Annotated in this window: 51 protein-coding genes (2 of these 51 only partly in view); 29 read left to right on the top strand and 22 right to left on the bottom strand. The window is 72.7% G+C overall.

Annotation, left to right across the window (positions count from 1 at the left end; genetic code table 11):
• The 4 genes from ACF089_RS25105 to ACF089_RS25090 all read left to right on the top strand — a co-directional run.
• On the top strand, positions 1-149 hold the end of the coding sequence (locus ACF089_RS25105) for an LCP family protein (protein ID WP_392030522.1). The gene continues 1,198 nt to the left of window position 1, outside the view; 149 of the gene's 1,347 nt are visible here — the last part of the coding sequence; the start codon falls outside the window, past its left edge; it ends in the stop codon at positions 147-149.
• A 218-nt stretch (positions 150-367) separates the two neighbouring features.
• Entirely contained in the window at positions 368-2,140 is a 1,773-nt protein-coding gene (locus ACF089_RS25100; protein ID WP_392030518.1) for an LCP family protein, read from the top strand.
• Positions 2,141-2,187: 47 nt separating this feature from the next.
• Positions 2,188-3,846 (top strand): LCP family protein, encoded by a 1,659-nt coding sequence (locus tag ACF089_RS25095; RefSeq protein WP_392030515.1) that lies wholly within the window; start codon positions 2,188-2,190, stop codon positions 3,844-3,846.
• Between the two features lie 278 nt (positions 3,847-4,124).
• Positions 4,125-5,882: an LCP family protein gene (locus ACF089_RS25090; protein WP_392030512.1), complete on the top strand. Its 1,758-nt coding sequence runs from the start codon at positions 4,125-4,127 to the stop codon at positions 5,880-5,882.
• A 143-nt stretch (positions 5,883-6,025) separates the two neighbouring features.
• On the opposite strand, the gene ACF089_RS25085 is transcribed toward ACF089_RS25090, so the two are convergent.
• On the bottom strand, positions 6,026-7,042 hold the full coding sequence (locus ACF089_RS25085; RefSeq protein ID WP_392030509.1) for a glycosyltransferase family 2 protein: 1,017 nt from the start codon (positions 7,040-7,042) through the stop codon (positions 6,026-6,028).
• 591 nt (positions 7,043-7,633) lie between these two features.
• Between ACF089_RS25085 and ACF089_RS25080 the strand changes: the two genes are divergently transcribed.
• The gene (locus ACF089_RS25080) at positions 7,634-8,995 is read left to right on the top strand and encodes an LCP family protein (RefSeq protein ID WP_392030618.1); all 1,362 of its coding nucleotides are present in this window, start codon (positions 7,634-7,636) and stop codon (positions 8,993-8,995) included.
• A 19-nt stretch (positions 8,996-9,014) separates the two neighbouring features.
• On the opposite strand, the gene ACF089_RS25075 is transcribed toward ACF089_RS25080, so the two are convergent.
• Positions 9,015-9,563, bottom strand: coding sequence for an acyl-CoA thioesterase (locus tag ACF089_RS25075; protein ID WP_392030506.1), 549 nt, complete (start codon positions 9,561-9,563; stop codon positions 9,015-9,017).
• 141 nt (positions 9,564-9,704) lie between these two features.
• On the opposite strand from ACF089_RS25075, the gene ACF089_RS25070 reads away from it, so the two are divergent.
• The 7 genes from ACF089_RS25070 (at position 9,705) to ACF089_RS25040 (ending at position 14,373) form a co-directional block, all read left to right on the top strand.
• Positions 9,705-10,949: an LCP family protein gene (locus ACF089_RS25070; protein ID WP_392030502.1), complete on the top strand. Its 1,245-nt coding sequence runs from the start codon at positions 9,705-9,707 to the stop codon at positions 10,947-10,949.
• A 250-nt stretch (positions 10,950-11,199) separates the two neighbouring features.
• On the top strand, positions 11,200-11,760 hold the full coding sequence (locus ACF089_RS25065) for a TetR/AcrR family transcriptional regulator (RefSeq protein WP_392030499.1): 561 nt from the start codon (positions 11,200-11,202) through the stop codon (positions 11,758-11,760).
• A 188-nt stretch (positions 11,761-11,948) separates the two neighbouring features.
• Positions 11,949-12,158: a hypothetical protein gene (locus tag ACF089_RS25060; protein WP_392030496.1), complete on the top strand. Its 210-nt coding sequence runs from the start codon at positions 11,949-11,951 to the stop codon at positions 12,156-12,158.
• The gene (locus ACF089_RS25055; RefSeq protein ID WP_392030493.1) at positions 12,142-12,672 is read left to right on the top strand and encodes a DUF6879 family protein; all 531 of its coding nucleotides are present in this window, start codon (positions 12,142-12,144) and stop codon (positions 12,670-12,672) included. The genes ACF089_RS25060 and ACF089_RS25055 overlap by 17 nt, the downstream gene beginning before the upstream one ends.
• Positions 12,656-13,513 (top strand): helix-turn-helix domain-containing protein, encoded by an 858-nt coding sequence (locus tag ACF089_RS25050; RefSeq protein ID WP_392030490.1) that lies wholly within the window; start codon positions 12,656-12,658, stop codon positions 13,511-13,513. The genes ACF089_RS25055 and ACF089_RS25050 overlap by 17 nt, the downstream gene beginning before the upstream one ends.
• A gap of 68 nt (positions 13,514-13,581) precedes the next feature.
• Complete coding sequence (locus ACF089_RS25045; protein WP_392030488.1) at positions 13,582-13,815, top strand: DUF397 domain-containing protein; 234 nt, start codon at positions 13,582-13,584, stop codon at positions 13,813-13,815.
• 84 nt (positions 13,816-13,899) lie between these two features.
• Positions 13,900-14,373 carry a hypothetical protein gene (locus ACF089_RS25040; RefSeq protein ID WP_392030485.1) on the top strand — a complete coding sequence of 158 codons (474 nt, stop codon included), beginning with the start codon at positions 13,900-13,902 and terminating at the stop codon, positions 14,371-14,373.
• Positions 14,374-14,654: 281 nt separating this feature from the next.
• On the opposite strand, the gene ACF089_RS25035 is transcribed toward ACF089_RS25040, so the two are convergent.
• The gene (locus ACF089_RS25035) at positions 14,655-15,773 is read right to left on the bottom strand and encodes a methyltransferase domain-containing protein (RefSeq protein ID WP_392030616.1); all 1,119 of its coding nucleotides are present in this window, start codon (positions 15,771-15,773) and stop codon (positions 14,655-14,657) included.
• 321 nt (positions 15,774-16,094) lie between these two features.
• Between ACF089_RS25035 and ACF089_RS25030 the strand changes: the two genes are divergently transcribed.
• Positions 16,095-16,772, top strand: coding sequence for a site-specific integrase (locus ACF089_RS25030; RefSeq protein WP_392030482.1), 678 nt, complete (start codon positions 16,095-16,097; stop codon positions 16,770-16,772).
• Positions 16,773-16,972: 200 nt separating this feature from the next.
• Here the strand turns inward: ACF089_RS25030 and ACF089_RS25025 are convergent, their stop codons facing one another.
• Positions 16,973-18,136 (bottom strand): acyl-CoA dehydrogenase, encoded by a 1,164-nt coding sequence (locus ACF089_RS25025; protein ID WP_392030480.1) that lies wholly within the window; start codon positions 18,134-18,136, stop codon positions 16,973-16,975.
• Positions 18,137-18,296: 160 nt separating this feature from the next.
• On the opposite strand from ACF089_RS25025, the gene ACF089_RS25020 reads away from it, so the two are divergent.
• A complete protein-coding gene (locus ACF089_RS25020) occupies positions 18,297-19,634 on the top strand; it encodes a UDP-glucose dehydrogenase family protein (protein ID WP_392030477.1) in 1,338 nt (445 codons plus the stop codon).
• 57 nt (positions 19,635-19,691) lie between these two features.
• On the opposite strand, the gene ACF089_RS25015 is transcribed toward ACF089_RS25020, so the two are convergent.
• Genes ACF089_RS25015 through ACF089_RS25005 form a run of 3 tightly spaced genes read right to left on the bottom strand, consistent with a single transcriptional unit; the run spans position 19,692 to position 22,603 of the window.
• Positions 19,692-20,930, bottom strand: coding sequence for a dipeptidase (locus tag ACF089_RS25015; RefSeq protein WP_392030474.1), 1,239 nt, complete (start codon positions 20,928-20,930; stop codon positions 19,692-19,694).
• 6 nt (positions 20,931-20,936) lie between these two features.
• Complete coding sequence (gene purE / locus ACF089_RS25010; RefSeq protein WP_392030472.1) at positions 20,937-21,467, bottom strand: 5-(carboxyamino)imidazole ribonucleotide mutase; 531 nt, start codon at positions 21,465-21,467, stop codon at positions 20,937-20,939.
• The gene (locus ACF089_RS25005) at positions 21,464-22,603 is read right to left on the bottom strand and encodes a 5-(carboxyamino)imidazole ribonucleotide synthase (protein WP_392030470.1); all 1,140 of its coding nucleotides are present in this window, start codon (positions 22,601-22,603) and stop codon (positions 21,464-21,466) included. Before ACF089_RS25005 ends, purE begins: the two co-directional genes overlap by 4 nt.
• Before the next feature lie 188 nt (positions 22,604-22,791).
• On the opposite strand from ACF089_RS25005, the gene ACF089_RS25000 reads away from it, so the two are divergent.
• Positions 22,792-23,322: a GtrA family protein gene (locus ACF089_RS25000; protein WP_392030468.1), complete on the top strand. Its 531-nt coding sequence runs from the start codon at positions 22,792-22,794 to the stop codon at positions 23,320-23,322.
• A 76-nt stretch (positions 23,323-23,398) separates the two neighbouring features.
• On the opposite strand, the gene ACF089_RS24995 is transcribed toward ACF089_RS25000, so the two are convergent.
• On the bottom strand, positions 23,399-24,664 hold the full coding sequence (locus tag ACF089_RS24995) for an ATP-binding protein (protein WP_392030466.1): 1,266 nt from the start codon (positions 24,662-24,664) through the stop codon (positions 23,399-23,401).
• Between the two features lie 543 nt (positions 24,665-25,207).
• A complete protein-coding gene (locus tag ACF089_RS24990; RefSeq protein ID WP_190126986.1) occupies positions 25,208-25,885 on the bottom strand; it encodes a response regulator transcription factor in 678 nt (225 codons plus the stop codon).
• A 487-nt stretch (positions 25,886-26,372) separates the two neighbouring features.
• On the opposite strand from ACF089_RS24990, the gene ACF089_RS24985 reads away from it, so the two are divergent.
• The gene (locus ACF089_RS24985; RefSeq protein WP_392030464.1) at positions 26,373-27,872 is read left to right on the top strand and encodes a peptide MFS transporter; all 1,500 of its coding nucleotides are present in this window, start codon (positions 26,373-26,375) and stop codon (positions 27,870-27,872) included.
• Positions 27,873-27,975: 103 nt separating this feature from the next.
• On the opposite strand, the gene ACF089_RS24980 is transcribed toward ACF089_RS24985, so the two are convergent.
• From ACF089_RS24980 to ACF089_RS24965, 4 genes are all read right to left on the bottom strand, one after another.
• Positions 27,976-28,920: a neocarzinostatin apoprotein domain-containing protein gene (locus ACF089_RS24980; protein ID WP_392030462.1), complete on the bottom strand. Its 945-nt coding sequence runs from the start codon at positions 28,918-28,920 to the stop codon at positions 27,976-27,978.
• Positions 28,921-28,988: 68 nt separating this feature from the next.
• Positions 28,989-29,729 (bottom strand): LPXTG cell wall anchor domain-containing protein, encoded by a 741-nt coding sequence (locus ACF089_RS24975; RefSeq protein WP_392030460.1) that lies wholly within the window; start codon positions 29,727-29,729, stop codon positions 28,989-28,991.
• A gap of 338 nt (positions 29,730-30,067) precedes the next feature.
• Positions 30,068-30,559: an ATP-binding protein gene (locus tag ACF089_RS24970; RefSeq protein WP_392030458.1), complete on the bottom strand. Its 492-nt coding sequence runs from the start codon at positions 30,557-30,559 to the stop codon at positions 30,068-30,070.
• Between the two features lie 251 nt (positions 30,560-30,810).
• A complete protein-coding gene (locus ACF089_RS24965; protein WP_392030456.1) occupies positions 30,811-31,179 on the bottom strand; it encodes an STAS domain-containing protein in 369 nt (122 codons plus the stop codon).
• A gap of 310 nt (positions 31,180-31,489) precedes the next feature.
• On the opposite strand from ACF089_RS24965, the gene ACF089_RS24960 reads away from it, so the two are divergent.
• The 5 genes from ACF089_RS24960 to ACF089_RS24940 all read left to right on the top strand — a co-directional run bounded on the left by ACF089_RS24960 (position 31,490) and on the right by ACF089_RS24940 (position 39,092).
• Complete coding sequence (locus tag ACF089_RS24960) at positions 31,490-32,617, top strand: RNA polymerase sigma factor SigF (RefSeq protein WP_392030454.1); 1,128 nt, start codon at positions 31,490-31,492, stop codon at positions 32,615-32,617.
• A 559-nt stretch (positions 32,618-33,176) separates the two neighbouring features.
• Positions 33,177-35,432, top strand: coding sequence for a lipopolysaccharide biosynthesis protein (locus ACF089_RS24955; protein WP_392030451.1), 2,256 nt, complete (start codon positions 33,177-33,179; stop codon positions 35,430-35,432).
• 110 nt (positions 35,433-35,542) lie between these two features.
• Positions 35,543-37,588 carry a glycosyltransferase gene (locus ACF089_RS24950; RefSeq protein WP_392030449.1) on the top strand — a complete coding sequence of 682 codons (2,046 nt, stop codon included), beginning with the start codon at positions 35,543-35,545 and terminating at the stop codon, positions 37,586-37,588.
• Positions 37,585-38,031 (top strand): DUF1616 domain-containing protein, encoded by a 447-nt coding sequence (locus ACF089_RS24945; RefSeq protein WP_392030446.1) that lies wholly within the window; start codon positions 37,585-37,587, stop codon positions 38,029-38,031. The genes ACF089_RS24950 and ACF089_RS24945 overlap by 4 nt, the downstream gene beginning before the upstream one ends.
• 5 nt (positions 38,032-38,036) lie before the next feature.
• Complete coding sequence (locus ACF089_RS24940) at positions 38,037-39,092, top strand: glycoside hydrolase family 26 protein (protein ID WP_392030443.1); 1,056 nt, start codon at positions 38,037-38,039, stop codon at positions 39,090-39,092.
• 109 nt (positions 39,093-39,201) lie between these two features.
• Here the strand turns inward: ACF089_RS24940 and ACF089_RS24935 are convergent, their stop codons facing one another.
• From ACF089_RS24935 to ACF089_RS24925, 3 genes are all read right to left on the bottom strand, one after another.
• Positions 39,202-39,957: a polysaccharide deacetylase family protein gene (locus tag ACF089_RS24935; RefSeq protein WP_392030613.1), complete on the bottom strand. Its 756-nt coding sequence runs from the start codon at positions 39,955-39,957 to the stop codon at positions 39,202-39,204.
• A gap of 61 nt (positions 39,958-40,018) precedes the next feature.
• A complete protein-coding gene (locus ACF089_RS24930) occupies positions 40,019-41,431 on the bottom strand; it encodes a glycosyltransferase (RefSeq protein WP_392030440.1) in 1,413 nt (470 codons plus the stop codon).
• Between the two features lie 140 nt (positions 41,432-41,571).
• Complete coding sequence (locus ACF089_RS24925; RefSeq protein WP_392030609.1) at positions 41,572-42,648, bottom strand: GNAT family N-acetyltransferase; 1,077 nt, start codon at positions 42,646-42,648, stop codon at positions 41,572-41,574.
• 510 nt (positions 42,649-43,158) lie between these two features.
• On the opposite strand from ACF089_RS24925, the gene ACF089_RS24920 reads away from it, so the two are divergent.
• The 7 genes from ACF089_RS24920 (at position 43,159) to ACF089_RS24890 (ending at position 50,707) form a co-directional block, all read left to right on the top strand.
• A complete protein-coding gene (locus tag ACF089_RS24920) occupies positions 43,159-45,492 on the top strand; it encodes an ATP-binding protein (protein WP_392030437.1) in 2,334 nt (777 codons plus the stop codon).
• Positions 45,489-45,935, top strand: a complete 447-nt coding sequence (locus tag ACF089_RS24915; RefSeq protein ID WP_392030434.1) for a roadblock/LC7 domain-containing protein — start codon at positions 45,489-45,491, stop codon at positions 45,933-45,935. Before ACF089_RS24920 ends, ACF089_RS24915 begins: the two co-directional genes overlap by 4 nt.
• The gene (locus ACF089_RS24910) at positions 45,932-46,291 is read left to right on the top strand and encodes a DUF742 domain-containing protein (RefSeq protein ID WP_392030432.1); all 360 of its coding nucleotides are present in this window, start codon (positions 45,932-45,934) and stop codon (positions 46,289-46,291) included. The genes ACF089_RS24915 and ACF089_RS24910 overlap by 4 nt, the downstream gene beginning before the upstream one ends.
• On the top strand, positions 46,269-47,072 hold the full coding sequence (locus ACF089_RS24905) for an ATP/GTP-binding protein (RefSeq protein WP_392030429.1): 804 nt from the start codon (positions 46,269-46,271) through the stop codon (positions 47,070-47,072). Before ACF089_RS24910 ends, ACF089_RS24905 begins: the two co-directional genes overlap by 23 nt.
• Positions 47,069-48,409, top strand: a complete 1,341-nt coding sequence (locus ACF089_RS24900; RefSeq protein ID WP_392030426.1) for a cytochrome P450 — start codon at positions 47,069-47,071, stop codon at positions 48,407-48,409. The genes ACF089_RS24905 and ACF089_RS24900 overlap by 4 nt, the downstream gene beginning before the upstream one ends.
• Entirely contained in the window at positions 48,406-49,635 is a 1,230-nt protein-coding gene (locus ACF089_RS24895) for a cytochrome P450 (RefSeq protein WP_392030423.1), read from the top strand. Before ACF089_RS24900 ends, ACF089_RS24895 begins: the two co-directional genes overlap by 4 nt.
• Positions 49,636-49,840: 205 nt before the next feature.
• Positions 49,841-50,707 carry an NAD(P)H-binding protein gene (locus ACF089_RS24890; RefSeq protein ID WP_392030420.1) on the top strand — a complete coding sequence of 289 codons (867 nt, stop codon included), beginning with the start codon at positions 49,841-49,843 and terminating at the stop codon, positions 50,705-50,707.
• Positions 50,708-50,816: 109 nt separating this feature from the next.
• Here ACF089_RS24890 and ACF089_RS24885 read toward each other — a convergent pair whose 3' ends face one another.
• On the bottom strand, positions 50,817-51,149 hold the full coding sequence (locus ACF089_RS24885; protein WP_392030417.1) for a hypothetical protein: 333 nt from the start codon (positions 51,147-51,149) through the stop codon (positions 50,817-50,819).
• Positions 51,150-51,321: 172 nt separating this feature from the next.
• Positions 51,322-52,497: an imidazolonepropionase gene (hutI, locus tag ACF089_RS24880; RefSeq protein ID WP_392030414.1), complete on the bottom strand. Its 1,176-nt coding sequence runs from the start codon at positions 52,495-52,497 to the stop codon at positions 51,322-51,324.
• Between the two features lie 226 nt (positions 52,498-52,723).
• On the opposite strand from hutI, the gene ACF089_RS24875 reads away from it, so the two are divergent.
• Complete coding sequence (locus ACF089_RS24875) at positions 52,724-53,854, top strand: methyltransferase domain-containing protein (RefSeq protein WP_392030411.1); 1,131 nt, start codon at positions 52,724-52,726, stop codon at positions 53,852-53,854.
• A 19-nt stretch (positions 53,855-53,873) separates the two neighbouring features.
• Here ACF089_RS24875 and ACF089_RS24870 read toward each other — a convergent pair whose 3' ends face one another.
• The 4 genes from ACF089_RS24870 to hutU form a co-directional block, all read right to left on the bottom strand.
• Positions 53,874-54,344, bottom strand: a complete 471-nt coding sequence (locus ACF089_RS24870; RefSeq protein ID WP_392030408.1) for an NUDIX domain-containing protein — start codon at positions 54,342-54,344, stop codon at positions 53,874-53,876.
• Between the two features lie 102 nt (positions 54,345-54,446).
• A complete protein-coding gene (locus ACF089_RS24865; RefSeq protein WP_392030405.1) occupies positions 54,447-55,796 on the bottom strand; it encodes a formimidoylglutamate deiminase in 1,350 nt (449 codons plus the stop codon).
• Entirely contained in the window at positions 55,787-57,040 is a 1,254-nt protein-coding gene (locus ACF089_RS24860; protein ID WP_392030402.1) for an allantoate amidohydrolase, read from the bottom strand. Before ACF089_RS24860 ends, ACF089_RS24865 begins: the two co-directional genes overlap by 10 nt.
• Positions 57,037-57,671: the end of a urocanate hydratase gene (hutU, locus tag ACF089_RS24855; protein ID WP_392030399.1), read on the bottom strand. Its footprint extends 1,024 nt past the window's final position; only the last 635 of its 1,659 coding nucleotides appear in the window; the start codon falls outside the window, past its right edge; its stop codon occupies positions 57,037-57,039. The genes ACF089_RS24860 and hutU overlap by 4 nt, the downstream gene beginning before the upstream one ends.

Genomic DNA, 57,671 nt, shown 5'->3' with positions numbered 1-57,671 from the left:
TGCGCGAGGACCGGCCGATCACGGTGCTTCCGAAGGACGCCGACGAGACGGCGGCCGAGCGGGAGGGGACGGCGGACGGCTCCTCGGCGAGCCCCACCCCGTCGCCGACGTTCACCGGAACCAACGCGGCGGTGGGGGTGTGCAAGTAAAACGCTGACCAAGCCCGGGCGCACGGCAAGCGAATTGGGCATATTGCCCGCTTGTAAGTGATGTGGAATTTGTCACGGACGTCGCACCCCTGTGAACTGGGCGGATAGTGTGACTCGATCCGGTTCTCCGGCCCCGTGCGATCACACGCCGGACCGAGAGACCGAGCGCCCTCCGGGGGAGGCGCTTCGCGTGGCAGCGACGGAGGAATCAGACAACCGTGGATGAGCAGAGCCGTGGGCAGGCGGACGACTTCGACCCCGCCGACCAGTGGGTACTCAACCCGGAGACCGGCCAATACGAACTGCGACTGGATCGCTCCGCACCGCAGTCGCCCCCGGTCTCCCCCACGGCCGACGGCGGGGTCCCCGCCGTGCCCGACGCCCCCGGGGGCCGTGCGCCGAGACAGCGCCGCTCCCCCGAGGACGCCGAGGCGTCCGCGGCCGGGCCCGAGGTGCCGGGGCAGCGCTCACGGCGCTCCGGCGGCCGGGCGGCCAACCGGTCGGGAGGGCGCTCCGCCGACGCCGCCGCCGCGGCCCCCGGCCGGCGCAAGCGCAAGCCGGCCAAGACCCGTAAGAAGAAGGTGCTGATGTGGACGGGCGGGGTGCTCGGCTTCACCGTCGTCGCCGGGTCCGTCGGCGCGTACCTCGCCTATGACCGGCTGAACTCGAATCTCAACACGATAGCCGTGCCCGGGGCGGGCACCGGGGGCTTCAAGAAGGACAAGCCCGTCAACATCCTGGTCATCGGCACGGACAAGCGGACCGGGAAGGGCAACGCGTCCTACGGCGACAAGGGCAGCGAGGGCCACGCCGACACCACGATCCTCTTCCACGTCTCCCAGGACCGCACCAACGCCACCGCGCTCTCCATACCGCGCGACCTGCTCACCGAAATACCCGCCTGCGAGACCAAGACCGACGAGGGCACCAAGACCATCCCCGGCTCGCTGAACACCCGCTTCAACGAGAGCCTGGGCCAGCAGGGCCGTGACCCCGGCTGCACCATGCGGACGGTCAAGGAGCTGACGGGCATCGAGGTCGACCACTTCATGATGGCCGACTTCAACGCGGTCAAGACGATGGCGACGGCGGTCGGCGGGGTCGAGGTCTGCCTCGCCAAGGACATCGACGACAAGGATTCCAAGCTCAAGCTCACCAAGGGGACGCACAATCTCAAGGGCGAGGACGCCCTGGCCTTCGTCCGGACCCGCTCCTCGGTGGGCCACGGCGGCGACCTGAGCCGGATCGAGATCCAGCAGCAGTTCCTCAGCTCGATGATCCGCAAGATGAAGTCCAGCGACACCCTCACCAGCCCCACGAAGATGTGGGACCTGGCGAACGCGGCCACCAAGGCGCTCACCGTGGACACCGGGATAGGCAGCATCCAGAAGCTCCAGGACCTCGGCATGGAGCTGGCCGAGGTGGATCCGAAGAACATCACCTTCGTCACGGTCCCGGTGGACGACAACTCCGACGGGGCGACCGTGCTGCTCAACGAGGGGAAGGCCAGGCCCCTCTTCTCGATGATCCAGAGCGACACCTCGCTCACCGAGGTGAAGAAGAAGGAGAAGGCCGCCAAGGGCGAGCAGAAGAAGCTGCTCCAGGGCCCGCGCGCGGCGGCCGCCGACATCAGGGTCAAGGTCCTCAACGGCAGCGACACCAAGGGCGTCGCCCTGGCGACGCTGACCTGGCTCCAGAACGAGCAGGGCGTGCTCAAGTCCAGCAACGAGGGCAACGCCCCCGCGAAGGCCGGGAAGACGACCCTGGAGTACGCGCCCAACCAGGCCGACCAGGCCCGTAAGCTCGCGGATCTGATGGGTCTGCCGGCCTCGGCGATGAAGCCGGGCACGACGGACGCCGAGGGACTTGAGGCGATGACGCTCGTCCTCGGCGGCGACTTCAAGGGCGCGGGGGTGCCCATCACCGGCGCGGCCAAGACGCCGGAGGGCGTCAAGAAGGTCGAAGCCGACAAGCAGGTGTGCGCCGGGTGACCAGGGAACGCCCCGTCACTCGGTACGCATGACAGGGGGATTCAGGGGTGGGACGGAACACCGTACGCGGAGGAAAGGCTCCGGATCGCGCCCCGAACGCCCGTGACGGCGGCCGGGGGGCCGACGGCGGCGACGGGAAGGGCTCCGGGCCGGTGCCCGGCCCCCGCCGCCCCCCGGGCCGCGGCCGGCCCGCCGGCGTCCGCCCCGTGCGGCGCGGCAGGCGCCGGGTGCTGCGCTGGACCGCGATCGTGCTGTCGGTGCTGATACTCGCGACGGCGGGGGCCGGTTATCTGTACTACGAACGCCTCAACAGCAAGATCAAGAAGGAGGATCTGACGCTCGGCACCAAGAAGATGCCGGGCCACCGGGCCAACGCCGAGGGCCAGACCCCGCTGAACATCCTCCTGATCGGGTCCGACGCCCGGGACAACAAGGAGAACCAGAAGCTCGGCGGCGCCAAGGAGACCTTCGACGGCAAACCGCTCGCCGATGTGCAGATGCTGCTCCATGTGTCGGCGGACCGCACCAACATCTCCGTGATCAGCATGCCGCGCGACACCATGCTGAAGATTCCCGAGTGCAAGGATCCCCGGAGCGGCGAGGTCCATCCGGCACGGGACTGGGCGCAGACCAACGAGTCCCTCAGCCGCGGCGGCCCGGGCTGCACGGTGGCCACCTGGCACGAGCTGACCGGGATCACCATCGACCACTTCATGCTGATCGACTTCGCGGGCGTGGTCTCCATGGCGGACGCCATCGGCGGGGTGCCGGTCTGCGTCACGGGCAATGTCGAGTCCCGCAACAGCAAGGGAGAGGGCTCCGGGCTGCGGCTGGAGGCCGGCACCACCCATGTCCAGGGCGAGCAGGCGCTCCAGTGGCTCCGTACCCGTTATGGATTCGAGGACGGCAGCGATCTCGCGCGGGCCCGCGCACAGCACATGTATATGAATTCGATGGTGCGCCAGCTGCGGAAGAACGCCAAGCTCACCGATCCCAACAAACTGCGCAGGCTCGCCGAGGCGGCCATTGACGCGCTCACCGTCGACAAGGGCATCGAGTCGGTCGCGGGCCTTCTGGAACTCGGCGAAGCGCTCAAGAGCGTGCCCACCGATCGGATTACGATGGCAAAGATGCCCAGCGTCTATTCGAAGCGGCCGAACTACACGGGCAAGGTGGAGCCCAAACCCGTCGAGGCGGAACAGGTGTTCCGGATGATCCGGGAGGACATTCCGCTCGACGGCCGGGGCGCGCCGAAGAAGAGGAAGGCCGCCGCCGCGAAGCCCGCCGATCCGGCGGCCGCGCCCGCGAAGATTCCGGTGCAGGTGCGCAATGGGACCGGCGGCGACGGCGTTCTGCCCGAGAAGGGCCGGGCCACCGCCGTCACCGCCGTACTCCAGGGCAAGGGCTTCGCCCAGGCCGTCGCCGACCCGGCCGGCGGCCAGCAGCGGAAAACGGTCATTCACTTCTCCAACGCGGAGTTGGAGGGCGACGCCCGGGCGGTCGCCGAGGCGCTCGGCATTCCGGCGTCGGCGGTACGGAAATCAACTGATGTCACCGGCATCGCGCTGACCGTCGGTTCGGACTGGCGCACCGGCGACTCCTTTCCCCGCCCCTCGGACGACAACAAGACGCCCACGTCGGCGGAGGCTCTGAACGGCGGCGACACCGAAGCCTGCATGAAGGTCCAGCCCGGCTTCGGCTGGTAATCGGTTACGGAGTCGAGGGGGCCCGGATACGTTCATCCGGGCCCCTTCCGTATATCCGTCCGTATTGCGCGGGCCATTCCCCCCGGGTTCGAGCGGATTGCCCGCGGCCGGGGTGCGTGGAATTCGTCATCGCTGTCGCCCCGCGCCGAACGGGGTGGATAGTGTGACGAGATCCGGTGCTGCGGGCCGCGCCCTCGCGCCCGACCGGATCGACGGACCGAGCGTCTCCTGTGGGGGAGAGGCACCTCGCGTGGCACCGACGGAGGACTCAAGCGACCGTGGACGCACAGAGCCGTGACCGGCCGGACGGGGTCGACCCCGCCGACCAGTGGGTGCTCAACCCCCGGACCGGCACCTACGAACTGCGACTGGACGATTCCGTACCCCGCCAGGACTCCGGCCGGGCCCGGCGGGAGACCGCGTCCGCGCCGCGCACCAGGCCCTCCGTCCCCGGCCAGCGCGGCCGGCGGAGCGCTCGGGCGGGCTCCGCCCGGACGGACGGCAGACCCGGCGGCTCGGGCAGACGGGGCCGCAAGGCCAGGAAGTCCGGCCGCCGGAAGGCGCTGAGGTGGACCGGCGGCGCCCTGGGCCTGCTGCTGCTCGGCGGCTCCGTGGGCGCCTATCTGCTGTACGACCGGCTCAACGGCAATCTCAACACCGTCGACGTCGGTGACGCGGTCAGCGGCCGGGGGCTGAAGGACGGCCCGCTGAACATCCTGGTGATCGGCACCGACAAGCGCACCGGCGAGGGGAACGAGGGGTACGGCGACAAGGGCAGCGAGGGCCACGCCGACACCACGTTCCTCTTCCATGTCTCGGCGGACCGCACCAACACCACGGCGCTCAGCATCCCCAGGGATCTGGTGATCGACATCCCGGAGTGTCCGACCGGGCAGCCGGACGGCTCGACCCTGATCGTCCCGGCGCAGCCCGGCGCCCGCTTCAACGAGTCGTTCGGCCAGCGGGGCCGCGATCCCGGCTGCACCATGCGCACCGTGAAGGCGATCACCGGGCTGCCCATGGACCACTTCATGATGGTGGACTTCAACGCCGTCAAAACGCTCACCACCGCCATCGGCGGGGTGGACATCTGCCTGGACAAGCCGATGAAGGACAAGGACTCCCTGCTCGATCTGCCGGTCGGCCCGTCCACGGTCCAGGGGGAGCAGGCGCTCGCCTTCGTCCGCAATCGGCACGGTCTGCGGAACGACAGCGACCTCGACCGGATCGCGGTGCAGCAGCAGTTCGTCGCCTCGATGATCCGCAAGCTGAAGAACGAGGTCCTGGGCGACCCGAAGGCGATGTTCGACCTCGCGGACTCGATGACCAAGGCGCTCACCGTGGACACCGGGATAGGCGACGTACCGAGGCTGACCGCCCTCGCCGGGGAGCTGGGGAAGATCGACGTCAAGAACATCACCCTGATGACGGTCCCGGTGATCGACAATCCCGCCGAGGGGCCGGTGAAGGCCACCGTCGTGCTGAATCCCGTGGAGGCCCCGCAGGTGTTCGCCATGCTGGCGAACGACGTCTCCTTCACCGAGGTGGAGAAGGAGGAGAGGGCCGCCGGGAAGGAGGCCGCGGCGCGGCAGCGGGCGCTGCTGAAGGGGCCGCGCGCACAGGCGTCCGAGATCCGTGTCGACGTCTACAACGGCAGCTCCACCAACGGCGCCGCGCAGACGACGCTCGACTGGCTGCGCAACGTCAAGGGCGTACTGAAGTCGGCCAACCGGAGCAACGCGCCGGAGAAGATCGCGAAGACCCGGCTGGAGTACGCGCCGGACCAGGCCGATCAGGCGCGGGCGCTGGCCGACATGCTGGGGCTGCCCGCCGCAGGGCTCAGACCGGGCGGCGCGCCCGCGGGCTCCGGCGACGCGGGGGACGCCGGGACCGACGCGGGCTCCGGGGAGTTCCGGCCGATGACGCTGACCCTGGGCGCGGACTTCCGGAGCGCGGGGGTGCCGATCGGCGGGCCGAGGAAGCCGCCCAAGGGGGTGCGGACGGTGGAGGCCGACCGGCAGATCTGCGCGAAGTGACCACGGCGGGTCCCGGGAGGCCCCGGGACCGCCGATGAGCCGCCGAAGGCCCGGGGACCCGCCGGTGAGCCGTCAGCGCGCCGGGGCCGCCGGCCGGCCGTCGGTGCGGCCGGGACCTGCACCGTCCGGGCGGCCGTCGACCGTCAGTGCGCCGGGGCCGAGACCGCCGGGCGGCGGCTGGCGATGACCTTCTTCGCCAGGGCGCGCGGGCTGGTCAGGAAGCCGAAGCCCCACGACATGTGCATGGTGGCCAGCGCCACCGGGATCTGCAGCCGGGCCTTGAGCGGCAGCCCCTTGCCGGCCGGGACGGAGCCCGCGGCGATCGCGGCCAGATAGCCGCCGGGCACGATCAGGCCCCAGGGGGTGAGCACCGCGCCGACCAGGACGCCCGCGGCGATCGCGCAGACCGCGGCCGGCGGCGCGAGATAGCGCAGATTGATCGAGCCCTGGTGGTAGCGGGCGACGACATGACGCCAGCGGCCGTAGTCCTTGTACTGCTTGGCGAGCGCGCGCACCGAGGGGCGCGGGCGATACCGCACCTTCAGCTCCGGCGAGAACCAGATCAGGCCGCCCGCCTCACGGATGCGGAAGTTCAGCTCCCAGTCCTGGGCGCGGACGAACTCCACGTTGTAGCCGTCCTGCCGCTCCAGCGCCTCGCGCCGGAAGACGCCCAGATAGACGGTCTCGGCGGGCCCGGCGGCGCCGCCGGTGTGGAAGGCCGCGTTCCCGACGCCGATCTTCGAGGTCATGGCGGCGGCGACGGCGTGCTCCCAGTCGTTCTCGCCCTCGGCGTGCATGATGCCGCCGACGTTCTGCGCGCCGGTCTCCTCCAGGAGCCGGACGGCGGTGGCGATGTAGTTCGCGGAGAGCATCCCGTGACCGTCGACGCGTACCACGATCGGGTGACGCGAGGCCTTGATCGCGGCGTTGAGGGCGGCCGGGGTGCGGCCGGTGGGATTGGGCACGGTGTGGACCCTCGGGTCCTCCCGGACGAGTTCCGCGGCGATCTCGTCGGTGCGGTCCGTGGACGGCCCGAGCGCGATCACCACCTCCATCTCGCCGTCGTACTCCTGCTCAAGGATGTGGCGGACCGAGTTGCGCAAGTGCCGTTCCTCGTTGAGGACCGGCATGATCACGGAGACAGGGGGCGTGGCGTTCATCAGTCGCCACGTTACCGCGAATGGGGGACACGGACGCGCGGCGGCCGGTCGGTGGCGCGAGCAGCCGATCGTATGGGCCTACGGTGTGCTCGTTCCCCCGTTCGCCGCGACCGGAGACCTCCCCCGGTCGTCCGCTGTCTTCCGCAGTCCCCCGGCGGTCCGCGAGCAGTCGCCCGCGGTCATCCGCGGCCATGCGCCGTCGCCCGTGTCACCCGCCCCGCACCAGTCCGTCAGCGAACGCCGCCGGTCCTCACCCGCCCGCCGTCAGCCTCACGCCGTCACCCGTCAGCTCCACGCCGCCACCCGTCAGCCCCTCGCGGTCAGCTCCACGCCGCCACCCGTCACCCGTCAGCTCCACGCCGTCACCCGTCGCCCGTCACCCGTCAGCTCCACGCCGTCACCGTCACCCGTCGGCTCACGCCGTCATCCGTCCGTCGTCGGCCGCGCCGCCGTCCCGTGCCCGGCCGCCGCCCCTCCCCCGTCGCCCGCGGAGGTGTCCCCCTCGTGCCCACGCCGCCCCGCTCCCCCCGTCCCCGGCCGAACCCCGGGCCCAGGACCAGACGGCCGGTGGTCACCAGACCCCGCTGGGGTCTGCGGGCGGCGACCGCGCTCTCGGTGCTGGTCCTCGGCGCGGGGGCCGTCGGACACGCCGTGCTGACCGGTCTGGACACCGGGATCAGCCGGGTGGACCCGTTCCGGGACATGAAGAACAGGCCCGAGGCCGGGCACGGCATGAATCTGCTGCTCGTCGGCACCGACGGGCGGGAGCGGATCACCGCGGAGCAGAAGGCGAAGTACCGCCTCGGCGGCGCGCCCTGCCACTGCACCGACACGATCATGCTGGTGCACATCTCCCGGGACAACGGACGGGCGAGCGTCGTCTCCCTGCCGCGCGACAGCTACGCCGAGATCCCCGCGTACACCGACCGGACCACCGGCGAGAAGCGCCCGGCGCACCCGGTGAAGCTGAACGCCGCGTACGCGGAGGGCGGGCCGGGCCTGACCGTGCGGACGGTCGAGCACATGACCAAGGTGAAGATCGATCACTATCTGGAGGTCGACTTCACCAGCTTCATGAAGACGGTGGACGCGATCGGCGGGGTCGAGATCTGCACCGCCCGGCCGATGAAGGACCGCTACACCGGTCTGGATCTCCCGGCCGGCGCCCATGAGCTGGACGGCGGCCAGGCGCTCCAGTACGTGCGCTCCCGCCATGTGGACGTGGCCTCCGACCTCGGCAGGATGCAGCGCCAGCAGCGGTTCGTCGCCGCGCTGATCGAACGGGCCACCAGCAACGGCACGCTGCTCAATCCGGTCCGCTTCCGCGAGGTGGCGTCCACGCTGCTCGGCTCGGTCCGGGCCGACAAGGGCTTCGGCGCCGACGAGATGCTGGCCCTCGGCCGGGCGATGCGCGGCTTCTCGGCGGCGTCGTCGGAGTTCACCTCCGTGCCGATCGGCTCGATGGGCACGGTAAAGGGGGTCGGCTCGGCCGTGAAGTGGGACGCCGACAAGGCGGGGCGGCTCTTCCGGATGATCCGGGAGGACAAGCCGCTGGCCCCGGGCCGCGCCCGCAAGGCGCGGGCGGCGCTGGTGGACGTCTCCCCGCAGCAGATCAGGGTGCAGGTCTACAACGGGACCGGGGAGGACGGGCTGGGCCGCCGGGTGGACGCCGCGCTGCGGTCGACCGGCTTCAACACCACCCGTACCCCGCTCAACGGCGACAGTCCCGAGGTGGAGCGCACCTTCGTCTCGTACGATCCGCGCTGGGACCGCTCGGCCCGGTCGCTGGCGACGGCGCTCGGCGGCTGCGAGGTGCGGGCGGTTAAGGGACAGGGCCGGACGCTGCGGGTGACGGCGGGGGCGGACTACCGGGGGGTGACGCCGGTGCGGGCCCAGGACGCCTATCAGGGCGAGTTCGGCGCGGTCACCGGCGACCAGGTGACCTGCCCCTGAGGCGGCGGGTCCGGGCGGCTCAGTCCTGCATGCCCTCGGCGGCGCGCCGCTCGCGCAGCTCCTTGATGGCGCGGCGGCGGGCGAGCCGGTGCGTACGGCGGATCTGGGCCTCCTGGTAGCGGCGGCGGTCACGCTCGGTCTCGGGGACCACCGGGGGTACGACGCGGGGCTTGCCGTCCCCGTCGACCGCGGCGAAGACGAGATAGGCGGAGCCGACCTGCTGGGCGGGGGTCGACTCGTTCCAGCGCTCGGCGAGCACCCGGACGCCGACCTCCATGGAGGACCGGCCGGTCCAGTTGACCTGGGCCTTCACATGGACGAGGTCGCCGACGCGGACCGGCTCCAGAAAGACCATCTCGTCCATGGAGGCGGTGACGGCGGGCCCGCCGGAGTGCCGGCCCGCGACCGCGCCCGCCGCGTCGTCGACCAGCTTCATGATCACGCCGCCGTGGACCGTGCCGAGGAGGTTGGTGTCACTGCCGGTCATGATGTGGCTCAGCGTGGTGCGCGAGGCCGAGGTGGGTCTGCCCTCGGTCGCCGGGTCCGGATGGCGGGGCTGGTCTGTCATGCTCTCCACCCTATGTGGGGGTGTCGCCGGAGTGCCGTGACGGGGGCGCGGCCGGTGCATTGCATCAGCTTGGCTACAGGCCCGGCCCGATTCGCCACCCGCACTGTCGGGGTCCCGCTGTGACCCGGCACACTTATCGTCATGAACGATTGGCCCGATGGATACGGACGCGGCGGCCGGGACGCGGAGCCCGACGGCCCCCGCGTGATGCGCCATGTGCAGCGTCCTCCGGTCCCCCAGCAGCAGTCGCAGGGGCACGACGACCGTTATGGCGCCCCCTACGACAGCGGCTACAACACGGGCCAGGTCTACGGCTCCCCCGCCGGCCCCCCGTCCGGGCCTCCCGGACAGCGCGTCCCCGGCGGTCCGGCCGGGCCGCCGCCGCCCGCCGGTCCGCCGCGTCCGCCCGTCGACTGGCGCCGCCGGCTGAAGATCGGCTCGCTGGTGCTGGTCGGGACGCTGCTGGTGGTCTCCGTCGGCACCTATTTCTGGGCGGACGGCAAGGTGCGCCGCGAGGTGGATCTCTCCAAGGTCATCGAGCGGCCCGGCGAGGACGACTGCACCACGTATCTGATCGTCGGCTCGGACAGCCGCAAGGGCATGTCCTCCGAGGACAAGAAGCGGCTGCGGACGGGGTCGGCGGAGGGCAAGCGCACCGACTCGATGATGATCCTCGCCGACTGCTCGGGCGGCACCACGATGATCTCGCTGCCGCGTGACTCGGATGTGGAGATCCCGTCGTTCAAGGGCTCGCAGTCCGGCAAGGTCTTCCCGGCCCAGGGCCGCCGGGTGAAGCTCAACGCGGCGTACGCGGAGGACGGGCCGGAGCTGCTCGTGCGCACGATCGAGCACAACACGCATCTGCGCATCGACCACTACGCGGAGATCGGTTTCGCGGGCTTCGCCAATGTCGTGGACGCGATAGGCGGGGTGGAGATGGACATCCCGAAGGGGTTCAAGGACAAGAAGTCGGGCGCTGACTTCGAGGCGGGCAAGCAGACGCTCGACGGGGAGCAGGCGCTGGCGTTCGTCCGGACCCGTTACGCGTTCGCCGAGGCGGATCTCGCGCGGACCAAGAACCAGCAGAAGTTCCTGGCGGCCCTGGCGAGCCAGACGGCGACGCCGGGGACGATCCTCAACCCGTTCACGCTCTATCCGGTGATGGGCGCGGGTCTGGACACGCTAGTCGTTGACAAGGACATGTCCCTGTGGGACCTGGGGCAGATGTTCTTCGCGATGAAGGGCGTCACCGGGGGCGACGGGAAGTCGATGAACATGCCGGTCTCCGGGAGCCGGGGCAGCAATCTGGTCTGGGACAAGGCCAAGGTCGACCAGATCGTCGACCAGATCCAGAAGGACGAGAAGGTGACGGTGTCGGGGAACTGACCCGTTCGCGACGGACGGTGTCGGGCAACCGGTCCGTCCGCGACGGACGGTGTCGGGCAACCGATCCGTCCGCGACGCGCCCGTCGGTCGTCGCTCATACGGTTTCCCGTCTGTCGTGACGCGCCGTTCGCCGCAGGGCCCGCTCCGGACGCCGGGGCGGGCCCTCGGCGCGCTGTTACAGTGCCAGAACGATGGTTCTCCCCGGGTCCCGGGCCGCCCGGGGTCCTGGGCGGACGGACGAGGAGTGAGCATGGACGCCGAGACCGCCGAGCCGCGGGTGCTGGAGGCGGCCCGCTCCCTGTTCGCCGAGCGGGGGGTGCAGGCGGTGGGGATGGACGCCGTCCGGACCGCCGCCGGGGTCTCCCTCAAGCGGATCTACCAGCTCTACCCCTCGAAGGACGCCCTGGTCGAGGCGGTGCTGCGGCGGCGGGACGCCGAGGTGCGCGAGGCCGTCGCGGCCCATGGCGCGGCCCGGTCCGACGATCCCCGCGAGCGGGTGCTCGCCGTCTTCGACTATCTCGCCGAATGGTTCGCGGAGCCCGGCTTCCGGGGCTGCCTCTTCATCAACACCCATGGTGAGCTGGGCGGAATCTCGGCGGGCGTGACGGACATCGCCCGCGCGCACAAGGCCGCGCTGCGCGAGTACTTCGCCCGCCTCACCGACGAACTGGACGCCCCCGCCCTCCTCGCCGACCAGCTCACCCTCCTCGCCAACGGCGCCATGTCCACCGCCGGCATCAACGGCTCCCCCCTCCCGGCCGCCCACGCGAAGGAGGCGGCGAGGGTGCTGCTGGGGGCGGCGGGGCGCTGAGCGGGGCGGGGCGACTTTCCGGTCGCGCGCAGACCGCGCGGCGGGCGGTCGGGGGTGCGCAGGCGCCTCGAAGATCAAGTACCCCACTACGGGAATATCCCTGTGCCGTCGTGGACGGACCTTCGCCCTTCGCCCTAGCTTCGTCTCAGCGGCGGGGAGCGGCCCTGCCCGGTGTCGGAGGGGGCACCATGACACGTCAGGATCTGACCCGGCTCACCGGCAAGTCCGGCGAACCCCAATGCGACGACGACGATTGCCCGAACGTCTACCGGACCAGGACGGGATCGTTCGTCATCCAGGGGGAGGTGTCCGACGCGTTCGCTCCGCCCGCCGGTGAGGGCCTGGTGGAGATCCCCGAGCACATTCTGAGGGAGGCCGTCCGTGCTCTTGGATGGTGACAGCTGGCGTGGATTCTTCGACGCCTTCGAGCGGGAAGCATGGCGTTTCGAGGCACAGCCCACCTACACCATGCCCAGGGAACAGGAGAACGTCGCCCGCTTTCTGCGGGGTGAGAGCAGGCCCGCCGACCACAACGTCCGCTGGCACGAGCGGGTGCGCGGATACGTCGAATCAGGCAGACGCATCGGTCGAGTGCGCATCGTCCGGCAACCGCTGACCGACTACCAGCGGTACCAATTCGCGTGGGGCATCCCCGGCAACATCGCCGCCGGTGAGGACATTCGGGTCCTGGACGTGACGCGGAACGATCACGGCCTGCCGCTTTCGGGCCGGGACTGGTGGATGTTCGACGAAACCCGCGTCGCTCATCTCAACTTCCGTCCGGACGGCACGCAGATCAACCGCGAGGCGTACGAGGGTGATCCGGCGGCCTACCGGGAGTGGAGGCGCACAGCTCTGAAGCACGCCGTGCCGTTCGAGGAGTACGTCAAGGACCTTGACGTTCGACCCTGAGCAGCTGGGACGGTCGAAGGCCGACCTGGCGAGAACACTCCGCGACATGCGCCGACGAGCCGGCCGAACACAGGTCTGGCTCGCTCGGCGCTGCGCCATGTCACAAACGAAGCTCAGCAACATCGAGACGGGCCGGATCATACCGAGCCTGGTCGATGTCGAGCTGATTCTCAGAGCCCTTGACGCCCCCTCGGAACTGGTCGCGGAAATGGCCGCCCTCGCGCGGCTGGCCAACACGGAATGGCAAGGGAAGCGTGCGTCGTGGCGGCGGGGCCTGGAGAAGCGGCAGACAGAGTTGGCCGGCCTTGAAGCGGAGGCGGCGACCCTTCGCTATTTCCTCCCCGCGATGGTGACCGGCCTGCTGGCCACGCCCGAGTACATCAGGGCCAGCCTCGGCCACTCACCGGTGGACATTTCCAAGACGGTCGCGAAAAAGCTGGAACGGCAAGCTGTTCTCCATGACGGCACAAAACGGTTCACGTTCCTTCTGACAGAGCAGGCCGTCAGATGGGCCGTGGTCCCCCGTACGGCGATGGCTGTGCAGATCGACCGTCTGATCTCCCTGTCCTGCCTTCCTCATGTACGAATCGGCGTCATCCCGTTGGACACACCCTTGACTCGTGGCCCGATGAACACGTTCACGGTGTACGACAAGCGGCTGGTGACCGCTGAGACCTTCACGGGCCGCATAGTCTTCCAGGACGCCAGGGATGTCGCGGAACACCTTGAGGTGTTCGACCTGTACGAGCGACATGCCGTGTTCGGCGACAAGGCCAGAGACCTTCTCCGAGAATGGGCTGCCGCCTACCGTTCGGAATCCCTTACCCGACAACGCGAATAAAGCTGGAGCTCCCGCCCCGGCAGGTCGATGATTCTCCTGTATCGCTCGACGACCTGAAGGGCCTACCGATGCAGAACGAAATTGACCTGTACGCGCTCGACATTCAGGGCGTGGAATTCGCGAGGGCGTGCGGCGGCAACACCCATCCCGACGGGGAGTCGTGCGCCACGCTCGCGAGGATCGGCCCGGACGCCTGGGCGCTGGGGGACAGCAAGTCGCCGGGGCGCGAGCCGTTGAGGTTCACCACGGCAGAGCTGGGCGCGGCCGGCATCGACCCGGCGCGGTTCGGGCTGTCGGCCTGACGGACAGCGGCTCGCGGCCCGCGCCCGTCGGCAGAGCGGGGCGGGGCGGGGCGGTCGTCGGGTCCGGAGTTCCCGGAGGGGACAGTGCACCATCACGGCTATCTGTGGACCGGCCCCAAGCAGCGGTTCGACGAGGAGGCGCTGAGGCGGGCGCCGCATCCCGCAGGGCCTGTGGAGGGCGGGAGCGCGGAGGCGGGGCGGCGGTATCGGGAGGTGAGGGCGGGGTTCTCCGTGGTGGATCTGCCGCCGGTGGAGACGGCGTACTGGCTGATCAAGCCGAGGGGGCTGGTGCGCGGCAGCTGGGACGGGCCGAAGGGGGCCGCGGAGTGGCTCGGGGAGCGGCTGGCGGAGCATGCGCACCGGTTCGCGGCCGAGGCGGACCGGGACGGGGCGCGGGTCGCGGGTCTGGTCGTCGCGGCGGCCGGGCGGCTGGCGCGGGGCGGCGATGTGTCCCACGGCTTCTATCTGGAGCGGCCCGCGTTCCTGTCCCTGGCCGTGGTGTGCTGCTCGCCGAATCGGGCGGCGCCGGAGCTGGAGTGCCCCCTGCGCCGCCCCTGACGCGGGGAGGGCCCCGGCCCGCCCGGGGCCGGGATCCGCGCGCGTCGCGTTACGGCAGGTTGCGGGCCATGACGATCCGCTGGATCTGGTTGGTGCCCTCGTAGATCTGGGTGCTCTACAGGCCATGCGAACTTGACCTGCACAGATGCCCCTCTGAGGGGGTGTCTCCCCAGCATTTCCCCATGATCGCCATGAGGTTCCGTGCACTACTCGGAGAGTTCCTGTCCCTGAGTCAGCCCGCACTCGTTGACAGTCTCTGTTGGTCATGCGGCCCATTGACCTCAGACCGGCCAGGACGCCTCCGGTCTGTCCAGCCAGGCGGCTTGCCCTTCTGCTGTCACGGTGAGTCCGAACCGCTCGTGGCCCGGCTTCCCCTCGCTCTCCCACCACCGGTGGGCGGCTTCGGCTTCGTCCCAGAGACGGCGGGGTCCGGACTGCCAGACGCGCGCTGTGTCGCCGTCGCGGAACATCGCGCACGCCCATGAGCGATCGGTGAGCCCGTAGAGCCACACCGGCCGCGCTCCGTCCCGCTTCTCAGCGATCACGTGGTGGCAGTGCGGGATCCGGAGGCTGACGGCGAACCGCTGAGGGCTGAAGCGCTCCCCCAGGAACACGTCCTCCGTGAGGTCCGTGGATGATGCGTCCCGGCCTTCCGGGCCGCCCGTCACGTAGTCACTGTGGACGACGGGAGAGAGCCGTTGCGCCCGGAGCTTCATGAACTCCACCGGCCCCGTAAAGGACCCTGACGCGCTGCCTCCGTCCTGTGCGACGGCGAGCCGGGCCACGGTGTCCCCGTTCCCGTAGTGCGTCCCCCAGGGGGCGACGATCAGCCCGCCCGGGCGGGCCTGTTCCACCCAGGCGAAGGGAATGTGGCGTACCCCGGCCGTCACGATGATCCGGTCGTACGGTGCGCCTTCCGCGTACCCCTCGTATCCGTCACCATGGATGACTTTTACTCCCGCCCCGAAGCGTTCGAGGGACGCCCGAGCCTGTTCGGTGACCGCTCCGTCCACCTCCACGGTGACGACGTTCTCCGCACCGGTCCGGTGGGCGAGCAGGGCCGCGTTCCATCCGGTCCCGGTGCCGACTTCCAGCACCCGGTTCCCGGGGTGTACGTCCAGGTCGCGGAGCATCCGGAACACCACGCTCGGCATCGAGGCGGACGAGGTGGAGACCTGGCCGGGTTCCGTCCCGGTGTGCTTTCCGTCGTCCCACTGGGTGACGACGGGTACGTCCGCGTCCGCGTACCCGTACCAGGTGGCCGGATCGTCCGCCCGGGACACGGCGACGCTCGTTCCCGCGCCCATGTCGAAGGGCCACATCAGCTCAGGAAGGAACGCCGACCGGGGGACGGCCGCGAAGGAGGGGGCCCAGTCCGAGGGGAGGGCCCCGCCCGACATGAGGACACGCCCCAGCTCGGTGCGGCTGGGGCGGTCCTGGTGTGCGTTGGCAGTCACGGGGTGACTACCTCACTTCTTCGGGGGGTTGGGGACGCCAGGTCCGCCGTCCGGGGTGGGCGGGGCGGGCGGTCCAGGCCAAGGCTCGCCCGGCAGGCCGTCGCCTCCGTCGCCACCGTCGTTACTCAAGGCGTTGCGGATCATGCCCTTCTCCTTCCGGTTGTCGTTCAGTCAACCCGCCCGACCGCCGACCGTCACGCAGTCAGTCGGGCGGGGTCTTGCCCGCCCCTGCCGGATTCCATCGAGCTTGGGGAAGCCTGATAGGTGGGTGTCCGGCAGGGGCGGAGTCTCGTCAGGGCCATTCCAGGCGAGTGCGATCAACAGGCCCGCGCAGACTGCATAGGCGACGGCCATACCGACGGCCACGGCGTAGGGACGGAGCTTGTTCATCTCGCGCCCCTTCTCGACGCACGACGGCCGTTATCCTCCCGGACGCGGGCCCGGAGCGTGGCCAGCACGGGACTGCCCACCCGGGGTTCGGCCTGTTCGCTGGGCGTACGCTCTGGACAGTCGGGGTCGGGGCATTCGCACGGCGGAAACCTCAGAGTCCCCCTCCCGCCCAATGTCGCGTTCGAGCTGCGACGGCACATCAAGAACCACGGGGTGTGGGGGCCGGAACGCCTACTCTTCCCCAACGTGTCACGCACGGGGTACCTCTACGCCTCGTACTTCTACCGGCAGATATGGCTTGAGGCTGTGACGAGGGGAAAGGTGGCCTACTGCAAGCCGCACGCCATGCGGCACTACTACGGCTCGCGTCTGCTCTACGCGGGTGTCCCCGAGAACGACGTGGCTGACTGGATGGGCCACCTCAGTACGGACGTACTGAGAGAGCACTACCACTACATCTTCGAAGGGGCCGAGCAGAGGGGCCGGGCAGCCATCGCCACGATGCTGACACCCGGCGCGGACGACCCCACCGAGCGGACTGAGGCAGCCTGACAGAGCCCATGCGGACGGCCCCCGGCATCGAGCCGGGGGCCGTGTTGTTTGTGCAGGTCGGAGGCCACTTCTGACCCATCGCGGACCCAGCATTTCCCCAGCATGACGCCCAAGAAGGAGCCGAAACGGGCCCGAAAGGACTGGAAGTCGATGTCAGCTCGCAAGCCGCCAAAAACAGCCGTTGACCTGCGAAAACCCAACTACGGCAGGTTCCTCGCCATCACGATCCGCTGGATCTGATTCGTGCCCTCATAAATCTGGGTGATCTTGGCGTCGCGCATCATGCGCTCGACCGGGTAGTCGCGGGTGTAGCCGTAGCCGCCGAGGAGCTGGACCGCGTCGGTGGTGATCTCCATGGCGGCGTCGGAGGCGAAGCACTTGGCCGCCGCGCCGAAGAAGGTCAGATCGCCGTCGACGCGCTCGGACTTGGCCGCCGCCGCGTAGGTGAGCTGACGGGCCGCCTCCAGCTTCATCGCCATGTCGGCGAGCATGAACTGAACGCCCTGGAAGTCGGCGATGGGCTTGCCGAACTGCTTGCGCTCCTGGACATAGCCCTTGGCGTAGTCCAGCGCGCCCTGGGCGATGCCGAGGGCCTGGGCCGCGATGGTGATACGGGTGTGGTCGAGGGTCTTCATGGCGGTGGCGAAGCCGGTGCCCTCCGCGCCGATCATGCGACTGGCGGGGATGCGGACGTTGTCGAGGTAGACCTCGCAGGTCGGGGAGCCCTTGATGCCGAGCTTCTTCTCCGGGGCGCCGAAGGAGACCCCGGGGTCGGACTTCTCCACCACGAAGGCGGAGATCCCCTTGGAGCGCTTCTCCGGGTCGGTGACGGCCATGACCGTGTAGAAGTCGGAGACCCCGGCGTTGGTGATCCAGCGCTTGACGCCGTTGAGGACGTAGTCGTCGCCGTCGCGGACCGCCCGGGTCCTCATCCCGGCCGCGTCCGAGCCGGCGTCCGGCTCGGAGAGGGCGTACGAGAACATCGCGCGGCCCTCGGCGAGCGGGCGGAGGTAGGTGTTCTTCAGCTCCTCGGAGCCGGAGAGGATCACCGGGAGCGAGCCGAGCTTGTTGACGGCCGGGATCAGCGAGGAGGAGGCGCAGACCCGGGCGACCTCCTCGATGACGATGACCGTGGCGAGCGCGTCGGCGCCCGCGCCGCCGTACTCCTCCGGTACGTGGACGGCGTGCAGATCGCTGGTGACGAGGGCGTCGAGCGCCTCCTGGGGGAAGCGGGCGCGCTCGTCCACCTCGGCGGCGTGCGGCAGGATCTTCGCCTCGGCGAGCGAGCGGATGGCGTCCCGGAGGGCGTCGTGCTCTTCGGACGGGCGGTACAGGTCGAAGTCCGGCTTACCGGTCGAGGCCACGTTCTCTCACTCCCCAGAAGAGCTAACTACCGTTAAGTAACCAATTTTAGGGGGCGGGCCCCCGGCGGGCATACGTGAGCTTGACGACAGCCACAGGGTGCCCCTCCGAGCGCCCGACTATGCTCGGTGCGGCCCTCTCCCAACCTCACTGGAGCTCCGTATGGCCCTCAGGATCACTGTGATCGGCACCGGCTACCTCGGCGCGACGCACGCGGCGGCCATGGCGGAGCTGGGGTTCGAGGTGCTCGGCCTCGATGTCGTGCCCGAGAAGATCGAGATGCTCTCGGCCGGCCGGGTGCCGATGTACGAGCCGGGCCTGGAGGAGCTGCTCGCCCGGCATGTCGCGGGAATCGAGGGATCGAGCGGGCGGCTGCGCTTCACCGACTCGTGGGAGCAGGTCGCGGACTTCGGCGATGTCCACTTCGTCTGTGTGAACACTCCGCAGAAGCACGGTGAGTACGCCTGTGACATGTCGTACGTCGACGCCGCGTTCGGCAGCCTCGCGCCGCTGCTGACCAGGCCCGCGCTGGTGGTCGGCAAGTCGACCGTCCCGGTCGGCAGCGCCGCCCGGCTGGCGCGGCTGCTGGCGGAGCGGGCCCCCGCCGAGGTGGAGCTGGCATGGAATCCGGAGTTCCTCCGGGAGGGCTTCGCCGTCGACGACACCCTGCACCCGGACCGGATCGTCGTCGGGGTGGCGAGCGAGCGGGCGGAGAAGACCCTGCGGGAGGTGTACGCCACCCCGATCGCGGAGGGCTCGCCCTTCGTGGTGACGGACTTCCCGACGGCGGAGCTGGTGAAGACCTCGGCCAACTCCTTCCTGGCGACGAAGATCTCCTTCATCAACGCGATGGCGGAGGTCTGCGAGGCGGCCGACGGCGACGTGGTGAAGCTGGCGGAGGCGATCGGCCACGACGAGCGGATCGGCTCGAAGTTCCTGCGGGCCGGGATCGGCTTCGGCGGCGGCTGTCTGCCGAAGGACATCCGCGCCTTCATGGCGCGCGCCGGCGAGCTGGGCGCGGACCAGGCGCTGACCTTCCTGCGGGAGGTCGACTCGATCAATATGCGGCGGCGCGGCCATATGGTCGAGCTGGCGCGGGAGTCCGTGGGCGAGGGCTCGTTCCTGGGCAAGCGGGTGGCCGTGCTGGGCGCGACGTTCAAGCCCGACTCGGACGACGTACGGGACTCCCCCGCGCTCAATGTGGCGGGGCAGATCCATCTCCAGGGCGGCCAGGTGACCGTCTACGACCCCAAGGGCATGGCGAACGCGCGCCGGCTCTTCCCGACGCTGGCCTACGCGGACTCCGCGCTGGAGGCGGTGCGGGGCGCGGACGTGGTGCTGCATCTGACGGAGTGGCGCGAGTTCCGCGAGCTGGACCCGGCCGAGCTGGGGAAGGCCGTGACCAGCCGGATCGTGCTGGACGGGCGGAACGCGCTGGACCCGGAGAAGTGGCGCGAGGCCGGCTGGACCTACCGGGCGATGGGCCGCCCGCGCGCGTAGTCCCGCCCTCTTCCCGAGGGGTACGGGGCCGGTGCGCCGGCCCCGTACCCCCGGCGCTCAGCCGTCGAGTTCGGCGAGGGTGGCGATCGACGGGCCCCGGCGGGAGCGGACGTCCCGGGCCACGGCCTCGGCGTCGCGCAGCACCCGGACCGCGTTCCGCCAGGTCAGCTTGGCGAGATCGGACTCGGACCAGCCCCGGCGGAGGAGTTCGGCGATCAGGCGCGGATAGCCCGCGACGTCGTCGAGTCCGGCCGGGGTGAACGCCGTGCCGTCGTAGTCCCCGCCGATGCCGATGTGGTCGACGCCCGCGACCTCGCGCATGTGGTCGAGATGGTCCGCGACCGTGGACTCCGTCGCGACCGGGCGCGGGTTCTCCTCCTCGAAGGAGGCGTGCAGCTTCATCGCCTCCGGGGTGGTGTCCAGATGATCGAAGCCGTGCTCCCGCAGATTCTCGTCCGCCCGCAGCGTCCACTGTCCGGCGGCGGGGAGGACGAACTTCGGTACGAAGGTGGCCATCGCGACGCCGCCGTTGCCGGGCAGCAGCGCCAGGACGTCGTCGGGGATGTTGCGCGCATGGTCGCAGACGGCCCGTGCCGAGGAGTGCGAGAAGATCACCGGCGCGACGGAGGTCTCCAGCGCGTCCCGCATGGTGGTGGCCGCGACATGGGAGAGGTCGACCAGCATGCCGAGCCGGTTCATCTCCCGTACGACCTCACGGCCGAAGGCGGAGAGGCCGCCGACGCCGGGCTCGTCGGTCGCCGAGTCGGCCCACGGCACATTGTCGTTGTGGGTGAGGGTCAGATAGCGCACCCCCAGCTCGTAGAAGGCGCGCAGGGTGGCGAGGGAGTTGTTGATCGAGTGGCCGCCCTCGGCCCCCATCAGGGAGGCGATCAGACCGCGCTCACGGGCCCGCTCCACATCGTCGGCGGTCAGCGCGCGGACCAGGTCCCCGGGGTGGCGCTCCAGCAGCCGGGAGACGGCGTCGATCTGCTCCAGGGTGGCGCTGACGGCGTCGTCGCCGGTCATTCCGGTACGGACGTACACCGACCAGAACTGCGCGCCGACGCCGCCGGCCCGCAGCCGGGGGATGTCGGTGTGCAGCTGGCCGGTGCGGTCGCCGGAGATGTCGAGCCGGTCGAGGTCGTAGCCGGCCTTCTCGCGCAGCGCCCAGGGGAGGTCGTTGTGGCCGTCGACCACGGGGTGGGCGGCGAGGAGTTCGCGGGCCCGGCCGAGGTGGTCGGTGACGGCGCCGGGCTCGGTGTCGGTGTCAGTGCCGGTGCCGGATTCGGTCTCCATGGGGCCCTACTTCCCGAAGCCGAAGGCGCCCGCGCCCTCGACCTTCGCGCGCAGCCGCTTGCCCTTCTCGGTGGCCTGGTGGTTCAGCTCCTGCTGGAAGTCCTTCATCCGGCCGAGCAGTTCGGGGTCGTGGGCGGCGAGGACGCGCACCGCGAGCAGACCGGCGTTGCGCGCTCCGGCGACGGAGACCGTGGCGACGGGCACTCCGGCCGGCATCTGGACGATGGACATCAGAGAGTCCATGCCGTCCAGGTACTTCAGCGGCACCGGGACGCCGATGACCGGCAGCGGGGTGACGGAGGCGAGCATTCCGGGGAGATGGGCCGCGCCCCCGGCGCCCGCGATGATCGCCTTGAGTCCGCGGGAGTCCGCGCGCTCGCCGTACGCGATCATCTCGTGCGGCATCCGGTGCGCGGAGACGACGTCGACCTCGTACGGGACCTCGAACTCGGCGAGGGCGGCGGCGGCGGCCTCCATGACGGGCCAGTCGGAGTCGGAGCCCATCACAATGCCGACAAGCGGGGTCGTGCTGCTCATTCGGTGATCGTTCCTCTGAGGTAGTCGGCTGCGTGGCGGGCGCGTTCGAGGACGTCCGCGAGATCGTCGCCGTAGGTGTTGACGTGGCCCACCTTCCGGCCCGGCTTCACGTCTTTGCCATACATATGGATCTTGAGCTGCGGGTCCCGGGCCATGCAGTGGAGATAGGCCGCGTACATGTCGGGATAGTCGCCGCCCAGCACATTGCACATGACCGTCCACGGCGCGCGGGGGCGGGGATCGCCGAGCGGGAGGTCGAGCACCGCCCGGACGTGGTTGGCGAACTGCGAGGTGACGGCGCCGTCCTGGGTCCAGTGGCCCGAGTTGTGCGGGCGCATGGCCAGCTCGTTGACGAGGATGCGGCCGTCGGCCGTCTCGAACAGCTCGACCGCGAGATGTCCGACGACGCCCAGCTCGGCGGCGATGGTGAGCGCCAGCCGCTGGGCCTCGCCGGCGAGCGCCTCGTCCAGATCGGGGGCGGGTGCGATCACCGTGTCGCAGACGCCGTTCACCTGGCGGGACTCGACCACGGGGTAGGCGACGGCCTGGCCGTGCGGGGAGCGGACGATGTTGGCGGCCAGCTCGCGGGTGAAGTCGACCTTCTCCTCGGCGAGGACGGGCACCCCGGCGCGGAAGGGGTCCGCCGCGTCGGCGATGCCGCGCACGACCCACACGCCCTTGCCGTCGTAACCGCCGCGCACGGTCTTGAGGATGACCGGGAAGCCGCCGGCCTCCTCGGCGAAGGCGGCCACGTCGTCGGGGTCCGCCACGATCCGGTGGCGGGGGCAGGGGACTCCCAGCTCGCTCAGGCGGGCGCGCATCACCCCCTTGTCGTGCGCGTGGAGCAGCGCGTCGGGGCCGGGGCGCACGGGGACGCCGTCCGCCTCCAGGGCGCGCAGATGCTCCACCGGGACATGTTCGTGATCAAAGGTGATCACGTCGCAGCCCCGGGCGAAGGCGCGCAGCGTGTCCGGGTCGCGGTAGTCGCCGATGACGACTTCGCTGACCACCTGGGCCGCCGAGTCCTGCGGGGTGTCGCTGAGGAGCTTGAAACGAATGCCGAGGGGGATGCCCGCCTCGTGGGTCATACGGGCGAGCTGACCGCCGCCGACCATGCCGACTACCGGGAACGTCACCCCCCTAGCGTATCGGCCACGGCGGGGGCCTTTTCGGGCCGAGGTCGATCGCCACTCTCCGTGACCGCCCGCCGGGGTCCCGGTCACGGTCTCGCCACACCATCGTTCAGGCACCCGGGCGGGGGTGCGGGCCGCTGGTTAGCATGACGGGGTCGACGACACCGAACCGATGGGGCTGGACTCTCACTATGAGTGAACGTGGCGGAGCGCTGCGCACGCAGTTCGACCAGCTCATGCGCGAAGTCGCCAAGTTCGGGGCGGTGGGGGGAGCGGGAGTCGTCGTCAATCTCGCGGTCTTCAATCTGGTGCGCGCGACCACCGAGCTGCCCGTGGTGCGGGCGTCGCTGATCGCGAACGCGGTCGCGATCGTCTTCAACTACCTGGGGTACCGGTACTTCACCTACCGGGACCGCGACAAGAGCGGGCGTACCCGGGAGCTGTCGCTGTTTCTGCTGTTCAGCGTGGTCGGCATGGTGATCGAGAACGGGATTCTCTACGCGGCGACCTATGGGTTCGGCTGGGACGGGCCGCTCCAGAGCAATGTCTTCAAGTTCATCGGCATCGGGGTGGCGACGCTCTTCCGGTTCTGGTCGTACCGGACGTGGGTGTTCCGGGCGATCGACGAGCGCGGGGCGGCGGAGCCGGCTGAATCGTTCCTGGAGCCGGGGCGGGCGAAGCCGGGGCGGATCGAGCCGGACGCGGTGGCTCCGCGTCACTGAGCGGGCTGCGGGGTGCGCGGGGGTTGTCCGGGGCGCGCGGGGCCTGTTCGGGGTGCGCGGGCCGGGGTGTGCGCGGTCAGCGGACGGTGGGCCGGTCGTCCTTGCGCTTGCGGGCCACCCGGCTCAGGAAGAGCGCGAACACCGGGGGGTGCTGTTGCAGCATCTCCAGCCGGCCGCCGTCGGCCTCGGCCAGATCGCGGGCCACGGCCAGTCCGATGCCGGTGGAGTTCCGTCCGCTGATGCTCCGCTCGAAGATCCGCGCGCCGAGGTCGGCGGGGACGCCCGGTCCCTCGTCGGTCACCTCCACCACGGCCTGGTTGCCGGTGACCCGGGTGCGCAGCGCCACCGTGCCGCCGCCGTGCATCAGCGAGTTCTCGATCAGCGCGGCGAGCACCTGGGCGACGGCGCCGGGGGTGCCGACGGCGCGCATCCCCTGCTTGCCCGAGCTGACCAGGGCGCGGCCCGCGCTGCGGTAGGCGGAGCGCCACTCGGCCATCTGCTGCTGGACGACCTCGTCGAGATCGAAGGCGATGGCGGAACCGGTGCGGGGGTCGCGCGAGTTGGTGAGCAGCCGCTCCACGACGTCGGTGAGCCGCTCGACCTGGGTGAGCGCGACGCTCGCCTCCTCCTTCACGGTCGCCGGGTCGTCGGTGGCGGAGATCTCCTCCAGCCGCATGGAGAGGGCGGTGAGCGGGGTGCGGAGCTGGTGGGAGGCGTCGGCGGCGAGCCGTCTCTCGGCGGTGAGCATCCGGGCGATGCGCTCGGCGCTGGCGTCGAGGACGTCGGCGACCCGGTCCAGCTCGGGGACTCCGTAGCGGCGGTGGCGGGGGCGCGGATCGCCGGAGCCGAGGCGCTCGGCGGTCTCGGCGAGGTCGGTGAGGGGGGAGGTGAGGCGGTTCGCCTGGCGTACGGCGAGGAGGACGGCGGCGATCACGGCGATCACGGCGACCCCGCCGATGATCAGGAGGCTGTCGCCGACCTCCCGGGTGATGGAGGAGCGGGGCTCCTCCACGGTGACGGTCTCGCCCTGCTCCCCGGTGGCCTTGCCCCGGATCACGCCGCCGGCGGGGCGGTCGCCGACCTCGATGGCGGGGCGGCCGGGGATCTCGATGAGGGCGTAGCGCCTGGCGCCGCTCTGCTCGGCGAGGATGTCCGGGTTCACGCTCTCGCCGCCGATGAGGAGGCTGTCCACGATGCTGGCGAGGCGGAGGGCCTCGGAGTCGACGCTCTCCTGGGCGCTGCTGGTGATGGTGCGGGTCTCGACGATGACGAGGGAGACGCCGAAGACGGCGATGACGACGAGGACGACGGCGAGGGTGGAGTTGATGAGTCGTCGGCGCACGGGGGCCTCCGGGCGGGGCGGGTCGGGGTGCTGTGGCTGAGCCTATGCCTCGCGGGCTGCCGAGGGGGGCGGGCCCGGGGGGCCCGGTCCGGAGGGGGGTGCCCGTCCGGGCGGGGTGAGGTGTCGGGCCTGCGGCAGGCGGGGTGCGCGGGGCGCGGGCACCCCCAGGGGCTCCGCCCCCGAACCCCCGCGCCTCAAACGCCGGCGAGGCTGAACATGACCACCAGGCGAGGCCGAGAATCACCACCTGGGCAGAGGCGAAGACACCCCACCCGGCAGAGGTGCAGACACCCGCACCGACAGGGTGGAGTCAGCCACCTTGGGCGAGGGGGGAGTCGGCCGACCCCGCGAGGCTGAAGACGGCCGGCCCGGAGGGGCTGAAGTCGCTCGCCCAGCAAGGGTGAAGTCACCCCACCCGGCAAGGTGGAGTCAGCCGCCTTGGCGAGGCCGGGAAGGCCCGGCCGCGAGGGCTGAGGATGGCCGACCCGGCGAGGTTGAAGATGACCGCCTGGGCGGGCCGGAGGGGCGGGCGGCAGGGGGTGGTCAGCTTTTTTCGAAGCGGAAGCCGACGCCGCGGACGGTGGCGATGTAGCGGGGGTTGGCGGCGTCGTCGCCGAGTTTTTTGCGGAGCCAGGAGATGTGCATGTCGAGGGTTTTGGTGGAGGACCACCAGGTGGTGTCCCAGACCTCGCGCATGAGCTGGTCGCGGGTGACGACGCGGCCGGCGTCGCGGACGAGGACGCGGAGGAGGTCGAATTCCTTGGCGGTGAGCTGGAGCTCCTCCTCGCCCATCCAGGCGCGGTGGGACTCGACGTCGATGCGGACGCCGTGGGTGGCGGGGGCCGGGGCGGGCTCGGTGGCGCCGCGGCGGAGGAGGGCGCGGACGCGGGCGAGCAGCTCGGCGAGACGGAAGGGCTTGGTCACATAGTCGTCGGCGCCCGCGTCCAGGCCGACGACCGTGTCCACCTCGTCCGCGCGGGCGGTCAGCACCAGGATGGGGACCGTGTGGCCCTCGGCGCGCAGCCGCCGGGCGACCTCGAGACCGTCCATGCCGGGCAGCCCGAGATCCAGTACGACCAGATCGACGCCGCCCGCGAGTCCGGCTTCGAGCGCGGCGGGACCGTCCTCGCGCACCTCGACCTCGTATCCCTCCCGGCGCAGTGCGCGGGCCAGTGGCTCGGAGATGGAGGCGTCGTCCTCGGCGAGCAGTACACGGGTCATGCAGTGATGGTAGTCCGCGAGTGCCGCACACCGGGGCCCTCTCTCTGCGCCCTGCGGGTCCCAGGACCGGTAGGACTACCACCTTCGATTCAGGGCATTCGGTTCCATGAGGGCCTGTGATCCATGTCTCAAGTCCTTTCATATCCGACACTGTCGTGTCGTATGGTGTCGAGTACGCCTGTAGCACTACACGGAGACCTTTGGCCTGCCGCGCGAACAGCGAGCAGCGGCAGCGCGGCCAAGGGTCTCTTCTGTGCGCGGGGCCGGAGATTCCGGTCCCGCAGACAGTGAATGACCTGTGGGCCGGGCCCCGGGCGCAAAGTCGCCCGGGGCGTGGATCCCGGTGTGGACATGTCCTCCGCGTCCGGCACGTGCCGGAGCGAGCCCCTCAGGCGTGGGGTGGGGCTGTTTCCCCATCGGTGCCGGTCACCCCCACCGGGCGCGTACCGCTCATCGAAGCAGCGCGTCCCGACAGCAAGGAACGACCATGGCGTCAAGCCTGACGAAGGACTCGACCGGCCCCGCCGCCGGCGAGAGGACCTTCCTCGGCCACCCCCGCGGCCTGGCCAATCTGTTCATGACCGAGATGTGGGAGCGCTACAGCTTCTACGGCATGCGCGCTCTGCTCGTGCTCTACCTGTCGACCAATGTGGCCGACGGCGGACTCGGCATGAAGGACGCGACGGCGGTCGCGATCTACTCCGTCTACAACGCCATGGTGTACCTGCTCGCCCTGCCGGGCGGCTGGCTCGGCGACCGGGTCTGGGGCGCGCGCAAGGCGACGGCCATCGCCGGTGTGATCATCATGGCCGGTCACTTCCTGCTCGCCGTCCCCGCGGACGTGTCGTTCTTCATCGGTCTGGCGCTCATAGCCGCCGGCTCCGGTCTGCTGAAGTCCAACATCTCCACGATGGTCGGACAGCTCTACACGGACAAGAACGACCCGCGCCGCGACGGCGGCTTCACGATCTTCTACATGGGCATCAACCTCGGTGCCTTCTTCGCCCCGCTGACCATCGGCTGGGTCGGGCAGAAGGTCGACTGGCACCTCGGCTTCGGCATGGCCGGCGTCGGTATGGCGATCGGTCTGCTCTTCTACTTCACCGGCTTCCGCCACCTGAGCGAGGAGTCCGTCAAGGTCCCGTCGCCGCTGCCCGCCGAGGAGCGCACGGCGCTGGTGCGCCGGGGTCTGATCTGGCTGGGCGTCGCCGCCGCCGCGTACGCGATCGTCGGCCTGGCCGGCGCGTTCACCGTGGACTGGGTGCTGTGGCCGCTGACGATCCTCGGTCTGCTGCTGCCGACCTGGTACCTGTTCCGGATCAAGCGCGACAGGGACCTGTCGTCGCTGGAGCAGGCCCGGATGTCGAGTTACGTCTGGTTCTTCGTCGCCGCCGCCGCGTTCTGGGCGATCTACGACCAGACCGGTTCGGTCCTTTCGCTCTTCGCGAGGAACGACACCGAGCCCACGCTCTTCGGCTTCGAGTTCCCGACGACGTGGTTCCAGTCGCTGAACCCGCTGTTCGTGATGGCGCTCGCGCCCGTGTTCGCGATGCTGTGGGTGGCCCTCTTCAAGCGGAACCGCGAGCCGAGCACGATCTCGAAGTTCTCCATGGCGCTGGTGCTGGTCGGCGGCTCCTTCGGCGTGATGATGGTGGCGCAGGGCCTGGCCGCGGGCGACGCCAAGGTCTCCCCGATGTGGCTGGTGGCGGTCTACTTCATGCAGACCGTGGGTGAGCTGTGCCTCTCCCCGGTCGGCCTGTCGCTCACCACCAAGCTGGCCCCGCAGAAGTACGCCTCGCAGATGATGGGCGTCTGGTTCCTCGCGATGACCGCGGGCAACTCGGTGATCGCCCTGCTCCAGCTGCTCGGCGCGCCGACGGACACCCAGACCTGGTTCGCCAGCCAGGGTGTGATCGCCGCGCTCGCGGGTGTCTCGATCTTCATGTGGCGCCGGAAGGTCAAGGCGCTCATGGGCGGCGTCAACTGACGTCCGTCCCGGCCTGAGGCCGCGCGAGGCCCGTCGTACCGGTTCCGTACCGGTGCGGCGGGCCTTTCCCGTACCCCCGGGGCTCTCTCGGCGCGGCGCGCGGTCACGAGGGCGGGGGCGGCGGGGGCGGGGTGAGCGTACGGGGCGACTCGCGCGGCCGGACGCGGTCGACGACGGCCATTCCGGCGCGGAAGACCGCCGTCGGCACGACGAGGGCGAGCAGCACCCAGAAGACGGTCACCCCCCAGGGGCGTTCGACGGCCCAGGGCCGGGTCGCCAGCGTCCGTCCGCCGTGTTCCACCGAGATCCGGTAGTCGCCGTGCGCCCCGGCGGGCAGTTCCACGGGCAGCTCGACCCGTGCCCTCCCGCCGGGCTCGACGGTGCCGCGCCAGCGCCGCTCCGCCCAGTCGGGCGCGTGGACGCCCCGGGCGGCCCCGACCCGGAGCACGGGGTCCTTCACGGGGACGGCCCCGAGATTGCCGACCGTGAGGACGAGCCGGCGCGAGGGCGGCGCGCCGAAGCGGACGAGCAGCCCGGAGTCGCCGCGGAGCCGGGGCGCGGCGAGCAGGGCGAGCTTTCCGGCGGGCGGGCGGGGCAGCGGCGCGGTGGGGTGGCCGGCCACGGTGAAGGAGGTGTCGTCGGCGGCCCGGTCGCCGGTGACGACGGCGACATGGACGACACAGGGGCAGGGCCGGGGCGGCGCGGCCACCGGGAGCTTGGTGCTGAAGGAGCCCCGGGAGTCGGTGGTGACGGCCCGGCCCTCGCCGTTGGCGCAGCTGTCGGTGCCGCCGATCATGTTCTGTCCGCAGACGAGCAGCATCAGCAGCGCGCCGGGCCGCCAGCCGCCGCCGCTGACGGTGATCTCCTCGCCCGGGGCGGCCCGCGGCGAGGAGAGCGCGGTCCCCGGGCCGGTCTCGGCGGCCGCGGGCGGCGGGAGCGGCCCGAGCGCGAGCAGGAGGCAGCCGAACAGCAGGGCGGCCGCCCTGGCCCGACGCCCCGGCGCGGATCGCCCCGGCGCGGATGGTCCGGGTACGGATCGTCCGGGCACGGGTGCGGGCCGTGCCGGCAGGGGCGGGGGCCCGGCGCGGCGGGCGAGGGGGCGGGCCTCGGTCACGGTCAGCCCGTGGCGCGCCGGCCGCCGCGCCGGGTCAGCCAGAGCACTCCGGCCGCTCCGGCGAGCAGCACCGTCCCGCCGAAGAGGGCGAGCGCCGTCGCGGAGTCCATCGGTCCGGTCTTGGGCAGCTCCTCCTGACCGGAGCCGCCGGAGTCCGAGCCGCCCGAGCCCGAACCCCCGGAGTCCCCGGATCCTCCGGAATCCGAACCTCCGGAGCCCCCCGAGTCCGAGCCGCCGGAGCCGGTCACCTCCAGCTCCAGCGACGGCCCCGGGTTGTTCTGCGGGGTGCAGGTCGTCGTGGTGCCGAGCGCCTTGATGGTGAGCACCCCGGCCGTGAAGGCGACCTTCCCGCTCTTCTTCGGGGTGTACGTGCCCGACAGATCGCTGATCTTGATGGGGGTGTCGGCCGGGATCGCCTCCGCGTTCGCCGGTCCGGAGACCGCCACCGTGCCCGAATCCGCGCCGCCCAGCTTGATCAGCGCGCTCGGGCTCATGGCCCCCTTGCCCAGCTCCACCGGGCTGGAGGAGACGCCCTTGCGGAAGGACATCGTCAGCTTGTGGGAGTCACCGCTCTTCACCGCCTTGATGTCGATCGGCGAGACCGCGGTCTTCACCCCGATCGGGGTCTGGCACTTGTACTCGACGTCCACCACCACGGCTCGCGCGGCCGGGGCGGCGGTCAGCACCACCGGGCCCGCCATCGCCGCCGCGAGCGCGAGAGCCGTCCGTTTCTGGTACCTCACCTCTGCGTTCCCCTCAGCCGAAAGCCGAAAGCCGAAAGCCGGAAGCCGTGCCCGTGCGCGTTCCGTATCGCGCCACGCCGTACGTGCCCTGCCGTAGCTCTGCCGCGCCGCGCCGTTCCGTATCGCGCCACGCCGTACCGTGCGACACCGTGCGACACCGTGCGACACCGGCCGGCGCCCGCCCGCCGGACGTTCCGCGCGGGCACGCCGCACGGCACCTTACTGACGGGGAATCAGATCGGGCGCTCAAGGTACGCCGGGGGCCCTGGGGAGGGAAGACAAAGAGCACGCCTTGTCGGCGTGCTCTTCCGTGGAATCTCTCGGGTGCGCGGCGCGCGTCACACGGGCGCGGCCAGCTCCGCCCAGACGGTCTTGCCCGGCGCGCCCGCGACCCGGACGACGCCCCAGTCCAGGCAGAGCCGCTGGACGATGAACATCCCGTGGCCGCCGGGGCGTCCGGCGCGGTGCGGGGTGCGCGGCGCGGGCAGGCCGGCGCCGCGGTCGGTGACCTCCAGGCGCAGCACCTTGCCGTCGCAGCCGACCTTCAGCTCGTCCGGCCCCTCGGCGTGCAGACAGGCGTTGGTGACCAGCTCGGAGACGACCAGCAGGACGTCCTCGGCGGCGGCGCGGCGGTCGGCGCTGGCGGCGGGCAGCCAGCCCCAGTCGTACAGCGCCTGGCGGGTGAAGTCACGGGCGAGCGGGACGATTCCACTGGCGCTGCCCAGGGCAAGGCTGCGCACCGGCCCCCCGGGTGTCCCGGGGGGCAGGCCCCCGAGGACGCCATTCGGCTCGGGGCCGAGATCGCCCGGCTGCTGCCGGGTGGTGCTCATCAGCGCCTCACCTCACCGATTCACCAGTCGCCATTGATGTCAGCGCCGTCGCGGCTCCGCCGTCTCTCCGGCATCACCACGCGAACGCACCGCTTCCTACCCGTTCACCGCTCGTACATCAGAGTGCCGGACGACCGGCTCTCCCGCGGGCTCGTGGGAGTTCTCCTGCCCTGGCGCGCGGTGACAACACTCACTACGCCCCCAGCGGAATCCCCCCGCCACCCCCGTAGCCCCGTGAAAACGCGTCCGGCTCAGCCGGACAGGGCCTCTTCGACGGAGCGGTGGACGGTGAAGACCGCCTCCGCCCCGGTGATCTCCAGTACTCGCGCCACCACGGGCAGCAGTCCGGCCAAGTGGACTCCTCCCCCGGCGGCTTCCGCCTTCAGCCGGGCGGCCAGAAGCACATTCAGCCCGGTCGAATCGCAGAATTCCAGCTCCGAACAGTCGACCACCAGGCGGGAACGCCCCTGTTCGAGCGCCTCCTCCAGGGGAGCGCTCAGCAAACCGGCCGTGTGGTGATCGAGTTCACCCGCCGGTTTCACCACTTCGCTGTGGCCCTCGGTCCGAACCTCGACCTGAAGTCGGCCACGATTCGCGCTGCCGACCGTCACGCGGTCCATGCCCGTTCCTCTTCGCCGTGTCGTGCCTCTGTTGTGACCTGTCCGGCGCGGCACGCCAGGGGTGGAATCACCCGGTGGCTCTCGCCGCGACTTCCGTCGAACATTACGCCTTCTTCGCGGGCGGGGGCCAGCGGAAGTCCCTGAGGAATGCCTTATATCGGGCAAATGCCACTTGCAACGGGTCGCCGACAACGGGTAGGGCTGGTAGAGCACAGAAACACCGCCCACCACACGACCGGCTCTGGAGGCGCCGCTCACCGCAGCGACCACGGCATCGGCAGCCATGTGCCGACAACGATGGAGGAGACCCATGTCACCCCGGCCGGACCCCGCCCCCGCCAACGACGCGTCCCGACACCGCTACCCGCATCACACCGCCGGAAACGGCCCGGGCGCCGCCCGCGTACTGGAGGCCGCCCGGACCGCGGACGCCCCGGACGCCGCAGGCGCCGACCTCATGTCTCTCACCGGCCTCACCGACCTGACCGCCCCCTCCGATCTCACCGAACTCGGCGAACTCGCCGACGGCCCCGAAGGTCTCGGAGCCCTCGAAGCCCTCGAAGCCCTCGAAGACACCGGCGCCGACACCGGCGCTCCCGGCGGTCCGGAAGCGCGGCGGCGGTCCCTGGAGCCCCTCCCCCGGATCCCGCCCCTCTCCACGATCGGCGCGGTCGACGCCCGGGCCCTCTCCAAGACCCTCTTCGCCCGGCTGGAACAGCTGGAGGAGGGCACCCACGACCACGCGTACGTACGGAACACCCTCGTCGAACTGAACCTCGCGCTGGTCAAGTTCGCCGCCTCTCGCTTCCGCACCCGGAGCGAGCCGATGGAGGACATCATCCAGGTCGGCACCATCGGCCTGATCAAGGCGATCGACCGGTTCGAACTCAGCCGCGGCGTCGAGTTCCCCACCTTCGCCATGCCGACCGTCATCGGCGAGATCAAGCGCTTCTTCCGGGACACCAGCTGGTCGGTGCGGGTCCCGCGCCGGCTCCAGGAACTCCGTATCGAGCTGGCCAGGGCGACCGACGAGCTGGCGCAGCGGCTGGACCGCGCGCCCACCGTGCCCGAACTCGCCGCCCATCTGGACCTCGCCGAGGACGAGGTGGTCGAGGGCATGGTCGCGAGCAACGCCTACACCGCCGGCTCGCTCGACGCCCGCTCCGAGAGCGACGACTCCCACGACGCCGAGGGCACGCTCGCGGACCGCATCGGATACGAGGACCACGGCCTCGAAGGCGTCGAGTACATCGAGTCCCTGAAGCCGCTGATCGCCGGCCTTCCGCCACGGGACCGTAAAATTCTCTCCCTCCGTTTCGTCGGCGGTATGACGCAGTCGGACATCGGCGAGGAGCTGGGCATCTCCCAGATGCATGTCTCCCGGCTGCTCACCCGCACCCTGATCAAGCTGCGAAAAGGCCTCACCGTGGTGGAGTGAGCGCCGTCCCCGCGAACCCGTCGCGACCGGGCCCTTTCCGCCATGGAGGGGGCCCCTGGGCGTGATTGACGGGCCCGGGCCGCTGGTTCGCATTGAGCGGGGGCCCGTCGGGGGGACAAAATGGCTCGTGGGGAGGGCTGCCCGTCCGCGCGCACAGCAAGGGAAGAGCCGGTGCGCCGGTCCATGGGCAGAGAACGCGTGTATGCACCGTCATGCCGTCCGGCGCGCCGAGCGGAGTCAGCCGACGCGGTGGGCCCGTCCGCCGGGACCGGAGCACCGGCCGAAACCGGCGTACGGGTCGGAATCGCCGTACAGGCTGTGATCGCCGGGGCCGTGGCCCTGAGAGCCGTGCGGGCCGTGAGCGCCGTGAGCCGGGGGGCGGCCGGCCCCGTACGGCCGGTCCTTCGCGGCGCCGGGCGCGAGACCGTCCGGACGACCGGTGGCTGACCTCACCCGGCCGCACGGGCCGTCCGGCCCCGACGCGGATCCGCCGGGCCCCGGTTCCGATTCCGGTTCCGGCGGCGACCGCCCGGCCCCCGCCGCCTCCACCGACACAGCCGTGACCGATACGGCCTCCGCGTCCGACGCCTCCGACGCGACCGGCTCACCCGACCCGAAGGCGACTTCCGGAGCCGCGGATTCCGCCGACCCGCCCCCGCCCCCGCCGCCGCCCCCGGAGAACGAAGGGAACGAAGAGAGCACCACCGGCTCCGGCGGCGACTCCATGTTCCGCAACGCCTACGCCCTGATGCTCTCCACCGGCGTCTCCGCCGCCCTCGGGCTCGGCTTCTGGCTGGTCGCGGCCCGCTACTACTCCAAGGAGGCCGTCGGCGAGGGCTCGGCGGCCATCGCCGCCATGCGGCTGCTCGCCTCGATCACCGCGACCACGATGATCGGCGCGGTGGTGCGGTACGTGCCGCGCGCCGGGCGCGCCACCGGGCCGCTGGTCTGGCGGACCTATCTCGCCAGCTCCCTGGTGGTGACGCTGGCCTCGGTCGTCTTCCTGCTCACCCTCGATCTCTGGGGCTCCTCCTACGAGCCCCTCGACGGGCTCTGGCCCGGCCTCTTCTTCATCGCGGCCTGTGTCGGCTGGGCGCTGCTCACGCTCCAGGACGGGGTGCTGACCGGGCTGCGCAAGGCCTTCTGGGTGCCGGTGGGCAACGCCGTCTTCTCCCTCGGCAAACTGCTGCTGCTCGCCGCGTTCGCGACCGCCCTGCCCGTCCTCGGCATCTTCGTCTCCTGGGCCGCCGCGATGGCCCTGTCGGTGCTGCCGCTGGCCTGGCTGATCTTCCGCAGGCTGATCCCCGGCCAGTCCGCCGCCGACCGCGACCGGGAGCCGCCCGCGATGCGGGAGATCGGCCGCTTCCTCGCCGGGGACTCGGCCGGCGCGCTCTTCTCGCTGGCGATGATCAATCTGCTGCCGGTGATGATCGCGGTCCGCTTCGACGCCGCCGACAACGGCTTCTTCTACATCGCCTACACCGTCGGCGGCACGATGGAGTTCATGGCCATCAACATGGCCTCCTCGCTGACCGCCCACGCCTCGCACAGCCCCGAGACCCTGGCCGCCGGGGTGCGCGGGGCGCTGCGCCGGATGGCCGTGCTGCTGGTGCCGGTGGTGCTGGTGCTCGTCGTCTTCGCACCGCAGATCCTCGCGCCGTTCGGGGCCGCGTACGCCGAGAACGGCACCACCGTGCTGCGGCTGCTGGCCGCCGCCGCGCTGCCCCGGGTGGTGGTCGAGCTGTACATCGGCGTACTGCGCGTCCAGGGCCGTACGGGCATGCTCGCCGCGCTCCAGAGCGCGATGTGCGCGCTGGTGCTGGGGAGCGCCGCGCTGCTGCTGGGACCGACCGGGATCGCCGGGGCGGGCTGGGCGATGCTGGGGTCGATGACGCTGATGGCCGCCGTCGCCGCGCCGGGGCTGCGGGCCGCCCTCTCCAGCCGCGAGCCGCGCCCCTCCCGGGTCGTCGCGCTCTTCCGCCGGGGGCCCGGGAAGAGCGTCGAGTACGGCACCACCTGGGCCCGCAAGGCGGCCGAACGCCGGGAGCGGGCCGAGGAGTACGCCAGGGAGTACGGCGCGGACTGGGCGCGGCAGGCGGCCTATCTGCGCGGGGCGCACGACGACACCACGCCCGCGCTGGGCATCCCGATGTATCTCCCGGCGGCCGAACCGGTCCCGGGGGAGCCCCGGTCCGCCGCCCCCGCCGCCTCCGAGAGCCGTATCGCGCTCACGCTGTGGCTGCTGCTCGCCCTGGCCGCCGCGCTCTTCTGGGGGCCGCTGCTGAGCGTGCCGGACATCGCCCTGGACGCCCTCTCGGGCACCGAGCTGGTCCGGGCGCTGCCGCCGATCACGGTCACGGCGGGGGTGCTGCTGATCGTGGTGCAGAGCGCCTCCCTGTCGCTGCTGCGCCCGCGCCCCGCGCTGCTGGGGGCGGGCCTGCTGGTCACCTTCGCCTCGCTGCACGCCTCCCCGGCGGCGCTCGGCTGGGAACCGGAGCCGGTGGACGGCGCGTGGTACGAGGCGGCGGCGCGGTTCCTGGCGTCCGCCGGGGGCCTGGACAGCGCCGAGCCGCTGCTGCGCTGGCTGCCGACGGTCTGCCAACTGCTCTCCCTCGTGGCCGTGTTGGCCATCCTGCGGACGACGGGACTTCCGGTCGCGGCGCAGTGGGGTGCACTCTGGCTGCTCACGGTGTGCGGCTGGGCGCTCCAGCGTCCGCTGGCCCCCGTCGCGCTGCCGCTTCAACTGGCCCTGGCCTGTGCGGCGCTGGCATTCGTCTGGATACGCAGGGCGCGCACCGCGCCGTCGAGGAACTGAGCCATCTGGGGTGAAGCGTGCAAGAACCAGCCACCGAGTCCGGGAGATCCTCGGCGGCCCCGGCACAGTCCGGCCCCGGTGAACGGGGTCCGGGCGCGGGCGGGCCCGCCGTGGACCAGCCGACCATGACCCTCGCGGTCGCCGCCCAGGACCGTACGGCGGACACGGAAACGGGCCCGGACGCCGAAGCGGACGCGAGCACGGCCCCGCGCAGGGACCCGGACGCCGAAGCGAGCGCGGACGCCGAAGCCGGCCCGGACGCCGAAGCGGGCGCGGACGCGAGCACGGCCCCGGGCGCCGAGTCCCCGCGTCAGGACCGGTCGCCGGGCGCGCTCCTCGCCGCCCTGCGCGCCGGCCGCGCCGACCCGGCCCGGCGGCGCTCCTTCGCGCTCCTGGCAGCCCCCCTCGTACTCGCCCTGGCCCTGTGGGCCGTCTCCGTCGCCCTCACCGACGTCTCCGATCTGAGCGACTACGGCCTCCTCACCGCGCTGCCCCCGGCCCACTGGATCGGCCTGGCCGTACTGACCTGCGGCTTCTGGTTCTGCGTCCGCGATCCCGCGCGCGGCAACCGCTGGCCGCTCGCGTACACGCTGGTGCTGCTGGTGATGGAGCGCGCCACCCAGGCGATGATCTACCCCACCCCGCTCTACGCCTGGGCGTGGAAGCACGACGCGGTGATCGAGCATCTGCTCACCGCGGGCCGGCTCCAGCGCGGCGCGGAGCTGGGCGACATGGCCGTGTACGACCAGTGGCCCGGCTTCTTCGCCGCGCAGGCCGCGCTGGTGCGGCTCACCGGCGCGGAGAACGCGCTGGCGTTCATGGCCTGGTGGCCGCTGATCTCCTCGCTGCTGCTGCTCGCTCCGCTGCTGCTGATCTACCGGACCTTCACCCAGGACCGCCGGCTGATCTGGACCGCCGTCTGGCTGTTCTACGTCGCCAACTGGGTCGGCCAGGACTACTTCTCGCCCCAGTCGCTGGCCTTCGCGCTCTATCTGGGCGTCATCGCCGTCGCGCTGCGCCGCGCCGAGCGCCCCGCGCCGGGCCGCCGCTCCCGGCAGCTTGTGTGGTGCGCGCTGCTCGTTCCGCTGATCGCCGCCATCGTCATCGCGCACCAGCTCACCCCGGTGATGCTGGCGGTCGGGCTGGCCGCGCTGCTGCTGATGCGGCGCTACCGCGACTGGACCCTGCTGATCGCGCTGATCCTGGTCTTCCTCGCCTGGAATCTGACCGCGTCGCTGCCCTTCCTGAAGGAAGCGGTGCCCGACATGATCAGCTCGTTCGGCAAGGTGACCGACAATCTGGAGACCGGTTACGGGGCCACCCCGACCGGGACCGGGGCGCTGGTGGTCTCCTGGGCGGCGCGGCTGCTGTCGGCGGGGGTGGTGCTGCTCGCCGCGATCGGCGTGCTGCGCGGCGGGAAGCTGCTGCGCCACCGCGCCCGGCCGCTGCTGCTGCTGGCCGGGGTGCCGCTGCTGATGGCGGTCGCCAATGACTACGGCAGCGAAATGATCTTCCGGGTGCTGATGTTCATGCTGCCCGCGCTCTGCTTCTTCGCCGCCGCCGCGCTGATCCCGGCGGCCCGGCCGCTGGCCGCCGAGCCCGGGGGCACCGGGGCCCCGCGCCCGGCCACCGGGCTCTGGTACACGATCGCGCCGCCGGTGGCGCTGCTGACGCTGACCGCGCTGTTCGTGCCCAGCTACGCGGGCAAGGACCGGCTGAGCTACTTCCCGCCCGAGGAGGTCTCGCTGGTCCAGGGGCTGTTCGACCGGGCTCCCAAGGGCTCGCTGGTGGTCGCCGCGCACCGGAACTACCCGCTGGCGTACGCCGCGTACTGGGACGTGGACCACTACTGGTTCCTGGACGACGCCAAGGAACATGTGGACAAGATCCTGAAGGATCCGGCGGGCACCCTCGCCCGGGACATGAGCGGGGTGTCGGCTCCCGCGCACGGATATCTGCTGCTGACCCGGGGGCAGCTCGCCAACTCGGAGATGAACGGCATGCTCACGGGCGAGCAGCTGCGGCGGATCGAGCGCTCGGTGGCGTCCTCGCCGCTCTTCGAGGAGGTGGACCGCAACAGCGCGGGTTCAGTCTTCCGGCTGAAGCCGGCCGCCGCGGGCATCGGGAACAACGGCTCTGGGGAGAAGACCTCATGACACCTCGCCACCGGGCCCTCGCCCTGCGCGCCCTCCCCGCCGCCGGCGGCTGGCTGGCCATGGCGGCCACCGCCCTGCCCGACGCTTCCGCGATACGGGTGGCTCCCGTGGCGCTGTTCCTGCTGCTGGGTCCCGGGGCCGCGCTGCTGCGGCTCTGCGGACCGGCGCTGAGCAGGCATCGCGCGATCGGTCCGGCCGAGAGCTGGGACGAGGGCTTCGAGCGGGACTCCGACCGGATCGAACGGCTGGTGCTCGCCGTGGGGCTGAGCCTGAGCGCGGCCGTCGTCTGCTCCACCGCGCTGATCGCGGCCGAGGCGTTCAGCGGTCTTCGGGTGCTGGCCGTGCTCGCCGTGCTGACCACCGCCGCCGTGTGCGCCCCGAGGCCGGCCCCGGGCGGCGGACGCCGCTCGTCGCCCGCCGCGCCGCCCCCGCTGGAAGGGTGAGCCCCGTGTCCGATTCCCCCCGTGGCGCACGGCCGCTCCGGCGCGGGCCGTGGCTCGCGGCGGCCGTCGCCGGGGCGCTGCTGGTGACCGCCGTCGCCGTCGAGCGGTCCGGCTCCGACGACGGGCCGTCGGCGGAGGCCCGGTGCCTGCCCACGAAGCTGCTGGTGCCGCCGTGCGGGGCCTGGTTCGGCGCGTACGTACGGCACGACAAGCCCGATCTGGAGGAGAAGGTCCTCGCCTACGAGAAGCGCCTCGGCCGCCAGCTGGACATCGTCTACACGTACCACGACATGTCCACGGGCGGGGACGGCGAGGAGGGGACGCTGCTGACCGAGCAGGAGCGGCGCGTCGGGCAGGACCGGATGCTGCTGCTGTCCTGGGAGAGCAAGTGGTGGGGCGGCGGCCGGGAGCGGCAGCCCCGGTGGAAGCAGATCGCGGCGGGGAAGCTGGACCGGTCCGTGATCGACGTCCAGGCGAAACGGATCAAGGAGTACGGGAAGCCGGTCTTCCTCTCCTTCGACCTGGAGATGGACAGCCGGATCCCCGAGGACGGCTCCCCGGCCGACTTCGTCGCCGCCCACCGGCACATCCACGACCGGTTCCGCGCGCTGGGCGTCGCCAACGCGGTGTGGGTGTGGAACGTGACCGGCTATCCGGGCCATCAGGAGCTGTTCCCGAAGCTCTATCCGGGCGACGACTACGTCGACTGGATCGGCTACAACCAGTACAACTACTTCCGCTGCCACGACGCGGAGTGGCAGAGCTTCGAGCGGACCCAGCGCGGTCCGCACGACTGGATCCGGAAGAACATCTCGGACACCAAGCCGCTGATGCTGCCGGAGTTCGGCACCGCCGACGATCCGGAGAGGCCCCGGGCGCAGGCCGACTGGTACCGGGAGGTGCCCCGGGTGGTGAAGTCCCTGGAGGGGGTGGGGGCCGCGCTCCAGTGGAACTGGCGCGACCCGGGCCCCGGCTGCGATCTCTCGCTGGCGCGGGACTCGTCCTGGAAGAGCCTGGGCGACGCCGTGGCGGATCCCTACTTCAACCAGCCGCGCCCCTGACGGTCGGCGCGGGCGGACCGGCCGGGCCCCCGGGAGGGGAGCCCGGCCGGGTCGGACAGCCGGTCGGCCGGCCGGTGCCGGTCGGCCGGTCTGACCGGCCGGGGGCTTGTCAGCCCGCGAAGACCTGGCCCTTCACGCTCGCCCGGGCGCGCCGGTAGAGCCGCCAGCCCACGGTGGCCGCCGACTCGGGCATCGGGGCCGCCTTCGCCCCGCGTCCCGCCATCCACGCCCCGACGTCCGCGACCGTGTGCGTACGGCGCACGATCAGCCGGGCGATCCGGTACAGCTCGTCCCGCTCGGAGCTGAGCGCGTGCCGGACGGCCGCCGCCGAGGCGTACCCCTCGCGCAGCGCGGCCCGGCGCACCGCCCGGCTGTTGTAGCCGTGCGGATAGGCCAGATGCGCCACCTCGTGGCCGAGCAGCTGTTCCAGCTCCTCCTTGGGCTCGCGCAGCTCACGGCGGAGCGCGGCGGCCGGGAGGGTGTCCAGCTGGGCGTGGGTCACCGTGTGGGCGCCGATCTCCATGCCGTGCCGCTCAAGGCTCGGCGCCTGGGAGAGCGTCATCATCGGGGCGGGCGGCAGCAGACTGCGCCGCCCCGGGGTGATCGCGCCCGTCGTCAGATACGCCGTCGCGGGCATCGAACGGCGTACCAGCTCCTCGGCGGTCGGGCCCGGCAGATCGGCGAACCCGTCGTCGAAGGTGATCGCCACCGGCCGCTCCGGCAGCTCCCCCGCGCCGGTGAGGGCGGCCACGAGGGTGCTGATGGTCACGGGGGTGCGGCCGCTGGCCGCCACCGCGTCGAGCTGCGCCGCGAAGTTCTTCGGCGTGACGGTGAACTCGGCGATCCAGGCCGGCGGATCGTCCATGACGGCGTGATAGAGCAGTACGGGGATCCGGGCCGCGCCCTCGTCCGCGCCCGGGGCGCGGCTACTCCGCACGGCCGTGCCACGGCGGTCGGACGCCCCGGACCCGGCTCCGGGCCCTGGCGTATCCGAGCGGGCCGGCCAGCATGCCCCGGCGCTCCAGCCGGGAGAGCGAGCGCGGCCACGGGTAGTCCTGCGCTCCGTGCGCGCCGGGGACGGCGCCGCCCGCGGAGTCGCGGTGGGCCGTGATGGTCCGGGCGTGGGCGAGGCCGCGCGGGAGCTTGCGCAGCAGGGAGGGGAGCAGCGCGGGGCGGCGGACCAGCAGGGCGGTGAGGTACGCGGTGAGTCCGGCGCCGTATCCGTACGCCTGGTTCCGCAGGTCCTGCCAGGTCTCCCGGTGGTGGTGCCAGACCAGCGCCTCGGGGGTGTAGCGCAGCCGGTGGCCGGCGGCCAGGACGCTGACGAAGGCGTAGAGGTCGTCGCCGCCCCGGGCGGGGGTGCCGGTGCCGGTCGCCGGGTCGAAGCCGCCGGCGTCGCGCAGGGCGCGGGCCCGGAAGGCCATGTTGGCGCCGGAGCCGAAGCTGCCCGCGGTGAAGGGGAAGAGGGGTTCGTCGGCGGGCGGCCGGGCGGGGTCGTAGGTCTTCGGGGCGAAGCCCTTGGCGAAGCCGCCGTGGCTCTCCAGCAGGATCTGCGCGGGGGTGCCGAGCCGGGCGGGCAGGATCAGCCCGGTGGTGCAGCCGAGGCCGGGGTCGGCGGCGAAGGGCTCGGTGAGCGCGGTGAGCCAGTGCGGGTCGGCGACGACGTCGTCGTCGGTGAAGGCGACGATCTCGCCGTCGGCGGCGGCGACCCCGCGGTTGTGGGCGACGGCGAGCCCGGGGACGTCCTCGCGGACCAGGCGGACCCGGCCGCCGTAGGCGCCCTCGACCAGCTCGCGGGTGGCGCCGGTGCGGGGCGCGTTGTCGACGACGACGATCTCGAAGTCGGGGTGGTCCTGGGCGAGCAGCGAGTCGAGGGCCCGGGCGAGCTGGTCGGCGCGTTCGCGGGTGGCGACGACGACCGAGGTCCGGGGCGGCGGGGCGGTCCGGTCGGTGGCTTCGGTGACTTCGGCGGCGTCGGTGACTTCGGTGGCTGAGCCGTTGGCTGAGCCACCGGTTTCGGCCGACGGACCCGGACCGGGCGCGGATACGGGGTGCGGGGTCCGGGCGAGGACGGCGCGGGCCTCGGCGGCGACGGCGTCCGCCGGGTCCTCGCCGGGCGGGACCCGGCAGACGACGGTGGCGACGGGCCGTCCGCGCAGCCGGACCAGGGCGTAGACGTCGCCGCCCTTGATGTCCTCGCCGTCGGCGGATCCGTCCCGCAGGGCGGGCCCGAAGGCGAGCACCGCGCCCTCGGGCCCGTCCAGGTCGAGTTGGGCGACCTGGATGGGCCCCGGCCTCCGTGGGTTTACCGGATTATCGGATTTGTCGAGGTCGCACATGTCTTGTTCCTCGGGTGTGTGGCGCCGGACGGCCGACCGGCCGAGGGGGCCGGTGCGGGCGTACGGCGGATGATCGGGAGGTGCGGCGGGGCCGGGAGGGTCCGGCCCGGGGTGTGCGGCCGGGCGGAGCGAGGCCGGAGTCAGTCGCCGCGCAGTCTGCCGAGGCGGTTCAGCGTCTGCCGCGCGTACCCCGCGAGCCGGGGCCGGTCCCGGACGAACCGGTGGGTGCGGCGGGCCGGTTCATGACCGGCCCAGTGCAGCACGGCCCCCACCCCGGGCCGGGTCGCGGCCCCTTCGTGGACGCTGAGCTGCCCGGTCTTGAGCGAGCCCTTGTAGCGGGCCGCGCCCCGGCCCAGGTCGAGGAGTTCGGCGCCCGTCGCCGCGGCGGCCTCCGCCATCCGCAGCAGCAGGATCAGACCCGGGGAGTACCGCCCGAACGCCGGGTCGTAGGCCGGGAACCAGTAGGAGAGGACGGTGCGCGAACGCAGTCCGAAGTGGGCGGCGACCGGCCGGTCGGCGACGTACAGCACCGAGAGGGCGCCGGAGCAGCCGGGGGCGCGGGTCTCGTGCAGCAGCCGGACCAGGGTGCTGATCCACTCCTTGGCGAAGCGGTCGCTGCGGCCGGTGCGCCGGTACTGCGCCGACTTCCACGCCATGAGGGTGCGCAGGGCGGCGGGGTCGCGCTCGTCGAGGACGAACCGCACCTCGCCCTGCTGCCGGCCGAGTCTTCGCTCCTTGGCGCGGGTGGTCCGCAGAAAGCTCGCCGACTCGGCGCGCAGCGTCTTCTCGTACGCCTCGTATCCCGCGCCGAGGTCGATCACCGGGGAGTCGAAGGTCTCGGCGGCGGCCGGTTCGAAGAGGGTCTGGCCCGCTTCGAGGCTGTCGAAGCGCCAGGAGGAGAGCGAGCAGGCGCGGAGCAGCTCGGCGGCGGTGATCCCGAGGCCGGGGGCGAGGACCGCGCCCTGGCAGTCGGAGACGCCGAGGGCGATCGCCCGGCCCCGGCCGAGCGGTCCCTGCTCGTACGGGAAGTAGCCGACGGGCTCGGCGCCCCGGTGCAGCACCGCGACGCGGGCGGCGGGGCGGACCCGTCCGGCGGTGAGGGTGAACTCCGGGGCCATGAAGGGGCTGGCGGGCGCCTCGGTCCGGGCGCGCAGCCGGCGCCACGCTTCGAGGTCCCCCTCGTCCAGCTCGGCCGGGGTGATCACCCGGATCCGCAGGCCGTCGCGGAGCCTGGCCCCGTACTGCCGAACGCCGCTCACTGCCGACACCCCCGGTCCTCCGCCGAACTCAGCCCCGTTGCCCGGCATTCCCGGTTTCCCCGCGGTTCCCCGTCTTCTCCCCGGGACAGGACGGTACCGGTCCGTACCCCTCCAGGGTAGGGAACCCCGGCCATCTTGTGGCGAATTCGTGAAGCCATGGGGCCTGCGGTGCTTGTGGTGTTCACGAGGTGCATGAGACATAGCATGAAACCGCGCCGAACGCAGCACAATCTCAGGCGAGTTGACCAACCAATATTCGAACGCGGTCTGTTGATCGTAGGATTCGGAATGCTCTCGAATCTCCTGCGGGAGTCCGGTCGCGTCTCCCGAGTCCCGTGCCCCACGGGACGCGGGCGTTGTGCAAGTCCTCGTGAAAGGCTCGGTCTTCGTGGTCGTGGTCTACGCAGTGGTCTCCTCGGACGTCAGGTCGGGCAGGGCGGGCCGGCCGGGCGGGCCGGGGCCCTCGTGGTGAGCGGAAGGGGCGCCGGAGCCGATCCGGGCGACAGAGGCCCCTCCCCCTGGTGGCCCGCGGCCGCGCTGGTCGCCGTCGCCGGCGGGGCGGTCCTCGCCGACCGGTTCACCGCCGCCGGGCCGCGCCAGATCCTCGCCTGGGCCTGCGCCGCCGTGGCCGTCCTGGCGGTCGGCTGGTCGGCCGAGCTGACCCGGCGGCTGCGGGCCGAGCGCGCCCGCGCCGCCCGGGAGCGCCGGACCTCCCGCGCCCGGGCCGCCGAAGTCACCCGTCTGGCGTCGGTGCGGCTGCCCGCCATCACCGAACTGCTCCGCGCCGGACGGCGTCTGGACTCCGCGCCCGGCCCGCTCGCGCCGGCCGCCGACACCGGCGACGAGTTCGCCCGGGCGCTGGAGACCGTGGTGGAGGCCCTCGGCTCGGACGAGGCGGTGAGCAGGGAGCGGGTGCTGCGGGACTCCGTCCAGGCCGCCTTCGAGTCCGTCGCCCGCAATATGCACGCCATGGCCACGGTCCAGCAGCAGGTGCTCGACCGGGTGGAGCGGACCATCGAGGATCCCCGGCTGATGGCCGAGGTGATGAAGGCCGACCACGCCGCCGCGCAGATGACCCGCAAGGCGCAGACCCTGCTCGTGATGTGCGGGATCTGGCCCGCCCGACGGGAGACCCGGCCGGTGTCGCTGTACGACTGCGTCCGGGGGGCGCAGTCGCGGATCGTGGAGTTCAACCGGATCGAGGTGCACGGCGGACAGACGCTGTACGTCGTGCCCGCCGCCGTCGAGGGCCTGATGCACGCCATCGCCGAACTCCTGGAGAACGCGACGGTGTTCTCGCCCTCGCGCACCCAGGTCGTGGTCACCGTGCGCGAGGTCGGCGCGGGAGCGGTGGTGGAGATCGACGACGCGGGGCTCGGGATGCCCGCGGACGTGCTGCGCCAGTCGACCGCCCGGATCCGCGACGAGCTGGACCTGGCCGAGCTGGGCGCGGTGCCCCGGCTCGGACTCGCCTGCGTCGGCCGCTGGACCAAGGAGCTGGGCTTCGGCGTCGAGCTGACGGGGACCTCCGCGTACGGCGGGACCCGGGCGGTCGCCTTCGTGCCGTACCGGCTGCTCACCGAGCCGCTGTCGCACCTCTCCGGCGGGAGCCGCCGCCAGGCGGAGCCGGCGGGGCGCGGGAGCGACCCCGGCCCGGGGCCGCGCGGGTACGCGTACCCGGACGGCGGGGCGGGCGAGGATCCCGGGCCCGGCGGAACCAGAACGGGCGGCTCCGGCGGCGCGGGCCCGGATCCGCGACCCGGCGCGCGCAACGGCGTGGGCCCGGGCCCGCACCACGGCGCGTACGCCGCCGAGCCGTACGCCGAACCGCACCCGGGCGCGCGCGCCGATCCGTACCCCGGCGGGTACTCCGGCCCGTACAACGGCGCGTACGCCGGACCGCGCGCCGCGCCGCACACCGACGGATACCCCGGCGCGCGCAACGGCTCCTCCGGCAGCTCCGCCGGCGGTCCCTCCGGCGGCTCGCACATGGGCGGGCACCCCGAGCCGTACCCGGGCGCGTACTCGGCGCCGCGCGCCGACGACCGCCCCGACGACCGCGCCGAACCGCACTCCGCCGCGTACGAGGACGGCGTCGCACCGCACCCCGGCGGCGCGGGCGAGCACGGCGTCCCCGGACCGGCGGCCCCCTCCCGGCCCCTGCCGGACGGCGGACGGGACGCCCCCGAGCGGACCGGCCGACCGGAACGGCGGGAACAGCCGGACCAGCGCGAGCGGGCGGGCCGGGCCGAAGCCTTCGACGCCCCGCCCGGCGCGAGTCTGTACCGGGACGCCGGCGTGCCGGTCTCCGGCGGCCGGCCGGGCACGGCCCCCGCCCCCGGCGCGTACGCCGACGGCTACCGGGGCGCGCCCCCGCACTCCGGCCCCCACTCCGACGCCCCCCAGCACACCGCCGCGCACCGGGCGGCGGAGGCGGCCGCGCCGTCCGACGCTCCGCACGGCGCGGCCCAGCACCATCCGGCCGGGGCGCCGGGCCGGGCGGACCGGCCCGTCGCGCTGCCGCGCCGCCGCAGCCGCCGGGGGGCCGCCGTCGAGGCCGCCGCCCAGACGGCGCTCACCCCTCAGCCGCCCGCCGCCCCGGCCCTCCCGGCCGACCGGCCCGCCTGGACCCCGGAGGCGGCGCGGGCCTCGGTCGCCAGCGTGGTGTCCGGCTCACGGCGCGGCCGGGCGGCCCTGGCCGACGCGGACGCCGACGCCGACGCCGTGAGCGACACCGGCTCCGACACCGGAGCCGCACCCCGCCCCGACCACACCGACGCGCACCATGGAGGCCGGCCGTGACCGGGACCATCACCAGACTCCCCGACCTGGGCTGGATGCTCCGCCCGCTGACCGAGATCCCGGGCGTCCGGCACGCCGTGGTCGTCTCCGAGGACGGGCTGCGGCTCGGCCACGCCTCCGCCGAGAGGCTCAGCGGACCGGTCTCCTCGCTCAGCGTCGCCGAGGCCGAGGCGCTCTCCGCCGCCTGCGCCGCGATGACCATGACCGGACGCTCCACCGCCGCGCTGCTCTTCGGCCGGGGCGCGGGCGTACGGCAGCTGATGCTGGAGTCGGAGCACGGCTTCGTGCTCTTCACCCACGCGGGAGTCGGCGCGCACCTGGGCGTGGCCACGGACACCGAGGCCGACGTCGGGCTGGTGGCGCAGCAGATGCAGTTGCTGGTGGCGAAGATCGGCGCGCATCTGAGCAGTCAGCCGAGGGACCCGGTGACCGACTCCTCATGACGGACCGTCCGGAGGACCGGACCCCATCGGCGGTACGCCCTTATGTGATCACCAGGGGACGCTCGGACACCGGCGGGGAGCCGCTGGCCTGGGAGACCCTGGTGATGGCGACCGACGCCGCCTTTCCGCCGTCCCTCCAGCCGGAGCACCACAAGATCCTGACCCACTGTCAGGGCCTGCTGTCGGTCGCCGAGGTGGCCGCCCATCTCGGTCAGCCCCCCTCGGTCGTCCAGGTGCTGCTGTCCGACCTCATCGGGTGGGGGCTGATCGTGATCCGCCCGCCCATTCCCCCGGCCGAACACACCGATGTGACCATGCTCAGAAAGGTCCTCCATGGCCTCGAAAGCCGTCTCTGACGCCCCGGACCGGGCGTCGGGACAACCGGGCCCGCACGGGGACCGGGCCCGGGACACCCCCGGCTCCGGCGCCCAGCCCGGGAAGTATGTGAGCGCCGGCGTCGTGGGCGCGGCGAAGATCCTGGTGGTGGGGCCCCTCGGGGTCGGCAAGACCACGTTCATCGGCACCGTCTCGGAGATCGAGCCGCTCTCCACCGAGGCGATGATGACGCAGGCGGGCGCCCGGGTGGACACGGTCCTGACCCCGGGCAAGACCACCACCACCGTCGCCCTGGACTTCGGCCGGATCACCATCGACGGCGCGCTGGTGCTGTATCTCTTCGGGACCCCGGGCCAGCAGCGCTTTCTGCCCGCCTGGCGGGATCTGGCCAAGGGCTCGCTCGGCGCGCTGGCCCTGGTCGACACCCGCGATCTGGCCGCGTCCTTCGACGCGCTGGGCAATCTGGAGGATCTCGGGCTGCCGTTCGCGGTCGCCGTCAATGTCTTCCCCGGCAGCCCGCGCTACTCGGAGAGCGAGCTGCGGTCCGCGCTCGATCTGCTGCCGCAGACTCCGCTGGTCGCCTGTGACGCGCGGAATCTGCGCTCCTCGGTGCAGGTGCTGATCGCCCTGCTGGGGCATCTGATCGACACCGCGCCGCCGGACCCGCCGCCCCTCACGGACACGCGCCCCGCACCGGCCGTGCCCGAGCCGCGCCCCGCGCCCGCCGCCGCCGACGCGCGCCCCGCACCGCCCGCTCCGGCGCACGCCCCCGTCAACTCGACCGCCGGGGAGTCCTCGTGACCCGTACGCCCCACCCGGCCCCGCCCCGGAACGGCGGCGGCCGCCGCCCCGCCCCGACCGCGCTGTACGGGGCGGAACTGGACGGCGACGCCATGCCCGCGCTCTACGAGCGGCTGCGGCGGGCGCACGGACCGGTGGCCCCGGTGACCATCGCGCCCGGCGTCGGCGCGTGGCTGGTGATCGGCCATCGGGAGCTGCTCCGGCTCACCCGGGAGGAGCAGGACTTCTCGCACGACCCGCGCCGCTGGACCCTGCTGCGGGAGGGCCGGGTGCCGCCCGACTCCCCGATCATGCCCATCATCGGCTGGCGTCCGGCGCTGCTCTTCGCGGACGGGCAGCAGCACCGCCGGATGCGTACGGCCGTCTCCGACGCCCTCGCCGAGATCAACGGGCATCAGCTGCGGCGTACCGTACGGGCCGCCGCCGAGGAGCTGATCGCCTCCTTCGCCGACCGCCGCGAGGCCGATCTGGTGGCGCACTACGCGCGGCGGCTGCCGGTGCGGGTGATCATCGGGCTGCTCGGGCTGGACGAGGCCACCGGGCAGCGGCTGGCGCAGGCGATCACGGGCATGGTGGTCGCCAACGCCGACTCGGTCAACGCCAGCCGGCGGATGAACGCGATCCTCCAGGCGCTGATCCAGGAGAAGCGGCAGCGCCCCGCCGACGACGTCACCTCCGCGCTGCTGAACCACTCGGCGTCGCTGACCGACGAGGAGGTGCTGCACAACCTGGTGGTGATGTTCGTCGCGGGCCAGCAGACCACGGTGAACTGGATCTCCACCACGCTGCGGGTGCTGCTCTGCGACCCGGCGTTCCGCTCCTCGCTGGCGGTGGGCCATCTCAGCGTGGACGACGCCCTGGACCTGGTGCTGTGGCGGCACCCGCCGACGCAGAACTTCCCGGCCCGGTACGCCACCCGGGACCTGGACTTCGGCGGTCAGCGGATCCGTACCGGGGACATGCTGCTGCTGGGGCTCGCCGGAGCCAACCAGGACCCCGCCGTACTGCCGGAGGACGGCGCTCCGGTGGTGGGCAACCGTTCCCATCTCGCGTTCGGCGCGGGTCCGCACGCCTGCCCGGCGCAGGACCCCGCCCGGCTGATCACCCGTACCGCCGTGGACACCATCCGCCACCGGCTGCCCGATCTGGAGCTGACGGTGCCCGAGTCCGAGCTGTCCTGGGTGAAATCGCCCTGGAGCAAGGGACTGGCGGCGCTGCCGGTGCGCTTCACCCGGCCCCAGCTGCCGCCGCCCGCCGGGGCGGCCGAGCCGTCCGCGCGGGCGGGGTGCCCGGCCGGGACCTCCCGTCACGACCCGACGTCAGGAGAGCCGAATTGACCAGCGCCGTCCCGCCCCACCGCCTGGACCCGGACGGCGGCTGCCCGCACGCCGCCAACGCCCGGCTGCTCGGCCGAGGGCCCGTCGCCGACGTCGTCCTGCCGGGCGAGGTCCCCGGTATGGCCGTCCTCGGCCACGAGGCGCTGCGGGACTTCCTCTCCCGCCCAGACGTCGCCAAGGCCCCCGCGCACTTCACGGCGCTGCGGGAGGGCCGGATCCCCGAGGGCTGGCCGCTGCTCACCTTCGCCACCGTCCCCGGGATGATCACCGCGGACGGCGACGACCACCGCCGGCTGCGGTCGCTGGTCACCAAGGCGCTCACCGGGCGGCGGGTGGAGGCCATGCGCCCGGGGATCGAGACGGTGACCGAGGCGCTGCTGGACCGGCTCGCCGGGGCGGCCGGGGACGACGGCGTCGTCGATCTGCGCGAGCACTTCGCCCTGCCGCTGCCGATGGGCGTCATCTGCGAACTGCTCGGTGTGGACGAGGCCCACCAGGACCGGCTGCACCGGCTGTCGAACCAGGTGGTCAGCACCGCCATAGGGCCGAAGGAGGCGATCGCCGCCAATCGGGAGCTGGCGGGGCTGCTGGCCGCGATCGCCGGGGAGCGGGCCGAGCGCCCCGGGACGGATCTGACCAGCGCGCTGATCGCCGCCCGGGAGGAGGACGGCGACCGGCTCAGCCATCAGGAGCTGATCGGCACCCTGCTGCTGATGATCGTCGCCGGGCACGAGACCACGCTCAATCTGATCACCAACGCGGTACGGGCCCTGTGCGCCCACCGCGAGCAGCTGGCGGCCGTCCTGGCGGGGCGGGCGGGCTGGGCGGACGCGGTGGAGGAGACCCTGCGCTGGGACAGCCCGGTGAGCTACTTCCCGTTCCGCTATCCCACCGAGGACATCACCGTCGGCGGGACGGTGATCCCCCGGGGCACCCCGGTCCTCGCGGGTTACTCGGCGGCGGGCCGCGACCCGGCGGCGCACGGCCCGGACGCGGACCGCTTCGACATCGCGCGCGGCGACAAGACCCGGCATCTGTCGCTGGGCCACGGCGCGCACTACTGCCTGGGCGCGCCGCTGGCCCGGATGGAGGCGGCGATCGCGCTGGAGGGCCTCTTCACCCGCTTCCCGAAGCTGGATCTGGCGGTCCCGGAGGCCGAACTGCCCCGGCACGGGAGCTTCGTCGGCAACAGCGTGGGGAGGCTGCCGGTCCGGCTGTCGCCCTGACGGGAGCTGGGGAGCCCGGGCGTGCGGGCCCGGGCGCGCGCCAGTGATCGTGCGCCGGTGATCGCCGAGCGGCCGGGGGATCCGCCGGCCCGCCGTCGCCGCGCCGTACGGGGAGCGACCCGCCGGAGCGCGCGTCCGGGCGCCGGCGGGTCCAGACTCTCCCTCGTACGCGCAGGTCGTCGCCGAGCAGAGCGGAAGCAAGCCCATGAGCCCAGTCATCGCCGTCACCGGAGCGAGCGGACGCGTCGGCGGCCGGATCGCCCGCCGTCTCGCCGACGAGGGGGCCGCGCCCCGGCTGCTGGGCCGGGATCCGGCCCGGCTGCCGCGGCTCGCCGGGAGTTCGCTCGCGCCGGGCGCCGCGTACGGGGACGGGGAGGCGATGCGCCGGGCGTGCGACGGCGCGGGGACGCTCTTCCTCGTCTCGGCCCGGGAGGCCCCGGACCGGGTGTCGGACCACCGGACGGCCGTGGACGCGGCGGTCGCGGCGGGGGTGGAGCGGATCGTGTACGTGTCGTTCCTGGGCGCCGCGCCCGACGCCACCTTCACCTTCGCCCGCGACCACTGGCACACCGAGGAGTACGTCCGCGCCTCGGGTCTGCGCCACACCTTTCTGCGGGACAGCTTCTATCTCGCCGCGCTGGCCGGGATGGCCGGACCCGACGGGGTGATCCGGGGCCCGGCGGGGGCGGGCCGGGTCTCGGCCGTCGCCCATGACGACGTCGCCGACGCGGCCGTCGGGGTGCTGCTGGGCGAGGGGCACGACGGGCGGGCCTACGAACTCACAGGGCCGACGGCGCTGACTCTCGCGGAGGCCGCCGAGGAGCTGAGCCGGTTCGCGAAGCGCGAGGTGGTCTACGAGCCCGAGACCCGGGAGCAGGCGTACGCCTCCCGGGCCGGTTACGGCGCGGAGGCGTGGGAGCTGGCCGGCTGGGTCACCTCGTACGAGGCCATCGCGACCGGTGAGATGGCCGCCGTGTCGGACGCGGTCCCCCGGCTCGCGGGCCGGCCCGCGACGGACTTCGCGGAGTTCCTGGAGGGGAATCCGGAGGCGTACGCGCATCTGCTGACGTGACGCCGGAGGCGTGGGCACGGCCCCTGTACGCGCGTCCGCGGGCCCGGCCCGACGGCTCCCCGGGCGGCCGAGGCCGAGCGCCCGGAGAGCCGTCGGGGGCGAGGAGGCCCTAGCAGCCCGCCCTGACGTGCCGGCAGTCCATCCAGCCCTTCTCGCCGATGCTGTCGCGGACGTAGTACCAGCGCCGTCCCTCGGGGCTGTTGGCGTACTTGCTCCAGTGGATGGCCTCGCCGGCGTAGGTCCCGATGACGGCGGTGCAGGAGGTGCGGTAACACTTCCTGATCTTGCCGCCCCGGGATGTCGTCGCGTGCCAGGCGGGGGGCGGGGCCGCCGCGACGGCGTTCGCCGCCTCGGCCCGCTGGGCGGGGGCGGCCTGGGCGGCGGGCCCCGTGGCGCCGGTGGTCAGCCCGACGGTCAGCGCGACACCGGCGGCAAGGGTCATGAGCCTGCTGCGAACAGCAATAAAACCTCCTGAGACGGGACGTTCCTCCAGAGGGTGGCAGGGGCGCGGCCGGTTCTCCCAGAGGGCCTCGGGGGGCGATCGCGTTCGAAGAGTGAACCGCCCCGGACGGGTCCGGACGGGTTTCGCCCGCCCCGGTCCGGGTCCCGCCCGGTCAGCGGCTCTTGCGGCCCCGCCGCCAGACGTCCGTGACCAGCGGCACCCCGGGGCGGTAGGCGAGGTGGACATGGCTGGGCGCGTCGAGAAGGGCGAGGTCGGCGCGGGCCCCGGGGGCGAGGCGGCCGACGTCGGTGCGGCGCAGGGCGGCGGCCCCGCCCGCGGTGGCCGACCAGAGCGCCTCGTCCGGGGTCATGCCCATGTCGCGTACGGCCAGGGCGACGCAGAACGGCATCGAGGAGGTGAACGAGGACCCCGGGTTGCAGTCCGTGGAGAGCGCCACGGTCGCCCCCGCGTCCAGCAGCCGCCGGGCGTCGGGCCATTCGGCGCGGGTGGAGAACTCCGCGCCGGGCAGCAGCGTGGCGACCGTGCTCCCGCTCGCCAGCGCGTCGACGTCGTCGTCGTCGAGGTGGGTGCAGTGGTCGGCGCTGGCCGCCTCCAGCTCGACGGCGAGCCGGACCCCGGGCCCGTGGCCGAGCTGATTCGCGTGCACCCTCGGCACGAGCCCCTTCGCCCGGCCCGCGGTGAGCACGGCGCGGGCCTGGTCCTCGTCGAACGCGCCCTTCTCGCAGAAGACGTCGACCCAGCGGGCGTACGGCGCGCAGGCGTCGAGCATCTCGCCGGTGACCAGACCGACGTAGCCGGCCGGGTCGTCGGCGAAGTCCGGGGGGACGATGTGCGCCCCGAGGTAGGTCACCTCGTCGGTGTGCCGGGCGGCGATCTCCAGGGCGCGGGCCTCGTCGTGCGTGGTGAGCCCGTACCCGGACTTGGTCTCGAAGGTGGTGGTGCCCTGGCGCAGCGCCTCGTCGAGATAGCGGACGAGATTGGCCTCCAGGGCCGCGTCGGAGGCGGCGCGGGTGGCGGCGACGGTGGTGCGGATGCCCCCGGCCTCGTAACGGCGTCCGGACATCCGGGCGTTGAACTCCTGGGTGCGGTCGCCGCCGAAGAGGAGGTGGGAGTGGGAGTCGACGAAGCCGGGGATCGCGGCGCGGCCGCGCGCGTCGTGGACGGCGTCGGCGGCGGGCGCGGACCGGGCGGGGCCGACCCAGGCGACCGTCTCGCCCTCGATGAGGAGGGCGGCGTCGGGGACGACGCCGAGGGGGGACGCGTCGCCGAGCGCGGGGTCGTTGGTGACGAGAGCGCCGATGTTGGTGATGAGGGTGGTGGTGCTCATGGGTTCCTCTCCGTGGCAGCGGCCGGCCCGGACGCCCGGAGGTCCGGGGCCCGTCCGCCCCACGGTACGGGCCGCTCCGGGCCGTTCCGGAGGCCGTGTCCGAGGGTGCGGCGGGCGCCGGTGTCACCCGGATGGCCGTCTACCCCGCCCCGGTCACCGTGCGCCACCATGTGCTCACAGACCTCTGTTGAAGGGGAAAGCACATGCGCGAACGGAAGAAGTAGCGGTGGCGGCCCTCTTCGCCGAGCGGCATCGGCGACTGGCGGACGCGATGGACCGGTCCGGCGCCTGGCCCGGGCGCTCCCCGTGGATCCGGGAGGCCATGGACGCGTTCCCGCGTCATCTGTTCGCCCCCGACCGGCTGTGGCGGCCGCACGGCGGGGTGTTCACGCCGGTGGACCGGGAGGCCGACGCCTTCCGCTGGGCGGAGGCGGTCTATCCGGACCCGGAGACGGCGACGGTCACCCAGGTCGTCCGGGGCCGGGAGGCGGATTCGCTGCCCGGCCAGGGGATCGTGGCGGACATGCTCGACGCGCTGGGCCCCAAGCCCGGTCAGCGGGTGCTCGAACTGGGCACCGGCACGGGGTGGAACGCGGCCCTGCTCTCCCATCGCACCGGCCCGGACCTGGTGACCAGCGTGGAGGTGGACCCGGAGCCGGCCGCGGCGGCCCGGCGGCGGCTGGCGGCCGCCGGGGCGCGGGTCGCGGTGGAGGTGGGCGACGGCGCGGCGGGCCGGCCCGGATCGGGCCCGTACGACGCGGTGATCGCGACGTACGCGGTGGACCGGATCCCCTGGGCGTGGGTGGCCCAGACCCGGCCGGGCGGCCGGATCGTCACCCCGTGGGGGCGGCTCGGGCACGTGGCGCTCACCGTCGCCCCGGACGGGCGCTCGGCCGGGGGCTGGGTGCGGGGGCTCGCCCGCTTCCCGGCCGCCCGGGGCGCGCGCACCGGTCTGGAGGACTTCGCCCGGGTCCGGGGGGCCGGTCCGGCCGTCGGGGAGCGGCCGTGGGGGCGGGATCCGGCGGCCCTGCGCGACGACCGCCATCTGCGGTTCGCCCTGCGGGTGGCGCTGCCCGACGTCCGGATCGCCGTCCTCGCCGACGCGGACGGGCCCGCCGCCCGGCTCCACGACGGCCGTTCGTCCTGGGCGGCGCTCTCCGCGCGGTCCGGACGCCCCGTCACCGCCCTCCAGGGCGGCCCGCGACGGCTCGCCGACGAGCTGGAACAGGCCTGGGACGGCTGGCTCGAGGCGGGCAGCCCCGATCTGTACGAGTTCGGGCTGACCGTGGAGTCCGCCGAGTGCCAGTACGCCTGGGCGCTGGACCAGGAGACGGGCCCGCGCTGGCTCCTGACCTGACCGGCCCGGACGAGCTGTCCTAGGGCCTCTCCTCCGGCTCCGGGTCCTGACCCCGGATCAGCCGGCGGTGGGCGTCCCGCAGCCCGTCCGGGAGATCGTCCGGCGAGAACCATCCCGCCTCCAGGATCTCGAAGGAGTCGATCTCCATCGTCCCGCCGACCAGTTCCGCCTCGTACACCAGCTCCATCCGGAGCCTGAATCCGCTGTTGAGCACCAGCAGCCGCCCCGCGCGCACCTCCAGGCCGGTCTCCTCGCGGACCTCGCGGACCACCGTGCCGCCGAACTCCTCGCCCCGGACCGCGTATCCGCTCGGCATCCCCCACTGGCGGCCCTCGGGCCACATCCGGTGCTTCAGCAGCAGCACCCGCCCCTCGCCGTCGCGGACGACGCCGGTCACCCCCACCATGAACGTCGCCTGGGTCAGCCAGAGGATCCGCCACTGCCAGGATCCCCGTACCTTCCGCCACGCACGCGCGACCAGCCGCTTCATTCCGCACCCTCCCGAGGACGGCCGGGCCGCACGGAACACGGCCCGCCCACGGCCACCATGACCGACGGGCCGGGGCGGGTCCCACGCGGGGTCCGTGCCGGGCTACTCCCGGAGCGCGGCGATCGCCGCCGCCAGCTCCCCCGCGACGTCGGGGACCAGGGTGTGGACGCCGGAGCGGACGATCCGGCGGCCGCCGACCACCACGTCGCGGACGTCGGAGGCGGTGGCCGCGAAGACGGCGGTCTCGGCGGCGAGCCGGGGCGGCGGGCCCGCGGTGCGGACGGAGGTGAGGCTGACGGAGGCGAAGTCGGCGAGGGCGCCCGCTTCGAGCCGGCCGGCGTCGGGCCAGCCGAGGGAGGCGTGACCGGAGGCGGTGGCCGCGCGCAGCAGGGCGGCGGCGGTCCAGTGGCCCCGGGTGCGGGAGCGGAGGCGTTCGTCGAGTTCGAGGGCGCGGGCCTCTTCGAGGAGGTCGATCACGGCGTGGCTGTCGCTGCCGAGGCAGAGCGGGGAGCCCGCGCGCCCGAGGGCGACGCCGGGGCCGATGCCGTCGGCGAGATCGCGTTCGGTGGTGGGGCAGAAGCAGACGGCGGCGCCGCGCGAGCCGAGCGTCCGGATGTCGTCCTCGGTGAGATGGGTGGCGTGGACGGCCGTGACGGTCGGCTTCCAGAAGCCGGACCGCTCCAGGAGCGCGGCGGGCGTGTCGCCGTACACCGCCCGGCACAGCTCGTTCTCGGCGGGCTGCTCCGAGAGATGGACATGGACGGGCAGTCCGTCGGTGCGCTCGGCGAACCGCGCGTACCCGTCGCGTTCGGAGAAGGCGCGGACCGAGTGGATCGCGGCGCCGATCCGGGCGTGCTCGCTCGGCCGCAGCCGGGAGAAGCGCTCGTACCAGCGGTCGGCGGTGCCGTCGCCGAAGCGGAGCTGGGGTCCTTCGAGGGGCTGGTGGCCGTCGCGGGTGAGGCCGCCGTGGAGATAGACGGTGTCGAGGAGGGTGATCCGGACGCCCGCGTCGGCCGCCGCCGCGATCAGCGCCTCGCCCATGGCGTTGGGGTCGTCGTACGGCACGCCCCCGGGTCCGTGGTGCAGATAGTGGAACTCGCCCACCGAGGTCACCCCGGCGAGCGCCATCTCCGCGTACACCGCGCGGGCGAGCGCGTGGTACGAGTCCGGGGTGAGCCGGGACGCGATCCGGTACATGACGTCCCGCCAGGTCCAGAAGGTCCCGGCGCCGACCTGGACGGCTGCGCGCAGGGCCCGGTGGAAGGCGTGGGAGTGGGCGTTGGCGAGGCCGGGGATCGTCAGTCCGCGCAGCACCTCGGCGCCGGGCGGGGGCGTCCCGGTCCCGGTCCGCACGGCGGCGATCCGGCCGTCGCGGACCTCCAGCGCGACGCCGGGCTCGACATGGGTGTCCAGCCAGGCGTGTTCGGCCCAGTACGTCGTCGTCAGCGGCACGCGAGACCCTCCAGTACGTCGGCGAGCGCGAGCACCCCGGCCACGCAGTCGTCCTCGCCCGCGGACTCGGCCGGGGAGTGCGAGACGCCGGTGGGGTTGCGCACGAACAGCATGGCGGTCGGCACCGAGGCGGAGAGGATTCCCGCGTCGTGTCCCGCTCCGGTGCCGAGGACGGGGATCCGGCCGCCGAGGAGGCGGTTCAGCTCGTCGCGCAGCGCGTGCTCGAACTCCACGACGGGGGTGAAGGACTCCTGTACGACGGTCAGGTCGACGCCGTCGCGGCGGGCGCGCTCCCGGGCGGCGCGCTCGATCGCGGCGACGACGGTGTCGAGGGTGGTCTGGTCGGCGGCGCGGGAGTCGAGCCAGCCGCGGACCAGGGAGGGGATGGCGTTGACGCCGTTCGGTTCGACGGCGACCTTGCCGAAGGTGGCGAGCGCGCGAAGGAGTTCCGCCTCGCGGCGGGCGGCGAGGACGGTCTCGGCGTAGGTGGGCATCGGGTCGCGGCGGTCGGTGAGCCGGGTGGTGCCCGCGTGGTTGGCCTCGCCCGCGAAGTCGAACCGCCACCGGCCGTGGGGCCAGATGGCGGAGGCGATGCCGACGGGGTCGCCGGAGAGGTCCAGCGCCCGGCCCTGCTCGACGTGGAGTTCCACGAACGCGCCGATCCGGGCGAGGCGTTCGGGGTCGGGTCCGATGGCGTCCGGGTCGTGTCCGGCGGCCTCCATCGCCCGGGCGAGGGGGGTGCCGTCGGCGTCCCGGAGGGCGTGGGCCTGCTCCCGGGTGAGCCGGCCCGCGGTGAGCCGGGAGCCGACGCAGGCGACGCCGAAGCGGGCGCCCTCCTCGTCGCCGAAGTTGGAGACGGCCAGCGGGCGGGTGGGCCGTGCGCCTCTGCGCCGCAGCTCGTCGAGGGCGGCGAAGGCGGAGACCACGCCGAGGGGGCCGTCGAACGCGCCGCCGTCGGGGACGGAGTCGAGATGGGAGCCGGTGACCACGGCGTCCCCCTGGGCGGGGTCGCCGAGCCAGGCCCACTGATTGCCGTTGCGGTCCGTCTCGTACGCCAGGCCGCGCGCGAGCGCCTGCTCCCGGAACCAGGCCCGGCAGTCGGCGTCGGGCCCGCTCCAGGCGTAGCGCCGGTAGCCGCCGGTGGTGGCGTCCCGCCCGACGGGGGCGAGTTCCCGCCACATCTCGTGGAACGACGCCCCGGGCACGGGCCGCGGGCGCGGGTCCCTGGGGAGGGGCCCGTTCATGACTCCTCCCGCATGGGGATGCGGACGCCGCGCCGGTCGGCGACGGCGCTCGCGGACTCGTAGCCCGCGTCGACATGGCGGATGACGCCCATGCCGGGGTCGTTCGTCAGGACCCGGCGGATCTTCTCGCCGGCCAGCGGGGTGCCGTCCGCGACCGTGACCTGGCCCGCGTGGAGGGAGCGGCCCATGCCGACGCCGCCGCCGTGGTGGATCGAGACCCAGGACGCCCCGGAGGCCACATTCACCATCGCGTTGAGCAGCGGCCAGTCCGCGATGGCGTCCGAGCCGTCGAGCATCGCCTCGGTCTCGCGGTACGGGGACGCCACCGAGCCGCAGTCGAGGTGGTCGCGGCCGATGACGAGGGGGGCCGCCAGCTCCCCGGAGGCGACCATGTCGTTGAAGCGCTCGCCCGCGCGGTCGCGTTCGCCGTGGCCGAGCCAGCAGATACGGGCGGGCAGGCCCTGGAAGCGGACCCGTTCGCCCGCGAGGGTGATCCAGCGGCGCAGCGACTCGTTCTCCGGGAACAGCTCCAGCAGGGCGCGGTCGGTCTTGGCGATGTCGGACGCCTCGCCGGAGAGCGCGGCCCAGCGGAAGGGGCCCTTCCCTTCGCAGAACAGCGGCCGGATGTAGG

The sequence above is a fragment of the Streptomyces sp. NPDC014894 genome (assembly GCF_043080985.1).
Lineage (GTDB): Bacteria > Actinomycetota > Actinomycetes > Streptomycetales > Streptomycetaceae > Streptomyces.
Note: the sequence above shows the minus strand (reverse complement) of the source record. Positions and strands in the feature narration are given on the sequence as shown.

Bases quoted from the DNA above. Each gene is read 5' to 3' on its own strand.
- ACF089_RS25020 (WP_392030477.1), top strand. From the start codon at position 18,297: ATGGCCCTCAGGATCACTGTGATCGGCACCGGCTACCTCGGCGCGACG.
- ACF089_RS24905 (WP_392030429.1), top strand. From the start codon at position 46,269: ATGGCCTCGAAAGCCGTCTCTGACGCCCCGGACCGGGCGTCGGGACAA.
- hutI (WP_392030414.1), bottom strand. From the start codon at position 52,497: ATGAGCACCACCACCCTCATCACCAACATCGGCGCTCTCGTCACCAAC.
- ACF089_RS24930 (WP_392030440.1), bottom strand. From the start codon at position 41,431: ATGTGCGACCTCGACAAATCCGATAATCCGGTAAACCCACGGAGGCCG.
- ACF089_RS24990 (WP_190126986.1), bottom strand. From the start codon at position 25,885: ATGACCCGTGTACTGCTCGCCGAGGACGACGCCTCCATCTCCGAGCCA.
- ACF089_RS24885 (WP_392030417.1), bottom strand. From the start codon at position 51,149: ATGACCCTTGCCGCCGGTGTCGCGCTGACCGTCGGGCTGACCACCGGC.
- ACF089_RS25045 (WP_392030488.1), top strand. From the start codon at position 13,582: ATGCAGAACGAAATTGACCTGTACGCGCTCGACATTCAGGGCGTGGAA.
- ACF089_RS24985 (WP_392030464.1), top strand. From the start codon at position 26,373: ATGGCGTCAAGCCTGACGAAGGACTCGACCGGCCCCGCCGCCGGCGAG.
- ACF089_RS24890 (WP_392030420.1), top strand. From the start codon at position 49,841: ATGAGCCCAGTCATCGCCGTCACCGGAGCGAGCGGACGCGTCGGCGGC.
- ACF089_RS25065 (WP_392030499.1), top strand. From the start codon at position 11,200: ATGGACGCCGAGACCGCCGAGCCGCGGGTGCTGGAGGCGGCCCGCTCC.
- ACF089_RS25060 (WP_392030496.1), top strand. From the start codon at position 11,949: ATGACACGTCAGGATCTGACCCGGCTCACCGGCAAGTCCGGCGAACCC.
- ACF089_RS24935 (WP_392030613.1), bottom strand. From the start codon at position 39,957: ATGGACGATCCGCCGGCCTGGATCGCCGAGTTCACCGTCACGCCGAAG.
- ACF089_RS24965 (WP_392030456.1), bottom strand. From the start codon at position 31,179: ATGGACCGCGTGACGGTCGGCAGCGCGAATCGTGGCCGACTTCAGGTC.
- purE (WP_392030472.1), bottom strand. From the start codon at position 21,467: ATGAGCAGCACGACCCCGCTTGTCGGCATTGTGATGGGCTCCGACTCC.
- ACF089_RS25075 (WP_392030506.1), bottom strand. From the start codon at position 9,563: ATGACAGACCAGCCCCGCCATCCGGACCCGGCGACCGAGGGCAGACCC.
- ACF089_RS25015 (WP_392030474.1), bottom strand. From the start codon at position 20,930: ATGGAGACCGAATCCGGCACCGGCACTGACACCGACACCGAGCCCGGC.
- ACF089_RS25000 (WP_392030468.1), top strand. From the start codon at position 22,792: ATGAGTGAACGTGGCGGAGCGCTGCGCACGCAGTTCGACCAGCTCATG.
- ACF089_RS24960 (WP_392030454.1), top strand. From the start codon at position 31,490: ATGTCACCCCGGCCGGACCCCGCCCCCGCCAACGACGCGTCCCGACAC.
- ACF089_RS24860 (WP_392030402.1), bottom strand. From the start codon at position 57,040: ATGAACGGGCCCCTCCCCAGGGACCCGCGCCCGCGGCCCGTGCCCGGG.
- ACF089_RS24910 (WP_392030432.1), top strand. From the start codon at position 45,932: ATGACGGACCGTCCGGAGGACCGGACCCCATCGGCGGTACGCCCTTAT.
- ACF089_RS24870 (WP_392030408.1), bottom strand. From the start codon at position 54,344: ATGAAGCGGCTGGTCGCGCGTGCGTGGCGGAAGGTACGGGGATCCTGG.
- ACF089_RS25035 (WP_392030616.1), bottom strand. From the start codon at position 15,773: ATGTCGGGCGGGGCCCTCCCCTCGGACTGGGCCCCCTCCTTCGCGGCC.
- ACF089_RS25070 (WP_392030502.1), top strand. From the start codon at position 9,705: ATGAACGATTGGCCCGATGGATACGGACGCGGCGGCCGGGACGCGGAG.
- ACF089_RS25085 (WP_392030509.1), bottom strand. From the start codon at position 7,042: ATGAACGCCACGCCCCCTGTCTCCGTGATCATGCCGGTCCTCAACGAG.
- ACF089_RS24970 (WP_392030458.1), bottom strand. From the start codon at position 30,559: ATGAGCACCACCCGGCAGCAGCCGGGCGATCTCGGCCCCGAGCCGAAT.
- ACF089_RS24945 (WP_392030446.1), top strand. From the start codon at position 37,585: ATGACACCTCGCCACCGGGCCCTCGCCCTGCGCGCCCTCCCCGCCGCC.